The following is a 54590-nucleotide window of genomic DNA, read 5'->3' on the forward strand; positions in this document are numbered from 1 at the left end:
GGCGGCGAAGCGTCCTGAACCACACCTTCGGCAGCCGCATGAAAGCCACACCCGGCACCCCTGGGCCAGCCAACCCTACGAACGGCTCGCTCAACCCGATCAAGAAGGTAGGGCCGCATGATCGCCGGGAAGTAGGGTGGCGCCGACCGAGGGAGAGGAGCCGCCGCATGCGGCTGGGCATCACCATGTTCGCGACCGACCTGACCATGCCGCCGCACGAGCTGGCCAGGGAGGCCGAGGCTCGCGGCTTCGCCTCGCTGTACGTCCCCGAGCACACCCACATCCCGGTGGCGCGCAAGACGCCGCCGCCGACCGGCGACGCGGCCCTGGCCCCCGAGTACGCGCGCACGCTCGACCCGTTCGTGGCGCTCGCCGCGGCGGCGGCCGTGACCGAGCGGATCACCCTCGGCACCGGCATCATGCTGCCCGCCCAGCGCGAGCCGATCGTCACCGCGAAGGCCGTCGCGACGCTCGACCGGATCGCGGGCGGCCGGATCGCGCTCGGCGTCGGCTACGGCTGGAACGCCGAGGAGGGCGCCGACCACGGCGTCCCCTGGACGCGGCGGCGCGAGGTCGTGCGCGAGCACGTGCTGGCGATGCGCGAGCTGTGGACGCGGGACGAGGCGTCGTTCGAGGGCGAGTTCGTGAGCTTCGAGCCGAGCTGGTCGTGGCCGAAGCCCGCCGGCCGCGTCCCCGTGCTGCTCGGCGGCGCCCCCGGCCCGACGCTGTTCGCGCACATCGCCGAGTACGGGGACGGGTGGATGCCGATCGGCGGCGCGGGCATCCGCGAGGCGCTCCCGGACCTGCGCCGCGCCTGCGCCGACGCGGGGCGCGACATGGTCCCGGTCGTGCCGTTCGGGACCGTCCCGAGCGAGGAGAAGCTCGGCTACTACGCCTCGATCGGTGTCGAGGAGGTCGTGCTGCGGGTCCCGGGAGGCGGCCGGGACGCGGTCCTGCCGGTCCTGGACGAGTACGCCCGCACCTACCTGTGACCCGGGGCCCCGGCCCCCGGGCCGCCGGCTAGCGGACCATCCGGAAGCAGAAGAAGGTCGGGAACCGGTAGAACTCGCCCTTGCCGGCCTTGACCGCCCCCAGGATCAGGAACACCCACTGGCCGATCAGCGCCTCCAGGTACGGGAAGACGATCGGGATCAGGAACGCGGGCGCCTTCGCGATGATCGCCGGCGGGACGCAGACCGCCATCACCGCCAGCAGATGGATCAGCAGCGTGATCTGCACGTTCAGCGCCTGCGCCGCGTGGAAGCGGACGAACGGCGACTCGCGCTTCTTCACCAGGTAGATGATCAGCGGGGCGAGGAACGAGATCACGAGCGTGCCGACGTAGGCGAAGATCGCCCAGGTGTTGTCGTCGTTGCGCGGCGGGGCGTACTGCGGCCCGTGCGGGACGCCCGGCGGCCCGTAGCCCCAGCGCGGGTCGTACGGTCCTCCGGGCGGGGGCCCCGGAGGCTGCCCGTACGGCTGCCCATAGGGCGGTGGCTGCTCGGTCACGGGGTTTCCTTCGCGGCTGCGGGGGGTCGTCGCATGAATCATAAAGTGCGCCGCCCTCGCCGCCCGCTGAACGGCGGCGAACCGCCCCCCGCGACGGCCGCCGCCGGAGCCCGTTCGCGGCCGGATCCGCCCGCTGGGCGGGACCCGCCGCACCGGGCACCCCGCCCCGCAACTTAGAATCTCGTTCGGCTCAGAAGGAGGCTGAATGAGCGGGGCGACCACCGAACGGCACATGCTCGGCGAGGACGAGGCGGCACCGCTGGCCGGGCTCGCCGCCCGGGTCCGCGAGCTGACCGAGGCGGCCGTCCTCACCGGCGTCGGCGCCGGCGAGGCGCGCGCCGTCGCGGACGAGATCGCCGCGCTCACCGAGCGGCTGCGGGCCGTGCGCCGCGACGCGCCGCCGTTCCTCGTCACCGACGGGCACCGCATGGACCGGCAGGGCGGCAACCCCGTCACCGGCGTCCTCAACCCCATCGCGCCGCCCGTCGACCTCGACGTCGCGCCCGACGGCATCGTCCGCGCCGAGTTCACCCTCACCGACGTCTACGAGGGGCCGCCGTCCTACGTGCACGGCGGCGTGTCGGCGATGGTCCTCGACCAGGCGCTCGGCATGGCCGCCGCGCAGACCGGCACCGGCGGGATGACCGCGACCCTCGAACTGCGCTACCGGCGGCCCACCCCGCTCGGCGTCCCGCTGACCGTCGAGGCCAAGGCCAGCCGCGTCGAGGGCCGCAAGATCTACGCGTCCGGGACGATCGCGGGCCCCGACGGCCGCGTCACCGTCGAGGCCACCGCGATGTTCGTCACGCCGCAGAACTTCCTGGTCCACCAGCGCTGAGCGCGGGCGGTCACGCGGGCGCGCCCGCCTCCCGGACGGCCCGCGCCCGGGCCGGGTCCGGCAGCAGCGCGAGCGCACCCAGCGTCAGCGCCGACGACACGACCATCGCGACCGCGATCGCCCACCAGCCGTAGTCGTGCAGCAGCCACGTCGCGAGCAGCGGCGCCGGGCCGCCCGCGATCACCGAGGCCAGCTGGTAGCCGATGCCCGCCCCGCCGTACCGCAGCCGGGTCGGGAAGCTCTCCGCGATCAGCGACGCCTGCGGCCCGTACTGCACCGCGTGCGGGATCTGCGCGACGACCACGGCGATCACCACCAGCGTCGCCGCCTTGGTGTTGATCAGTCCGAAGTACGGGAACGCGATCACCGCGATCAGCAGCGACCCGACGGCGTAGACGCGCCGCCCGCCGACCCGGTCGCCGAGATGCCCGGCCGCCGGGATCGTGAACAGCTCCAGCACCGCCGCCGCCGTCACCGCGCTGAGCGCCAGCCCCTGCCGCATCCCGAGGTCCTTATGGATGTACGTCAGGGCGAACGAGGTGAAGATGTAGAACGGCATCTGCTCCGAGCACCGCAGCAGCGCGCTCAGGACGATCTCCTTCGGATGCCGCCGCACGACCTCGGCGACCGGCACCCGCGCGACCTCCCGCTTCTCCACCACCTCGGCGAACAGCGGCGTCTCCATCACCCGGACCCGCACGAACAGCCCGACCGCGACGAGCACCAGGCTGAACAGGAACGGCACCCGCCACGCCCAGTCGGTGAACGCCTTGTCCGCCGACAGCGCGATGGCCGTCATCATCCCGGTGCCGAGGATCAGCCCGATCGGCACCCCGATCTGCGGCAGGCTCGCCATCAGCCCGCTCCGCCTCCGGTCGCCCCACTCCATCGACAGCAGCACCGAGCCGCTCCACTCGCCGCCGACCGCGATGCCCTGCAGGACCCGCAGCACCACCAGCAGCACCGGCGCCGCCGCGCCGATCGAGTCCGTCCCCGGCAGGACCCCGATCAGCGCGCTGGAGATCCCCATCAGCACCAGCGTGACGATCAGCATCGCCTTGCGGCCGAGCCGGTCGCCCCAGTGCCCGAAGATCGCCGCCCCGACGGGCCGCGCCGCGAACCCGACCGCGTACGTCGCGAACGCCGACAGCGTCCCCGCGTAGTCGCTCGACGCGGGGAAGAACACGTCCTTGAAGACGATCGCCGCCGCGGTGTTGTAGAGGAAGAAGTCGTACCACTCGATCGAGGTGCCGATCACGCTCGACACCGCGGCCAGCCGCACCTGCCGCCGCCGCTCGCCGCCGTCCGCCGCGCGGGCCCGCGCCGCGTCCCCGGGATCCAGGGCCATGGGAGCCGTCCCTTCCGACCGCCCCCGCCGGTCCCTGCCGTTGTGATCACGGGGATTCCCCGGCCGCCCCACCCGGAAACCGCTTTCTCAACTCCCCGCGCGGTGACGTACGGGCCGGCCCCCGCGGCAAGGCGGCTCCGGCCGGACGAGCGGTCGGGCGCGGGTTCGTCCGGGTCCCGGCTAGCCCAGTTGGTCGCGGCGGCGGGTCAGGTAGGCGGTCTCGGCGGTGTTGCCGGCCAGGTCGATGGCCCTGTCGTAGGCCGCGCGCGACTGCCGGCTCCGGCCCAGCCTGCACAGCAGGTCGGCGCGGGTGGCGTGGTAGGCGTGATAGCCGGCGAGCTTGTCCTCGAGGCGGTCGACGATCGCCAGCGCCACCTGCGGGCCGTCGAGTTCGGCGACCGCGATGGCCCGGTTGAGGGCGATGATCGGCGAGGGGTCGAGGCGGACGAGCCGGTCGTAGAGCGCGAGGACCTGCGACCAGTCGGTGTCGCGGACGTCGCGGGCGGAGGTGTGCACGGCGTTGATCGCGGCGAGGATCTGGTAGCGGCCCGGAGCGACCCCGGCGGCGGCAGCGGCCAGGCGCTCGCGCACCAGCCGGTGGCCCTCGGCGATCAGCGCCGCGTCCCAGGCGCCGCGGTCCTGCTCGGCCAGGGGGACCAGTTCGCCGCCGGACGAGACCCGGGCGGTGCGGCGGGCCTCGGTGAGCAGCATCAGCGCCAGCAGCCCGGCCGCCTCCCCGTCGTCCGGCATCAGGGCGTGGACCAGGCGGGTGAGCCGGATCGCCTCGGCGGTCAGGTCGCGGCGCACCGGGTCGGTGCCGGGGCCGGTGGCCAGGTAGCCCTCGTTGAACACCAGGTAGAGCACGGCGAGCACGCCGGTGACGCGTGCCGGGAGATCCTCGGCGGACGGCACCCGGTAGGGGATGGCGGCCGCCTTGATCTTGGCCTTCGCGCGGGTGATCCGCCGCTCCATGGCGGTCTCGGCCACCAGGTGGGCGCGGGCGATCTCGGGGACGGTGAGGCCGCCGAGCATGCGCAGCGTCAGCGCCACGCGGGCCGGCATCGCCAGCGCGGGGTGGCAGCAGGTGAAGATCAGCCGGAGCCGGTCGTCGTCGACGGCGCCCGGAGGCTCGGGCGGGGCGGTGTCCTGCACCATCCGGGCCTCCCTGTGCTTGCCGTCGCGCTTGCTCTCACGGCGGATCCGGTCGATGGCCTTGCGGCTCGCGGTGGTGGTCAGCCAGCCGCCGGGATTGGGCGGGACGCCGTCGCCCGGCCACCGCTCGACGGCGGTGGCGAACGCCTCGGCGGCCGCCTCCTCGGCGATGTCGAGGTCGCCGAACCGCCTGGCCATGGCGGCGACCACCCGCGCCCACTCGTCGCGGTGGGACCGGGCGACCGCCTCGCGGACGTCGAACCCGCTCACCGGAACGGCCGTACCTCGATCTTCCGGTCGCAGACCTTCGACGCCTCGGCGGCGAGCTTGAGCGCCACGTCAAGGTCGGGCGCCTCCCACACCCAGACGCCGGCGAGGTACTCCTTGGACTCGAGGAACGGCCCGTCGGTGAACACCGGCTGCTCGCCCCGGTTGTCGACGACCGTGGCCGCGTCGGTGCCGGCGAGCCCGCCCGCGAAGACCCAGTGGCCCTCGGCGATCAGCCGTTCGTTGAACGCGCTGATGGCGGGCTGCCTGTCCGTGCTGCCGGGATCGCTCTTGTCATCGATCACGGAGACCAGGTACCGCATCTGAAGATCATCTCCTGTGGTGCCGCGAAGGCGTGGTCCGGTGGCCGGGGACGGCCGCCCGGTAGAGATGGATTGTCACGCAAGGCAGGTGGACCCGCCCAGCCCCGTCCACCCCGCGTTGCGGCGCCGGGGGGCACCCGAGCCGCCTCCGGCGGGCGGTCAGGCCGTGGTGGTGGCGGTTCGGCGGTCGAGGTCATTCCTCGATGGCGCCGCCCAGAGCACGCAGATGGGCACGGAAGGTCAGTGAGGGATCCCGCTCGCGTTGGGCCAGGTAGTCGTCGAAGCGCAACTGGCTGCGAAGGGTGGTGCCGCCGCGGATCCGTTCGGCCTGGTGCCTCTCGGTGTCACGGATCGCCTCCGCGGGGGCGACGAGGTCGCCCGCCGCATCGGCGGGGAGGAAAAGGACGCCGTCGTCGTCGCCGACGACCAGGTCGCCGCGGTCGATCGTCCACTCGCCCACGGCGGCCGACGTCAGCGCCTCCGGGTGGCGCTCATCGAGCCGTTGCGGACCGGTCGGGAGGGCGCCGGTGCTGAACACCGGCAGGCCGATCGCGAGGAGGTCGGCGGTGTCGCGATGCAGGCCCCAGATCACCACTCCGGCCACCCCCGCGGCCTGGGCCTCCAGGACGGCCAGGTCACCGACGCATGCCTCGTCATCGCGCCCGCCGTTGTCGACCACGAGCACGTCGCCCGGGGCGGCGTACCCGAACGCTTCGAAGAAGACGTCGACGCTGCCGGCATGGCGAGCGGGAAGGGCGCGGCCCGCGATCCGGGCGCCGGGTGTCATGGAACGCACCGACGGGGGCGCGCAGCGCACGGGCACGCCCAGGCGCAGGCACGCGTCGGCGAGGTGGGCACTGGTCAGCGCGGCGCAGCGGCGGGCGAACTCGTTGTCGTCCATCGGTCACCGCGGCCACAGGACGAGCTGGGTGCAGCGGAACACCGCGACCGTCCGGCCCTGGTCGTCGGTGACCGTGGCATCCCACAACTGCGTGGACCTGCCCCTGTGGACGGGCACGGCGCGGCAGCGCAGGACGCCTTCCCTCGCCGCGCCCAGGAAATTCGTCTTCAGCTCGACGGTGGTGAACCCGTCGGCCCCGGCGGGAAGCGCGGCCATGCAGCCGTACCCGCACAACGTGTCGGCGAGTCCGATGAGCGCGGCGGCGTGCACGAACCCGTTGGGGGCGAACAGCTCAGGCCGGATGAGGAGTTCTCCCGTCACCTCGCCGTCCGTGCAGGACGACACCAGCACGCCGAGATGGCCGGGCAGCATGCCCCCGCCGAGCGCGGTCAGGCCGTCCGGGTCCCGTGGCATGGTGGAGACCGTCAATGTCCCTCTCCTTCCTCCGGCCCGATGGTGTTCCCGGCCTGGTGATCCGTTCTGTTCCGGCGCCGTCGCGGCCGGGCCGCGGCGTCCAGCAGCGGGGCGAGCTCGGCCGCGGCGGCGTCCAGCGGACCGAGGTCGCGTCGTGCGCGGGCCAGCACGATCGCGCCCTCCAGCGTGGAGAGCATGAGCAGTGCCAGCGAGTCGGAGCGCGCGGCGGGCACGCCCAGCTCGATCAGCGCGGACGCGACGGAGGAGTGCCAGCCGTCGAACGCCCGGCTCACTGCGGCGCGCAGGTTCTCATTGATCGCCACCGTGTCCGCGGTGGCGGCCACCAGCGGGCAGCCGGCCGCGTAACCGGCCGAGCGGAACTGCCCGCGCCACTGGTCGACCATCGCGGTGAACAGGCCGCCGGGGGTGGGCGGATCGAGACGGTCGACGGCCCGGACCACCCGGCCCGACGCGTAGGCCGCCGCCCACAGCAGCGCCTCGGTGACCAGTTGCTCCTTCCCGTCCGGGAAGTAGTGCTGCAGCGACCCGCGCGGGGCGCCCGCCGCCGTCACCACCTCGCGCAGGCTGGTGCCGGACACCCCCTTGGTGCGGATCATCTCGGAGGCGGTGCGCACGATCCGCTCCCGCATCGAGGTCGGCCTCGGCGGCCCCTGCCCGGCATCAGTGGTCATGACAAGCGACATAATAGGAGAGGTGAGCAAGGAAGGCCAAGTGTCGCCGGGTCAAGCTAACTTCCATGGAGTTTTCGCTCATCGGACTATGTCACTTGTCATGATTGTGTCGGACGCCGAGCGGGAGTTCGCTCTTACCTCCGATCGGGGACCGTGGCCGGAACGGACGCGCCGATGATCTCCCGGCTCCGCGTCACGGCCGTCGCCCGCAGCCGACCGCGTGTGCCCCGCACTCCCTGGCCGTGATTGGGTCGACCGTCGTGGAACCGCTGCGCACTCGCCCTCTCGATGAAGCCGACCTGCTGGCCAGGATGGAAAGGAACCTGGCCGAACACGCCTGTCACCTGCATCGGGGGATGAGGGGCGCCACCGTCGCGGAGCCCAGCGATCTGCTGATCGCCGACAGCGGGCTCGACGACGACACGTTCAACATCGTCGCCGCGGCCCGGTTCGGCCCCTCGTCCGCCGCGGCGCGCATCGCCGAGACCGTCCGGGCGGTCGCCGGCACCGGCCGCGGCTTCTCCTGGTGGGTGGGCCCGGCGTCGACGCCGCCGGATCTGAGCGCCCGCCTGTCGGCCGCCGGCCTGCCGGCGACCGAGCACGAGACGGCGATGTGGGCCGAGCTCGATGGCACCCTGCCCCTCCCTGGAGCGGAAGGACTGGAGATCCGGTCGGTGTCCACGCCGGATCGGCTCCGCGACTACGCCGAGGTCGTCGCCGCGAACTGGAGCCCGCCCAGCGGCACGGTGCGCCGCTTCTTCGCGCAGGCGGCTCCGTCGGCACTCGCCGAGGACTGCCCCGCCCGTTACCTGGTCGGATACGCCGCAGGCCGTCCGGTGTGCTCGGCCGAGGTGTTCCACCACGCCGGCGTCGCCGGGATCTACAACATCGCCACCCTCGCCGGTCACCGCCGGCGCGGCTTCGGTGGCGCCGTCACCCTCGCCGCGCTCCATGCGGCCAGGGAACGCGGCCACGGCATCGCGGTCTTGCAGGCGTCCGAGGAGGGCGCGCCCGTCTATCGCCGCCTGGGCTTCCGCTCCTGCGGCCGCTTCACCGAACACGCCGTCGATCCCCGGACGTCCGCTTCCCGCGCATGACCGATGGCCGGTGCGGGCGCTCCGTGCCGGCGTAGCAGCGGCGAGATGCTCGCCTCGCCGCCTCTGGGAGGGCGCCGGAGGCGGCGGCCATCCGGCATTTCGCACCGAAAGGCGCAAAAGATCGACCGTTGAACGCCCGGTGGCGGCGGCCGGGGCCGGGTCGAAAATTCCGAGCATATCCCGCGCCCCGCACGGGCCGACCCCCGGGGAAATACGGGGTTCGCGGCGGCCCATATCGCGATCTTCGTGCCGTGGACACCGAAACGCGCGATGCCGCATTCTGTGGTGAACCATCGTCGCCCGGCCGGCGTCCCATACGGTGGTTCGTCTTCACGCGGATGCGAGGTCCGGAGTTGATCGAGGCTTTTGTGCTCGGGGTGATCGGAAATGTCCTGAGCAATTACATCAGCGGTCTGCTGAGCAACAGGCAGACCGAACGGAACCGCGGGGAACTGGTGGCGCTCATCGAGAGCCGGATCAAGGAGAACCGGGCGCTGGAGAGCCGGCAGGCCATGGGCGTCGCGGTCCGCGAGCTCGACGCGGTGGTCGACAAGGACCGCGACCTGACCTGGCGGGACGACCGTCTGGTCATCCGGCCGTCCGGGCGGATCCGCAAGACGCTGCCCGAGCCGCAGGCGGCGCTGGAGGAACTCGTCAACAGCGTGACGGCCCGCCGCCGCGAACTGGGCCTGCCGCTCACCGGCGACGAGGCGGCCGCCGGTTCGGCGGGCGCGGCGGGGACCGTTTCCGGCGACGCGGCGGCCGTTTCCGGCGAGCGGGCGATGGCCGGTTCCGGCAACGCGCCCGCCGCCGGTGATCTGATTCCCGCGGACGAGTCGGCACCGGACGATTCCCGGCCCGATCTGCGCGCCGAGATTCTCGGGCTGCCGGCCGAGGTGCTGCGGGAGAAGGAACGGCGCCGGAGGGAATCGGGAACGTGACCGAATCGATCGCACGGCGTTTCTCCGACGTCGTCGGCCTGCATCTGATCGCCAATTTCCAGCCCGACGCGCGACCGGGCACCCCGCTGCTCCTGGGCGTCCAGGGGCCGCCGGGCGAGGGGAAGACCTATCAGGTCGAGCGCATCCTGGAGAACGCCGGCATCCACGCCGTCCTGCTGTCCGGCGGCGAGCTGGAGAGCCCGAACGCGGGGGCGCCCGCGGCCCGGATGCGGGCCGCCTACCTGGAGGCCGGCGGCTACGCCGAGGCGGGGACCCCGGCGGCGGTGCTGCTCAACGACGCCGACGCCGCGATCGGCAGCTGGGGCGAGCTGACGCAGTACACCGTCAACACCCAGAACCTGATCACCGAGCTGATGCACCTCGCCGACTACCCGACCCGGGTGGAGGGCAAGCGGATGCGCCGGGTCCCCATCATCCTGACCGGCAACGACTTCACACGCCTGTACGCACCGCTGCGGCGCAGCGGCCGCATGCGGATCTTCAGCTGGCGCATGCAGCCCGCGGAGCGCGCGGCGGCGGTGCACTCGCTCTTCCCCTGGCTGAGCGGGGAGCAGGCCGCCGACCTCGTGGGCCGCTTCCCCGACGAACCGATCTCCTTCTGGGCGGCGGTGCGGCGCCGCATGGACGACACCGCGCTCACCACCGCCCTCTACCGGCACGGCCTCGGCGACCTCGCCAGGAGCCTGATCTCGCGCAGCCGGGTCAGAATCGACGACCGCCCGCACCCGGTCGAGGACATCCTCGCCGTGGCCACGGGCATGGCCGCCGACACGGCACACGACTTCCTCTCCTCCTAACCCCCAAGGAACACGCATGGTCATCGCCAGGACCGCGACGTACACGGCGACCTACGCCCGCGCCGAACTGATCAAAATGCAGGTCGAACGCGTCCTCTCGCGCAGCTCGCGGGACCGCGACTTCGTCCGCCGGCTTCTCCTCGGCGTCGACAGGCGCTGGATCAAGGAGATCTCCGTCTACGGCCTCGACGGCGACGGCGCGTGCCATGTCGAGCTGTTCATCAAGATCGACTGGGAGCGGAACGCGGTGCACATGTCGGCCGGCCGGGACATGGTCCAGGTCGACGCCGGCTGGGACGGCGGGGTCTCCACCGAGATCGACCTCGCGCTCCAGAAGTTCGAGCTGGTCACCCGCGAACTCGGGCTCCGCAAGGTCGTCCACTCCCGGTACGCCGCCGGCGTCGACCGGGCCAGGGCCAACCAGGAGCTCGGCTTCCGCAACGCGGACCCCGTGCAGTGGCGCAGCGGCTTCTACGGCACCACGATGAGCATCCCCGAGCTGGACGAGGTCACCGTCGGCGTCAACCTGGCCGGGCAGGGCTGACCGCTCCACCCCGCTCGTCGCGCGCCGCCCGCGCGGTCCCGGCGCGCGACGAGCCGCGCGTATACCGGACGTGTACCGGCATCCGTCATCGTGCTCGCCGAGGCTCTGTCGGCGATCGGAGGAATGATGGACGGAGCGGCGACCACGATGATCCCTCCCGACGACGTGGCCGGCGCGGCCGCGCGGCACGGGCTCGGCGCGCTCTCCGACGTCCGGCGGGAGGTCACCGCGACGACCGCCGTCGTCCTCGGCGGCGCGACCGCGGCGGGATGCCTGCTGCTCATGTGGCTGCTGTCCCTCGTCCCCGGCTCCACGGACGTCTTCTCCTGGGTCCACTCGCTGACCTACCCGATCCACTTCGTCCTGCTGATGGGCTTCCTCTGGGGGATCGTCTACGCGATCCGCGGCCTGACCGTCGGGTCCCGGGCGACGTACCTGTTCGACGGCGGCCTGGTCGCCAGGCGCCGCACCGGCCCGCTCGTGATCGCCTGGGGGGACCTCGCCGCGGTGAAGGCCGTCTACAAGCGCAAGCAGGGCGACGAGGGCAAGGTCGCCGGCTACAAGGTCGAGGGCCGCGACGGCACGACCATCCCCGTCCCGCTGCTGCTGACCGGCGGCAGGGACGCCTTCATCGACCGCATCATCGCCGAGGCGCGCTCGCACGGCCGCCCGGTCACCTGAGGGAGAGCACCATGACCGAGCCGCAGCCCACGCCGCACTACCAGCAGCCCCCGCAGCCCGCGCCGGACTACCAGCAGCCGCCGCAGCCCGCGCCGCAGGACCGGCAGCCGCCGCAGGACCAGCAGGTCCCGCATTACCAGCGGCCGGCGCAGGACGCCCCGCACTACCAGCAGGTCAGCGACGAGCAGCGGCGCATCTGGGACACCAAAGGCAAGCGCGGCATGGGCTTCGGCGCCGCGTGGTTCCTCGGCGGCCTGCTCATCACGCTGATCACCTACAGCAACGCCTCCGGCCCGAGCGGCGGCGTGTACGTCGTCGCCTGGGGCCCGATGCTCTACGGCGCGTACCGCCTCATCTCCGGCTACCTGATGGTCAAGAAGAGCCAGCAGTAGCTGCCGCGGACCGAGGGCGGGCGGCCGGTGCACGGGCCGCCCGCCTTTCCGCGCACCCGCCCCGGGCCGTCTCCGCTCAGTACTCGTACACCTTGACCGCCGGCGGGCGCTGGCCCCAGGTCGCCACGATCGACGACGTGTGCTCGTCGGTGAGGAAGTCGACGCGCAGCCAGCCGTCCGCCTCCGTCACGCGCGTCTCGTACCCCGGGTTCGGCGTCGCCGACACCAGCTTCACGCGACCGCCCGTGAACGCCAGCGCCGCCTGCCCGCCGCGCGTCGCGAAACTGCGCACGTTGCCGGGCGGCTTCTGCTTGGACGGCTTCCCGGACGGCGACGGCGACGGCGACGGGGAAGGGGACCTGCTGGGCGTCGGGCCCTGGTCCTCGCCCGTCGCCGGACGAGGCGCCGACGTCGGCGACCCGACGCTCGTCGGCGGACCCGGCAGCGTGGACGGGCTGCCGTGGATGACCGGGCCCGCGATCGGCGGCGGAGCCGACCGCTCCGACACCGCGCCGCGCACGACACCGCGCACCCCGAGCCAGGACAGCCCCACCGCCACCGCGGTCGCGACCGCCCACGGGGCAACATACGACATCGCCCGACGCATCGACACATGGTGGCATACGGTTCCGGCATGGCGAGTGTTCTGGTTGTCGAGGACGACGCGAACGTCCGTACCGCCTTGATCCGCGAACTCAGCGCGCGCTCGCACGTCGTGCGCAGCGTCGGCACCGCGATGGACGCGCTCCGCGAGGTCACCCAGTCGCCGCCGGACGTGGTCATCCTCGACCTCGGGCTGCCCGACCTCGACGGGGCCGAGGTGCTGAAGATGCTGCGCGGCGTGTCCGACGTCCCGGTCATCATCGCCACCGCCCGCGACGACGAGCCCGAGATCGTCCGGCTGCTCAACGCCGGCGCCGACGACTACCTCATCAAGCCGTTCTCCGCCGAGCACCTCAGCGCCCGGCTCGCCGCGGTGCTGCGCCGCTCGGCGCGGTCCGGGCCGTCCGCCGAGATCAGCGTCGGCGGGCTGCACATCGACCTCGACCGCCGCGAGGCGCGGCTGGACGGCGCGCCGCTGGAGCTGACCCGCCGCGAGTTCGACCTGCTCGCCTACCTCGCCGCCCGGCCCGGCCGCGTCGTCGCCCGCCGCGAGCTGCTCGCCGAGGTGTGGCGGCAGGCCTACGGCGACGACCAGACCATCGACGTGCACCTGTCCTGGCTGCGCCGCAAACTCGGCGAGACCGCGGCGAAACCCCGCTACCTGCACACCGTCCGGGGGGTCGGGGTCCGCCTGGCCGAGCCCGGCCCCCGCGCATGAGACGCACGCTGGTCCTGGTGTCCCTCGCGGTCACCTCGATGGTCGCGCTGGCCTTCCTCATCCCGCTCGCGCTGACCGTCCGGGAGATCGCCCGGGACCGGGCCCTGACCACCGCCGAGCGGCAGGCGAGCGCGCTCGGCCCCGTGCTCGTCGTCACCGAGGACCCGGCGGCTCTCGAACGCGCCGTCGCCAGCACCCAGGCCGGCGCCGCCGGACGCATGACCGTGCACATGCCGGACGGCACGCTCGTCCCGAAGCCCGGGACCGGCGACCCGTCGGCGGGTCCCGAGCAGCTCATGGAGGCGGGCCGCCGCGGCCGCTCCTACACCGCGCGCGTCTCCGGCGGGTACGCGCTGCTGCAGCCGGTGTCGCTGGACGCGGGCCGCACCGCCGTCATCGAGGTGTTCCTGCCCGACGGCGACCTCACCCGCGGGGTGTGGAAGGCGTGGCTGGTGATGACCGCCGTCGCCGCCGCGCTCGTCGCCGGGTCCGTCGCCGTCGCGGACCGGCTCGGCAACCGGATGATCCGCTCCACCCGCCGGCTCGCCGAGGCCGCCGCCGCGTTCGGCGACGGCGAGATGTCGGTCCGGATCGAACCGGACGGGCCGCCGGAGCTCGTCGAGGCCGGCCTCGCGTTCAACGCGATGGCGGACCACGTCGTCCAGCTGCTGTCCGCCGAACGGGAGATGGCCGCCGACCTGTCGCACCGGCTGCGCACCCCCCTCGCCGCGCTGCGGCTCAACGCCGAGGCGCTCGGGAAGGGACCCGTCCCCGACCAGACCCGCGAGGCCGTCGACCGCCTCGAACGCGAGGTCGACCAGATCATCCGGACGGTCCGGCGCCCCACCGGGCGCGGCAGCTGCGACGCGTCCAAGGTGCTCCGCGACCGCGTCGGGTTCTGGTCCGTGCTCGCCGAGGACGAGGGCCGCTCCTGCGAGCTGATCGGCGCCGAGGGCCCGGCGCCGCTGCCGCTGCCCGGCAGCGAGCTCGCCGCCGCCGTCGACGCGCTGCTCGGCAACGTCTTCCGGCACACCGCCGAGGGCACCGGCTTCGTCGTCACCCTGCACCAGGGGCAGGGCGTCACCGGCATCCTCGTCGCCGACGGCGGACCCGGGATCGCCGACCCGGACGCCGCCCTCAAACGCGGCAGCAGCGGCGGCGGCTCCACCGGCCTCGGCCTCGACATCGCGCGCCGCGCCGCCGAGTCCACCGGCGGCTACCTGCGCATCCACCGCAGCGTCCTCGGCGGCGCACAGGTCCAGATGTGGTTCCGCACCAAGTGGCTGCCCCCGGCCCGGCGCTCTCGCCGCCTCGTCCGGCGCCGCCACTCGCGCACCTGATCAGTCCCGCACGTGGTCGCCCGTCGTCCCGTCGAGCAGCTCCCGGAGGACGTCCATGTGCCCGGCGTGCCGCGCGGTCTCCTCGATCATGTGGATCAGCACCCAGCGCAGCGACACCGTCGGCCCGAACCAGGCCGTGCCCGTCGCGTCGAGGTCCAGCTCGTCGATCACCGCGTCCGCGCCGGCCCGCGCCCGCTCGTAGAACGCGAGGATCCCCTCGGTGGTCTCGTCCGCCTCGACCCGCAGGTCCATCTCCGGGTCGTCGTCGGCCAGCGGCAGCGGCTCGGTCTCCCGCCCGAACGTGTGGCAGAACCAGAAGTACTCCATGGCCGCGAGGTGCTTCGTCAGCCCGAGCAGGCTCGTGCCCGTCGGCGTCATCCGCCGCCGCGCCTGCTCCTCGTCGAGCCCGTCGAGTTTCCACGGCACCACGTCCCGATGCCGGTCGAGGCTCGCCCGCAGGCTTTCCTTCTCATCGCCGAGAAAAGGCACATCCTTCATCGCTGGACCGTACCAGCGCCGGGCCGGCGCCCGCCGGGACGGGCGCCGGCCTACCGCCTCAGTGGCAGTCGGAGTACCGGACGTACCACTTGCCGTTCCCGTCGCCGGTCTTGTAGTCGGCGATCCAGAACCTGTCCGGGAGCCGCACCCACAGGTACCCGTCCCTGCGCTGGACGGTGTCCCAGTCCGTGGTGACCTGGCTGTTGTGCGGGAGGATCCGGACGACCTTGTACTGCAGCCCGGGCCCCTCCCGCAGGTTAAGCCCGCCTGTCGGGAGGACGCGCCCGTGGCACCACCGCTGCCGCAGCTCGTCCCGCACCATGAGCCGGTGCATCGCCTTCGCGGCGCCCTTGCGCCCGACCTTGATGCCACCCGTCCCGTGCCCTTCCTCGGCATCACGCGGCGGCTTCGCCCAGACGCCCAGTGCCGCGACCTGCTGGACGGGCAGCGCACCCTCCTGCGCCGGCCGCAGCGGCTGCTGCCGTTCCGCCGCGCCCGCGACCGCCCCGCCGCCGCTGAGCGCCGTCCCCGCCAGAGCAACACCGGCCACCGCCGCGCCGCCCCCCACCCGTACACGCATCTGTCCCTCCAGTTCCGTACGAACGACACGCTCGAACGCTACTCAGCGTGACAGATGAACATCCCTGAGTAACAGCACCAATTGGCTCGCCTTCCCTTCCCACCCTTTCCCTCCACCCCAGATAAGCCCTCCTCAGCCCTTCCCTAAGTGAGGCGCGAGGATGGATCTTGTGGCGCCGCAGGTGGGGGAGTGTTTCCGCTTCGTCCCGGGTGTTGGAGAGCCTGAACCGGAGCCGCACGCCTACGCGGACTTGACGGTCTTGCTCGCGAAGATGTCGTTCATGTGCTCGGCACCGTCGCGGATCTCGGGTTTGAGCTGGTGGCGGTAGACGGTCTCGGTGATCTTCGTGCTGGAGTGCCCGACGAGGATGCTGATCTTCTCTATGGGCACGTCGTGGTCACTCATGATGGAGACGAACGTGTGCCGCAGCTCGCGCGGGCACCACTCGCGGGGGTCGAGGTCCGCCGCCTTGAGCACCTTGGCGAACCGGTACCGGACGTGTTGCGCGGCGTAGGGCCGTCCGTCCTCATGACAGAACACGAGGTCGTGTTCCTGATACGCCTCGCCGGCCTTGAGACGCTCCGCCGCCTGCCTCGTCTTGAGGCTGCGCAGCGCGTCAACCGCCATGTCCGCGATGCCGAGCCCGCGACGGCTCAGCGTCGTCTTGGTCTCGCCCTTGTGCCGATCGGCACGCAGGACGTAGACGGTGGACTTGTCGAGGTCGACGTCACTCCACTTGAGCGTGCGAAGCTCCTCCGTCCGGAGCCCGGACATGATCGCGAGGATGATGTACGCGCCAAGACGGTGCTCGGGCCTGCTCGCCTCGTCCAGGAGAGCCTTCGCCTGCGCGAGGCTCAGCGAACGCGACTTGCGACCCGCCTTGCCGTTCGGCGTGTCCACCAGTTCGGCGACGTTTCGCGCGATCCTGTCGTGACGCGCCGCTCTGCGGATCGACCGCTTGAGGACGCTGTGAACGATGCCGAGCGAGGACGAGGTGAGGTGCTCCGCTCGTCCGTTGAGCCACGTCTCGACGTCGTCCGCCGTGAGTTCCTTGAGACGCGTCCGGCCGATGAACGGGATGAGTTGATGTGTGGCGAGTGATCGGTAGACCTCGCTCGTTGCCGGTGACTTGCCAGTCCTGGCGAACGCGGCGAGGAACTCGTTCACCGCGTCCTCCACGTAGTAGTTGCGCTCCGTCTTGACGCCCTTGCTGAGGTCCTCGACGGCTTGCCTGAGCTTGTCCTTGACCTCTGTCTTCGTCCGTCCCTTCCTCTTGAGCCGCTTGCGCTTTCCGTCTGGGCCGAACCCGAGCGAGATGGCGCCGGTGTATCCGTCGCCCTCCTCGTAGATCGTCCCCTCGTACTTGCCGATGAGGATCTTCGCCAACCGGATCCCTCCTCGTATCGGTCGAGGTCACCACCGACCATAACCCAAGACGTCCCTAGACGTCCCTCCTCTGGGAGACCGCTCGCGATGACATGCGGACGGGTCTCCCGGCGGTTGTCAGCGGTTGGCCTCTTCGAGGGAGGTGACGAACTCGGCGATGTGCCGGTCAGTGATGCGGCGCAGCTTGCCGATCTTGATGCTGTGGAGTTGGCCGGTGCGGATCAGGAAGTAGACCTTGTCTCGGCCGATGTTGAGGATCTCGGCCACTTGCTCGACGGTGTACGCCTGCACAGTCACCACCTCCTCTCGCCCGAGGCGGTGTGCCAGGGGCGTGTGCGATGTGGGTTGGCGGTCATCTCCTTGGTTGCGGACGGTGCTCGTCTCCGTCTCGTCTCACGGTTGTCTCTGGGCTCCTTAAGTGCAGGCGCGCGCGTGAGACGAGACGTTGAGACGATCACGGAGTGTCGTCGGACGCCTTGTAGCGGCCTCGTCCGACCTGGACGGCGCGGCCGGTCTTCACCAGTTCGTTGAGGCGCCGGTAGAGGGTGGGCCGGCTCATCTCGGTGATCATGAGCAGGTGAGCGATCGGAAGCCCCTCGTCCGGCGCGCCGTCCAGAGCCTCTCTCAGGACGCTTTCGGCGCGGTCTTCCCTGGACGGCCTTACCGGTACGGACGCCGCTGAGACGGGCTGCAGAAGCGGCGCACTGGCCTCGTCCAGCGCGCGCCGCGAGACGTCATCCAGGACAGGGCGCAGAGTCTCGTGTCGCTGTGCAGCCTCGCTCACCGCGTCATCGGTGAGCAGGTAGGCGCGGCCTCGTCGAGGCGTGTCGTGTTCGGGAGCGGACAGCAGAAACTTGCCGGGTGCGTTGAGGGTGTGGGCGTGCCATCCGGCGTTGAGCATCCCCTGCCCAAGGATGAGGTCGACGTCTTTGCGCTCCCGGACCCGGAAGCTCACCCGGACGTCCATCTGCGAGCGGACGGCGCCCTTGCCCATGGCCTTCTGTGTGGGGCGCTGCGTGGCCGCGACGAGCGTCACGGCAACAGCACGCCCACGGCGCGCGATCGAGTCCGTGTCGCTCGCCGCGTCGGGCGCGTCATCGGCGAGTTCGGCGTACTCATCCACGACGATGACGAGCGCAGGAAGCTTGGGCGCCGGATCCCAGACGCGCCGGCCGTTGGCCGTGAGCCACTCGGCGCGCGCCTCAAGGATCGTCACAGCGTCGCGCAGCATGGCTCGGGCTTGCTCGGGCGTGGTGGCGAGCCGATCGATGCAGGACGCCCACGGCTGCAATTCCATGCCGCGCTTGAGGTCGATGGCCCAGATGACCACGTCGCGGCACGCGCTGAGATTGCCCATGAGGACGTTGATTCCGCCGCTCTTTCCCGAGCCGGCCACGCCTCCGATGAGCCCGTGACGTCGCAGCAGCAGAACGCGCGCGCTGGTTGCGTCTTCGAACGGCCCGAGGTCGATCGGCTCGGTGATGGAGGAGACGGACGGGCCGGGCCACGGGATCGCATCGGCGTGCGGGTCGGTGTTGAGCACCCGAAGTTCGAACCGGTTGGCCTTGTCGTCGCGCGTGGGAAAGATGCGCACCGCGCCGCGGAACGTCCCGAGCGCCGATTCGATCGCGGGCACTTTCGCGGTGACGTCCTGGATGGTCTGGCCACGGGCGAGCGCGAAGCGTGCACGCCATCCCCACACGTCCACCACGGCGGACTGTGCGCGCGAGCCGGCGAGCCCGATCGACTGCGCGATTTCAGGCCATGCGGCAATCTGTCGATCGACCCGTACCTTGGCGCGCCGTCGCCGATGCACCCACCACGGCACGGCGAGCACGAACCCACCCACGGCGAGCACCTGGGGGAGTGGCGAGAACGCGATACCGAGCGCGGTCACCGCAGCCAGCCACCCACCGGCACCCACGACCACGGCCGCGCCGTACAGCCGTTCCATGCGCAAGGCGAGCCCGAACCGGTCGCCGAACATTGCCAGCACCCAAGCGGCCGCCGTCGCGAGGATGAGCAGGTATGGCCACCAGTGCGGACGAGCCGCATGGAGGACGAGGCCGGAGACGACGAGCGCGGTCACCAGGTACAGGGGAGCGAGTTCGGACCGGTACCGCCACAGCGCCCGAGCCACCAGCACAGCGGCGATGTCGGGAAACTGGTCGTCACGATCGATGATGACCATCGGCTGAAGTCCATTGCGGCGCATCTTCTGCGCATGCCGCCGCATCTGGCGCGCCCGGCTCATGAACGCCCCCACCCGTCCGGCGGAAGGTGTCCTTGCGCGCGCAGCTCATCGCGCAGGTAATACAGCGGATCGGGATCAGCATCACGTGCCGCCTTGAGGGTGGCGCGCCCTGCCGCCGCCAGGTTCGCGCGGTCACGGCGCACCTGCACCAGTTCGGCCGTGAGCCGGGACAGTTCGGAGACGAGGGCGGGGGAGTCGGCGAGCGCGGAGTTGAGGCGAAGCCACAGATCGGCGATGTAGGGCATGGCCTCCGATAGAGCGGAGACGATTTCACGGGCGGCGAGGTTGCGGGCACGAACCCCCTGAAGGTCGATCTTGACATGCTGAGGGATGTCGGGCACTGGGGCATCACTCCCTTCCAGCGGGACGTCAGTTCTGAGAGAGGGACTGGACGAGTACGGTCACCAGCCGGCGGATCTCCGGCGCGGCGCTGGTCGCGGCGAGGAAGAACCCGAACAGCAGGCACACGACGACATGCCACGCGCGCAGGCCCATGTAGCGCCACGCCAGCCACACCACCGCGCCGAGGATGGCGACCAGCGGAATCGAGACGTTCACGCGCTCACCCCTCCGGCCACATGTCGGGGCGGCCGGGACCGCGCCCGCGCCGCAGCCAACGGGCGCGGGCGCGGCATTTGCGGCACCTGCGATTGCCGGGGTCGACTCGCGCGCCGCACGGGCAGCGGTGACCGGTGATGAGGCGCGGCATCCGCACGCTCATCGACCCGCCGGGACGCGCGTCGGAGCCTCGTCACACGAGCGCGTGGTGAGCAGCCGCCGCGACACAGCGCCGGCGCGCGTCGACTCGGTACGGGACGGGTGGGAGCGGCTCCGCATCACGCGGCGCTCCTCGGCGTGGATGCCGATGACGAGCATGGCGAAGATGCCGCAGGTGGAACCGGCGAGGAACACGGCGATGATCGATGCCAGAACGAGGATCATGTGCGATCACTCCTCTCGTACGGCCCGTGTCCGGCGGGGGCGGCTCGGGCGTTCAGCGGGCTACGAGAAAGAGAGTGCGCGTGACCAGCGGGACGAGATCACTACATGACTGGACGTGTTCATGACGTCCTCATAGGGTTGACCGCGTCCCAGGACGTCCCGCGATCCGGACGGGTGCATGCCGAACGAACGCCTACGCGCCACACTGCTAGAGCAGGGGCTGACCATCGCCACGCTCGCAGAGTCGATCGGTGTCGACCAAAAGACCGTGGAACGGTGGATCACCAAGGACCGCACCCCCTACCGGCGGCACCGCTACGCAGTGGCTTCACGCCTGGGCGTTGACGAGACGTTCCTGTGGCCCGACGCGCTCACCAACGAGCAAGTCACCGCGGCTTCCAGCAGCGAACTGGTCACCATCTACCCGCGCCGCACCATGGTCCCCAGGGACGCGTGGGGACGTCTGTTCGCCACAGCGAAAGAAGACATCGGCGTCCTGGTCTACTCCGGCCTCTTCCTCTCCGAAGACTCCGGCATCCAACGCACCTTCGCCGAGAAAGCCAAAGCCGGCGTCCGCGTCCGGATCCTCCTCGGCGATCCAGACAGCCCCCAAGTAGCCGAACGCGGCGCAGACGAGGGCGTAGGCGACGCGCAAGCCGCCAAAATCCGCAACGCCCTCGTCCTCTACAAGAACCTGCGCAAACAAGAGGGAGTCGAGTTCCGCTACCACAACACGGTGCTCTACAACTCCATCTACCGCGCTGACGACCAGCTCTTGGTCAACACCCACGTCTACGGCATCACAGCCGCACTCGCCCCCGTCTGGCACCTACGCCGCATAGCCGGCGGCGACCTGGTGAACACCTACCTCGACAGCTTCGAACGCGTCTGGGAAAACGCCACACCCATACCGGGGGACTAACCATGGGCCGCAGGATCGACTACTACGACGACCCCAACGCCCCCAAAGCCAACAGCCTCGTCCCGTCTGTCAACGTCGTCGTCACCAACGACAACGGCGACATCCTCATGATCCGCCGGACGGACAACGACAACTGGGCAGTACCGGGAGGCGCGATCGACCTGGGCGAATCCGTTGCACAGGCCGCGGTCCGCGAGACCAAGGAAGAGACCGGCGTCGACTGCGAGATCACGGGCCTCGTCGGTATCTACTCGGACCCCAAGCACTTGATCCACTACACGAGCAACGACGAGGTTCGCCAAGAGTTCTCGATCCTGCTTACAGGGCGCCCCACAGGCGGCGAACCTCGCCCGAGCGACGAGTCAAGCGAAGTCCTCTGGATCCCCGCTGACGAGGCCGCAGACAGGCAGATGGACCGATCGATGAAGCTTCGTATCGGCCACTATCTGGAGAACAGGCAACAGCCGGTCATCACCTGACCGACTCAACGGCGCGACATCAACTCATCCCGAACGCGATGAACGGCGCCAACGATGTACGGGGAGGACGTAGTGATGGAGCGGGTGACGAGATGACCGTCACCGTACCGGGACAGGATCTCCGAAAGCCGATCCTCTACCGCCAACTCCTCGCCGTCTGGACTCGTGGTCATGTCGCAGTAGATGAGTGAATCCGTAAGCTCCGGAGGCTCGGTCCCGAACTCGCTCGTCAACTCGTCAACGAGCCCTCGTTCCCGAGCCTCCACGACCGCACAGGTGTGGTGAGCCACGAGCCGACACAGATGCTCGTCCGCCTGGTGAACGTCCCGCAGAAAGCGCGCACCGTCGAGAGGATGGAATCCGGTCACAACCAGGTCAGGCGCATACCCGACGTCGTGCAACCAAGCGGCGGTCTCAAGCAAGTTGGCGCGGTCGCCGAGTACAGGCGCGAGAGTCCTAGCCTGGCGCGCGACACCTTGCGTGTGCGCCCAGCGGCGCGGCAACGCGCTCTGCAGGTGATGACGTGCGATCTCGCGTGCCCACTCGGCGGTGCTGTTCATGTCTCTGACGCTACGGGCACGTCACTGGACATCCACGGACGCCGCGGGTCCATCTAGGGACGTCTTGGCAGCACGAACCGTCCCCGACCGTGAACGCACTCCACCAGGCCAGCGGCCTCCAACTGTTCAAGGGCTCGCCTTGCGGTGAACCGCGCGACGCCGTAGCGCTCGCCGATCCTCGCCTCACTCGGCAGGAGACTACCCACCGACAACGAGCCGTTCTCAATCAACGCCCTGAGGTCTGCCGCGATGCGCTCGTACGTCGGCCGCACCTTCTCCGCGGAGTCGGACCGCACGAACCTGCCTAGTCCCGTCACGACCGTGACTAGCTGCTCGTCCTGGAGGGCCCGCAACGCGCGGCGCACCGTGTCACGAGCAACGGCGAACTCCCTGCTCAGCTCATGCTCTCCGGGCAATCGACCGGCGGCTGGATAGGTCCCGTCCGCGATACGTCCCCGCAGTACCTCAGCGATCTTTCGGTAGGTGGCACCTGACCCTCTTGTCACCGCGCACTCCACCACACGCGCATGAGGCCCAGAGCGGCGACCGCTCCGGGCCTCACCTCACCTCCGACCCTCACCCCAGATCCACAAAGGCGGCGAGGATGCGTCGAGCAAGCCCACGCCGATGCCTTCCGCCTCCGGCGTCGGTATTCGCCGTAGGCGGGCGGGAAGCAACGTGGCGCGTGGGCTTGCTCGCGGGGGAAACAGCAACCCACCGCCCCGCCGCATCCGTCTGTGGACGAGGGCTGATGGTCCTACGGGAGGGGCTCGGCGGCGAGCAGGTGCGCCGATGCCGTCCAACAGGCCGCGCCATCAGAGCGTGCCCTCCGTTGCAGGAAGGCCGTTGCGGTTGGCGAGCCTGCCCTTGACCCACACCACCGCGTCGACGATGCGCTCGGCCTCGGTGATCGGATGCCCCGACGAGTCGAAGAACCAGAGGTGACCGCCGTCCCGATCGAAGGGCCGGCACGTGATCTTGTCGGACAGCACGGGGTTCTCGTCGCAGCAACCCGGCGCGGCCAGATTGCGCACCTTCAGGCCCGTCGAGGTCAGTTCGACGGCGAGGCGATGTGCGCGCAGGTGAGCGCCCAGCGCGGCCAACCGGGCCTCGGCCGCGCTCAGACCAGAGAAGGACGTCGACTCTGCATCGGTCTCACGGGGCTGGTCGAAGGACATGGGGCCTCCTCAACGAGGTTGCTTGGGGGACTTGACCGCCCAGAAACCGCAGGTGCGGCACCTCGGGCGTGTCCAGAAGCCTCGTTGGCAGGCCGGGACCTCTCCACTGGCAACTAGGGACGTCTAGGGACGTCTTCTGTTAGCGTCAGTCCTACCTTGCATCTCGGGAGGTCCGGTGAACGACCTGTTGCGGCGAGCCCTCGAAGAGGCCCGACTAACCGAAGACGATGTAGCCAAGCGTCTCGACGTAGACCCCAAGACCGTCCGCCGCTGGCTGTCTGGCCGCATCCCCTACCCCCGCCACCGAGCGACCCTCTCTGCCCTCCTGAACCACACCGCAGACGACCTGTGGCCCCAGCTCTCCGCACCGCGCCCACTCCCCGAACCACCGGGCGCCCAGATCCTCGCCACCTACCCGCACCGCTGGGCGGTCCCCCGAGCAGTCTGGCAACAACATTTCGCCAGCGCACGCCACGAGATCGGCATCCTCGCCTACGCCGGCCTCTTCCTCGCCGAAGACCAAGGGCTCGTGCGAACCATCGCCGACAAGGCCCGAGACGGCGTCGCCGTCCGTATCCTCCTCGGCAACCCGGACGGCCCCCGCATCTCCGAACGGGGCGCAGACGAGGGCGTAGGCGACTCCCTAGCAGCCAAGATCCGCAACGCCCTCGTCCTCTACGAACCCCTCCGCGACCTCGACAACGTAGAGATCCGCCTACACGACACAGTCCTCTACAGCTCCATCTACCGAGCCGACGACGATCTCTTGATCAACCCCCATGCCTACGGCATCCCTGCATCCCACGCCCCCGTGCTCCACCTCCGCTGCACCCACCCCGACGACATGGCCGCCACCTACCAACACAGCTTCGACCGCGTCTGGTCCTCGACAGGAGTGTGTCAGGCAGGGCCAAGGAAATAATGGACAGCGTGCGCCCCGTGATTGGCCATATCGCTCAAAGTGCTTGACATGCTACCCAAGCAGTAGATAATGATTGAATCGAGTCGATTTCCGGCTCCGACATCCGCTAAGCGCGACCAGCGCGCCAGATTTTTCCCCAATGAGGATCGCTTTGAGTCGAAACTACGGCGAACTTTCCCCCTTTGACTTTGAATGCCTTGTGAGGGATCTATTTCAAGCATGGTGGGGCAAGAAGCTCGAAGTATTTACTCCAGGTCGAGACGGTGGTGTAGATATTCGCCTCCTCAGGAGCGAAAGAAAGGACGTGTGGATTCAATGCAAGCATTCGCCGTACAAGGCTTACGCGGACATTAAGAGTAGTCTAAAAAATGAGGCTAGGAAGATTGGGCAAGCCACTGATATCGAATACTGGCTCGTTACTTCAGCATCCCTCACAGCGCAAAACAAGGCGGAGATTTGTCATCTTTTCAAGGAAGGAATTCTGACTGAAGATAGAATCAAGTGGCGGGGAGACATCGACGACCTACTCGCAACGTTTCCGACGATAGAGAGAAACAACTACAAGCTTTACATGACAAGTGTGCCGGTCATGCAACGCATTTTTCAATCTGAAACTTTTTTCCGAAACCAGTCATTCCTGCAAGCCGTCCAGAAGCGAATGAAGCTTTTTGTGCAAACACCAGCCTTTGAGCAGGCGAGGGGAGTTCTTGACAACACTGGAACTTGCATCATAAGCGGAGAACCAGGAGTTGGAAAGACGACTCTTGCAGACATGCTAGTCCTGGACCATATCGACCAAGGCTACGAGCTATTTATCATTTCCGAAGATGTCTCTGAAGCGGAAAGGCTATACAGACCCGAAGCCAAGCAGGTTTTCTATTATGATGACTTCCTCGGTCAAACTTCACTGCATGAAAAATTGAACAAAAACGAGGACAGTCGCCTCCTTTCTTTTATGCAAAGACTTGAATCTACATCGAATCACCGCTTCATCCTGACCACGCGTGAGTACATTTTGCGGGAGGCTTCGCAAGTATATGAGCGCCTCAATAGACGCGAGATGGCACTACACAAATACGTGCTAGACCTAGGGAGTTACAACCAATTCCATAAGGCTCATATCCTTTACAACCATCTCTACTACTCAACTCTTCCGCATTCCGCAATACGTTCGGTTCTTGAGGAGAATCGCTACCGGAAAATAATTCGACATAAAAATTACAACCCACGACTCGTTGAACTGTTGGTGAGCTTGGCCGCTCAAGAGGAGCCTGGCATAGGTTCAGAGCAGTTCGCTAGCTTCATGCTGAAGTCTCTCAACAATCCGTCAGAGCTGTGGCGCCATGCTTTCGAGGAGCAAATATCAGCTGATGCACGAGATCTACTTCTAGTCCTGGCGAGCTTTCCCGCTGGGGTGCGTCTGGGAGAGCTAAACAAAGCGTTTACTTCCTATAGGCAGTTCAACCGATACCCCAGCCTTGACAACTTTCGATTCAAGAAAACTATTGATCATCTAGACGGGGTATTCATCAAGACCCAGAGTGTCACTTACGGGGCGGATATTTTCGTCAGATTGGCAAATGCCTCGTTCCTTGATTTCATAGAACGCTATATAGAAGAGAATCCGGCGATTATGATTCCCGTACTTCGTGCCGCTGTCTATTTTGAACAACTAGAGACGCTATACAAGTGGGTTTCCCTTGCACTGAAATTTCAAAATGGCGTCGCTCTGCGTGCATCGATAGATGTGGAAGAGTTCTTAGATCAACTGGCCGGCAAGATTGCCGCATATTTTATGGCTGATCGCCTACTTGGGGCGGACGATTTTTCGATGACCAATCTACCCGCTAACGACAAGACTCTGATCAATCGCCGCCTCAATCTGTTCCTGACGCTTACGTGTAAACACGGCGCCAGAGTGGCCGACGACCAGGCGATAGCAACTGTGTCTGCAGCAATAGAAGCCTGGCGAGACCGGAAACGGCTAACAATCCAGAGTCGCTGGAAAGTAGAAGCGCTACGAACGGTCAGCCTTATAGAAGAATCTGATCACCTCGGAGTCATGCACAGTGCAATCCGAGAAGAACTCCGTGATATTTTCGAGTCCAGGCTAGACGAACCTGACGATTTTACCGCGCTCGAAGAATATTGGGAATTGGTTTCACCTAACCGTACGCAAGAACTCGCAGAATTGTTTAAGAGTTTCGTGCCGGGATATGTAGACCACGTCCTAGATGGAGACCCTGATAGCCTGGAGTCCTCGCTTGAGGGATTGGAAGGCATGGCTCACGATCTAGATGTCGACATAAGTAATGACGTCGCGGACTTGGACTATGCTATACAGCAGCACAAGGAGGCGGAAAAGTCTTCATATGATGGCGGAGGATTTCGATCTGCAGGTTCCAGTTCGTGGTATACTGATTCCCAGCTCGATCGGCAAGTGGACAATCTATTCGGAACGTTGGATTCTTAGCGGAAACATTTGATGTGTCCGTCCAAGTTCCTGGAAGTGCCGTGCGCCACGTTGGCGCCTATCGTCGCCACGATGCCCACGGCGAGGCTCCACTTGCCTAGGGCTGGTGCTGGTTGCTTCCGGCGGCTTGCGTCGAGGATGACCATGGACGCCGTCCAGATGAGGCCGTTCACCGTGAAGGGGACGAGGCGTGCGGTGGTGCCTGCCTCGCCGTGAGATCGGACGAGTTCGTAGGCATGGCGGTAGGAGATGATCGCCGCTACGCCGGCGACCGCCACCACGGCGAGGGCCGTTGTGATGCGGGTTAGGCGATCAACCACGCGTCAGCTCCTCTCGGAGGTCGATGACGCAGGGGTCGTCTTCGCCGTGGGTGAGGGTGAGTTCCGCGAGGGTCAGGGCCGTGATGGCGCCGTTGCGGTCTAGGGGCGTTGGCCATGTGGTGGCGTGCCAGAGCTTGCCGGTGCGGGTGGCTGTGGCTATGACCTTGCCGTTTGTGGTGGCGGTCATCTTGGTTTCGGTGAGTTCGAGGGCCATGGGTTGGGCCTCCTCCCTGCTGGGAGGGAGGGAGCCAGGGGAGCCAATCTCGGGAGCCAACGTGAGTCGAGATGGTCCGACTCGCTTCGACTGTGCCGGACGGTTCCCCTGGGCTCCGTCCCTTGTTTCCGCAGGTGAGCGGCTACCGAATCGACTTCCCCGGACGGCCCTGGACGGTGCCTGAATAAGGCTTGCTCAGCGGTTCCCTAAGTGAGGCTTAAGGGGGTTCTGGGGTGGGCGGGGGCGGCTTAGCGTTGGGCTTGTTCACATCGGAAGACGGCGGAGGTGCACAGGCGGAGAGCAGAGCGAACGTCGACTGAGGTTCCTGTTTGAGACAGGTCTCTGGCCCGCACGGCCCCGTTACCCCGCTCTGGGGCCGTGCGGGCCAGAGGCCTTTCTCAGTCGCGGGGGAGGGCGCCCAGGAGGAGGAGGCGGAAGGCGTCCGCGGTGCCGGTGGCGGCGGTGTCGCCGGTCGCCAGGCGGCGGACGGCGAGGCCGTAGAGCATCGCGACGATCGCCGGGGCGTGGCGCTCCGCGTCGGGGATGCCGAGGGCGGTGAGGACGGCGGTGGCGAGCCGGTCGTAGGCCTCGACGGAGCGGGCCGAGGTGTCGCGGATGGCGGGGTCGCGGGCGGCGTGCAGGTGCAGTTCGAGGTTGGCGATCTGCTCGGGGCCGTAGGCGAAGTCGACGACGGCCTTCTCCACCAGGTCGGCGGCGTCGACGGGGGCGATGCCGGACTCGCGCAGGCCCTCGGCGTAGGCCGTGATGCGGGCGATCTCGGTGTCCACGAAGGCGCGCAGCGCCTCGCGGAGCAGCTCGTCCTGGCTGGGGAAGTGGTAGGTGAGGGAGCCGAGGGAGACGCCGGCCGCGCGGGCGACCGCGCGGTTGGTCACGGCGCCGATGCCCTGCTCGCCGATGAGGCGGAGGGTGGCGTGGAGGATCTGGTCGCGGGCGCTCATTGCTGCACAGTCTTCCCCAAACACGGCGCGGACGCTATCGTTCGTTCGAACGAACGATACTCCGGAGGTGGGCGTGGAGCTGGGTCTGGCCGCTCAGGCGGACGCGCTGCGGAAGGGCGAGGTGTCCTCCGCGGAACTGGTGGAGGCGTCGCTGGACGGCATCCGGCGGCAGGAGTCCCTCGGGGCCTTCCGGGTCGTGCGGGAGGCCGCGGTGGAGGAGGCGCGGGAGGCCGACAAGCGGCTGGCGGAGGGGGAGCGGCTGCCGCTGCTCGGGGTGCCGGTCGCCATCAAGGACGACACCGACATCGAGGGGGAGACCACGCCGTTCGCGGTGGCCGGCGACCACCGGCCGGCCGTGCGGGACGGCGAGGTGGTCCGCAAGCTGCGGGCCGCCGGCGCGATCGTCGTGGGCAAGACGACGACGTGCGAGATCGGGTTGTGGCCGTTCAGCGAGTCGCCGGCGTACGGGGCCGCGCGGAACCCGTGGAACCCGGAGTACACGCCGGGCGGGTCGTCGGGCGGGTCCGCGGCGGCGGTGGCGGCGGGGATGGTCGCGGGGGCCGTGGGGTCCGACGGGGCGGGGTCGATCCGGATCCCCGCGGCGTGGACCGGGCTGGTCGGCATCAAACCGCAGCGGGGGCGCGTTTCCGGTCATCCCCACACCGATCCCTTCAACGGGATCACCGTGTGGGGTCCGCTGGCGAGGAGCGTCAAGGACGCGGCGCTGCTGCTGGACGTGCTCTCGGGCAGCCATCCGGAGGACGCGTACCAGGTGGGGCGTCCGGTGCTGCCCTTCGTGCACGCGACGAGGCGGGAGCCGGGGCGGCTGCGCATCGCGGTGTCGTACCGGACGGCCTTCGGGGTGAGCGGGAAGCTCGATCCGGAGATCCGGGCGGCGGTCGAGCGCATCTCCCGGCGCCTGACCGAGCTGGGGCACAAGGTGTTCCCCGCGGATCCGGACTACGGGCTGGTCGGCCTCGGGCTGATCCCGCGCGGGACGGCCGGGGTCGCGGACTGGCTCGACTCGATCCCGAACGCGCGGCCGGAGGCGCGGACGGAGGCCGAGGCGCGGATCGGGCGCCTCGTCGGCAAGCGGCTGCTCCCGCTGGCCAGGAGGATGGACCCGTACCTGCAGAAGAAGGTCGGGCGCATCTTCCGGTTCGCCGACGTGGTGCTGACGCCGACGACCGCGCAGCCGCCGTTGAAGGTCGGTGCCTTCGACGGCGCCGGCTACCAGAAGACGCAGTCGGGCGTCGCCGCGGCGTGCCCGTATGCGTGGACGTGGAACGTGCTCGGGTGGCCCGGCGTGAACGTCCCGGCGGGCTTCACGAAGAACGGCCTGCCGATCGGGGCGCAGCTGCTCGGCCATGACTCCGACGAGGCGACGCTGATCTCGCTCGCGGCGCAGCTGGAGGTCGTCGAGCGGTGGACGGAGCGCCGTCCCCGATGAAGGCCCGCGTCGGGCCGCCGGTGCGGGGGTCCCGTCCGTCACCGGCGGCCCGGCGCGCTCAGTAGCCGGCGCCGGTCAGCAGGCCGCCGTCGACGAGGACCTCGCTGCCGGTGCAGTACGACGAGTCGTCCGACGCCAGGTAGACGACCAGGCCGGAGACCTCCCTGGTCTTGCCCATCCGGCCGAGGGGGAGCGCCTTCATCAGCGCGTCGGCGCTGTCGGCCTTGGCCGCGATGATGTCGTCCTGCATGAACAGCGGGGTGACGATGCCGCCGGGGTGGATGGAGTTGACGCGGATGCCGTACTCGCCGAGCTCGCGGGCCGCGGACTTGGTGAGGCCGCGGACGCCGAACTTGCTGGCGCTGTAGGCGGCGAGGCCGTCGGCGCCGACGAAGCCCTCGGTCGAGGAGACGTTGACGATCGAGCCGCCGCCGGCCTCGCGCATCGCGGCCGTCACCGACTTCACGCCGAGCCACTGGCCCATCAGGTTGACGTCGATGATCTGCCGGAACTCGTCCAGCGACATGTCCTCGATGGTCTTGTAGCGGATGATGCCGGCGTTGTTCACCAGGACGTTCAGCGCGCCGAACGCCGACGTCGCGGTGCCGACGGCGTTCTCCCAGTCGGCGGGCGACGTCACGTCCATGCGGACGAACCGGACGTCGTCCCCGAGCTCGGCGGCGAGCTTGCCGCCCTCCTCCTCCAGGACGTCGCCGAACACGACCTTCGCGCCCTCGGCGACGAAGCGCTTCACATGGGCCTTGCCCATGCCGCGCGCCCCACCGGTGATCAGCGCCACCTTGCCGTCAAGCTGCCCCATCAACGCTCCTCGTTCCCAGCGGCGACCGCGACCGCGGCGCACCACCAAACTAGCGAACGCTTGGTTCGGCGAACAAGGCGGCCCGGAGCGGCGGGCGCCGGTCAGCGCGTGCGCAGCCCGTCGAACAGCAGCGCCAGCATCCGGTCGGCGTACCCGGCGGGGTCCTGGGCGCGCTCGGCCGCGACGCCGATCGCGTTGGTCAGCCGCAGCAGGTCGGCGGCGTCGGCGTCCGCGCGGATCGCGCCCGCGCGCTGCGCCCGCTCCAGCAGCCCGCCGACCGCGTCGCGGATCGCGGCGGCCGCGGAGCCGAGCCGGGTCGCCGACCACCGCGGCGACATCGCCTCGATGAGCACGGTCGAGGTGCCGCGCGGCGTCATCGCGCCGGCCAGGTAGCCGCGCAGCCAGTCCGCCAGCGCCGCGTCCGGGTCGGGCTCGCGCATCAGCGCGGCGGCGTGCGCGAGCAGCCCCTCGATCCGTTCCTGGAGTACCGCGTGCAGAAGGTCGTCGCGGGTGGGGAAGTGCCGGTACAGCGTCCCGGACCCGACGCCGGCGCGCCGGGCGATGTCGTCCAGGGACGCGCCCGTGCCGTGTTCCATGAAGGCCGCGCGGGCCGTGCTGATCAGTCGTTCGTAGTTGCGGCGGGCGTCCGCCCGCATCGGGCGCGGTTGCATGGGCACCGTCCAGCGGTGGCGCGGACGGCCGGACCGGCCGCCGCGTGTTACCGAAGAGCCTGCCATCTCCCCGCGCCGACGTCGAGGAAGGCGCCGTCTCGCGCCATCAGCCTCCGAGTGCGTCGCGGGACAGCCGGTCCGCCCGGCGAGTCGTCTCCGGAAGGCGGTACTCGGGCGTCACCGCGAGGACGTCGCGGCACGCCGAGTCGAGGTCGGTGCGGTGGCCGACCGACACGAACACCGGCTTCACGTCGTCGCGGGTCCGCAGCACCCGCCCGACCTCCTCGCCGCCGTCCACCAGCGGGCTCGCGTCGCCGCGCCGCCGTCCGGGCGGGTCGTAGGCGCCGACGAACGCGGTCTTGCCCACGCCGATCGTCGGCAGCCCGGTCAGCACCCCGAGATGGCACGCCAGCCCGAACCGGCGGGGGTGCGCGATCCCGAACCCGTCGCAGACGAGCAGGTCGGGCGTGGTCTCCAGGGCGCGGAGCGCGTCCAGCAGGGTGGGCAGCTCGCGGAACGCGAACAGGCCCGGGATGTAGGGGAACGCGGCCGTCCCGACGGCGACCGACTCCTCCACGACGCCGAGGGTCGCCGCGTCGAGGACGACCACCGCGGCGGCCAGCCGGGCCCCGGTCCCGCCGCCGTCGCCCGCGTACGAGACGTCCAGCCCGGCGACGGTGCGCGGGTTCGCCGGGCCGGGGACGCCGAGTTCGAGCATCGCGCGCAGCCGGTCCTGGATCGCCTCCGCCTCCTCGGGCGTCGACGGCCACGGGTGCAGGTCGCGTACCTCCATGAACCGGCACGCTACCGGCCCCCTGCGGCGCGGACGCGGGCGGCGGCTACGGTGAGGGCACGAGCGGCCGGAGCGGAGGACCGATGGACGGCATGACCCTCGACGGACGCACCGCCGTCGTCACCGGCGGCGCGGGCGGCATCGGCCGGGCGATCTGCGCCGACCTCGCCGCGCTCGGCGCCCGCGTCGTCGTCGCCGACCTCGACCTCGCCGCCGCCGAGGACGTCGCGGAGCGGACCGGCGGCGCCGCCGCCCGCGTCGACCTCACCGATCCGGCGTCCATCGACGCGTTCACGGCAGGCGCCGGGCCGGTGGACATCCTCGTCCACAACGCGGGCGTCAGCATCGTCGAGCCGTTCGCCGACAGCGACCCGGCCGACTGGGACCTGATGTGGCGGGTCAACCTGCGCGCACCGATGCAGCTCACCCGCGCGCTGCTGCCCGGGATGACCGAGCGCGGGTGGGGCCGGCTGGTGTTCGTCTCCTCCGACGGCGCCCGCGCCGGCGCCGGCGGCGAGGGCGCCTACGCGGCCACCAAGTCCGGGCTGTTCGGGCTCGCCAAGTCCCTCGCCCGCGAGGCGGCGGCCGGCGGCGTCACGTCCAACGTGGTGTGCCCCGGGCCGACGGACACGCCGATGGTCCGGGCGGTGTCCGACCGGCACCCGGACCTGCTGGCGAAGCTCGCCAGGCAGATCCCGCTGCGCCGCATCGGCCGCCCGGACGACGTCGCCGGCCTGGTCGCGTTCCTGTGCACCGACCGCGCCGGCTACATCACCGGCCAGACCGTGTCCGTCAGCGGCGGCATCACCATGCAGTGACCCGGCCCGGCCGAAGCGGCGGGCGGGCGCGGCTCAGCCCAGGGACGCGTACGCGGCCTCGGTGAGGCGGAACGCCCGCAGGTCGCCCGACACCTGCTCGCCCATCCGGTTCGGCAGGTACGCCAGCGCCAGCCCGGCGTCCGGGTCGCCGAGCCCGATCGAGCCGCCCGCGCCGGTGTGGCCGAACGCCGTCTCCCGCGCCGCCTTCGGGACGAAGAACGTCTGCGACGGGCGCATGAACCCGAGCCCGAACGAGCTCTCCACGATGAGCGTCCGGTCGGGGCCGGACACCCGGCGGCGCAACGCCTCGCGCAGCGTGTCCGGGCGCACGATCCGGCCCGCCACCAGATCGCGGTAGAACCCCGCGAACGCGGGCGCGGTCGCGAGCATCCCGGCGGACGGCCAGCCGGCGCGCAGCACCACCGGGTTGTTGTAGCCGCCCTTGCCCGGATGGGGGTTGTTCAGCGCCCGGTTCATCTGGCTCTGCGGGTCGCCGTAGGCCGCGGCGATCCGCTTGAGCACGTCGCCGGCCGCGGTCTTCGGACCGTCGGCCGCACCGGACACGCGGCCCCGCGCGGTCATCTTCGCCGCGCGTTCGATCACCTCGTCCGGCGCCCCGATCCACATGTCCAGGCCGCCGGTGAACTCCTTCTTCACGAACGCGCCGACCGGCGTGCCGGACAGCCGCCGGACGATCTCCCCGGCCAGCCAGCCGTAGGTCAGCGCGTGGTAGCCGTGCGTCTCGCCCGGCGTCCACTCCGGCGCCTGCGCGGCGAGCAGGTCCGCGAGCGCCTGCGGGTCCGCCGCCTCCTCGGCCGACACGGGACGGTCGAACGCGGGCAGCCCCGCCTGGTGCGACAGCAGGTGCGCCGCCGTCGCGGCGTCCTTGCCGTGCGCGCCGAACTCCGGCCACCACGCGGTGACGGGGCCGTCCACGTCGTAGGCGCCGCGCTCGGCGAGCAGCAGCGCCGCCGCGGCCGTCACCGCCTTGGTGCAGGAGAAGCCGAAGCACGGCGTGTCGGCGGCCCAGGCGCGCCCGGTCCGGTGGTCGGCGACGCCGCCCCACAGGTCCACGACCTTGCGGTCCCCGGCGTACACGGCGACGGCGGCGCCCAGCTCCCTGCCGTCGGCGAAATGCTGCTCGAACACCTCACGGACGGCGGCGAACGCCGGATCGCAGTGCCCCTGCACAGTGCTGCTCATGCCCGGTCCTCTCCACGGGGGTTTCTAGAATCATGCTCGAAGATTCCAGAAGTCCGGGCATCGGCCCCGCGTCATTCCCTCCGGACGGTCACCAGCGGTCGCGGTGCACCACGTCCTCGAACGCCCGCCGGGCCGGGTTCCGGACGGGCTTCAACGGACGGCCCGCCGGGTACCCCACCGCGACCAGGTAGGCGCAGTAGCGGTCGTCCGGCAGGCCGAGCACGCGGCGCGCCACCGACTGGTCCATCACCGTCGCGTGCCCGCTGCCGATCCCGAGGTCGACGGCCGCGAGCATCATGCTCAGCATCGCCTGCCCGAGGTCGAACCGCGCGGTCTCCCGCTCGGCGGGGTCGTCGTAGTCGCGCATGACCAGCGCTATCGTCGCCGCCGAACCGGGGACGTGCGCCGCGTACTCGCCCGCGGCGGCCAGCTCGGCCAGCCGATCCCGGTCCGTCACGACGACGAAGTCCCACGGCTGCCAGTTCTTGGACGACGGCGCCCGCCGCGCCGCCTCCAGGACGCGGTCGAGGTCGTCGGGCGGGATCGGGTCGTCGCGGTACTCCCGGACGTTGCGCCGGGACGTGATGGCGTTCCAGGTCTCCACGCGAGTGCGCTACCCGCCGCCCACCTCGGGAAACGGCCGGGTCGCCGACGGCGCGCGGCGGGGAGCGGCGCGGGTCAGGGCCAGCCCGCGCCGGGCACCTCGACATCCGCGGCGAGGAGGCGCCCGCTGCCCGGCCGCACCGGCTCCGGCTCGGTCATGCCCTGCCACTCCGCCGCCGTGATGAACAGCGTCGTCCCGCCGGGGCCGCCCAGCGCGCAGGCGAACGCGCCCCGGTCCACCTCGACGGCGTCCAGGACCGCGCCGCCCTCGGCGACGCGCACGCACCTCTCGTGCGGCACGTCCGCGTACCAGACGGCCCCCTCCGCGTCGGTGCAGATGCCGTCCGGCGTCCCGTCGCCGAGGTCGGCCCAGACGCGCCGGTCCGACAGCCCGCCGCCGGCGCCGATCGCGAACGCCACCAGCTCGCCGCGGTAGGAGTCGGCGACGATCAGCGTCGACCCGTCCGGGGTCACCGCCATCCCGTTGGGGAACGCGACGTCACCGGCGACCTCCCGGACCGTCCCGTCGGGCGCGGCCAGGAACACGGACCCGGGACGGAACTCCTCCCCGGCCATCGGGTCGAACCCGGCGCGGTTGACGTAGGCGTTGCCGCGGCCGTCCGCGACGATGTCGTTCCAGCCCGTCCGGCCGAGGTCCGCGTGCACGGTCCGCGTCCCGTCGCCGTCCTGCCGCAGCAGCCGCCCGCCGGGCGAATCGACCAGCAGCAGCCCGCCGTCCGGGAGCCACGCCGTGCACAGCGGCAGCGACTTCACCCGCGCGACCACCTCGCATCGCCCGTCCGGATCCGCGGCGAGGACCTCGCCCGCCGTCCAGTCGGAGAAGTACACCCGCCCGTCGTGCCACCGCGGCGACTCCACCAGCCCCCGCCCGCCGACCAGCGTCCGGATCTCCCGCATCGTCATCACCCTCGCCCCTCGCCCCTCGCCGGGAACATTCCACCCTCTACACGAACGACCTCCGCCGGTATCGACAGCGTCGCGGCGGAGGTCGTCTCGGGTCGGGGGCGCGGGGATCGCTAGCGGATGTAGTGGTGGACGGGTTCGGTGACGGGCTCCTCCGCGGCGGACGCCGGCTTCGTGCGGCCGAACTCCAGCGTCAGCAGCGCCGCCGCCAGCCACACGATGTCGAACCACGACCGGAAGACGATGCTGCGCGGCTTGTAGGCGGGCCGGAACTTCTTGTCGAACAGGTACAGCGACTCGACCGCGATCAGCGGGTCCAGCAGGTGCAGGGCCTGGTAGCCGGCCTTCTCCAGCGCGCCGCGCTGCTCGGCGTCCAGCAGCTCGCGGAAGGCCGCGAAGTTCAGCGAGACGAGCGCGTGGCCGTGCTCGCCCGCGTACTCGATCATCTCGACGATCAACCGCTCGTTGACACCGTTCGGCCCGCCGGGGGAGCGCCGCATCGCGTCCAGGCTGATGCCCTCGCCCGCCGTCACGTACCGCTGGAAGGCGATCGGCTTCTTGTCCTCGTCGTAGGCGACCGCGACGACCGCGCCGGGGTGGTAGCCGGTGAGCAGCTCGTCGAGGTTCATCGAGAAGCCGCGCTCGGCGGCGCCGCCCAGCGAGCCGGACGCGACCTCCAGCAGCGCGGCGCGCAGATCCGCGGACAGCTCGCGCTCGGGCAGGATCTCGGTGGTGACGCCGGCGTTGACGGTGCGCTTGACGGCCTGCCGGACGTTGCGCATCTGCCGGCCCGACAGCGTGAACTCCTCCGGCCGGACGACGACCTCGTCGCCGAAGCCGAACGAGCGCAGCGGGCCCCACTCCGGCAGCAGGTCGGCGCTCGCGCCGAGCACCGCGGGCCGCCAGCCGGTCCTGCGGCACAGCTCCAGGAACTCCGCGATGGCGGCGGCGTGCGACCTCGGGTCGCCGACGGGGTCGCCGCCCGCCACCGCGATGCCGAACAGCACCCGGTAGCCGATCGCGGCGCGCCCGTCCGGGCTGAACACGTACGCCTTGTCGCGGCGCAGCGCGAACGGGGCGAGGGTGTCCGAGCCGGGGTGCGCGACCAGGCCGGCGACGCGGCGCCGCTCGTCCTCGTCGCCGGGCGGCGGCGCGGGGTCGGGCGCCAGCAGCGTCATCACCAGGGCGAGCAGGCCCACCGCGCCGGCCAGGCCGAGCACGCCGGGCAGCCAGGACGCGCCGTCGATGCGCGCGCCGGTGGCGCCGAGGCCGCTCGCGACGACCCGCACGGACCGCACGGAGACACCGCCGACCAGCACCGATCCGACCACCGCGCCGATCACCAGGAGCGCGCCGGTCTTCACCGCGGTGCGGACCCGGTCGGGGTGCGGGCGGACGGGGAAGCGGTCGCGCTCCACCCAGAGCCCGACCAGGACGGCCGCGAGGAGCGGCACCCGCCACGGCGCGTCGTCGCCCGCCACGACGGCGAGCAGGCCGAGGACGACCAGTGCGACCAGGCCGTACCAGGCGGCCCGGCGGCGCAGCAGGACGCCGCGCGCGATCAGCAGGAGCACCAGCCCCAGGGAGACGGCGTGCGCGGGGGCGAGCGGTGTTCCGGTCACCACCGCCGACAGCCGGTCGAGCCAGTGCGGGGACCATGCCATGGCGGGCACGGCGATCAGGACGGCGACGAACGCGGCGACGAGCGCCAGCGGCCAGACGGGCAGGGGCTCGCCGCCGGCGCGTTCGGCCGATTTCGCTGCATGCACGAGAAGGACACCTCCGCTGAGCCCCAACCATGATCCTTTGGAACTCATTCCCCGGATCGGACGTTATCTTTGGCCGCTCATGGTCAGCGTCGTCCGGACACCTCCTATGACGTCGCGTTCGGCGACTCCGGCGGTCCTCGTCCCCACGACGGCCGTACCCGGCCACCCGAGGGGAAACTGGTTAGTCTCGTGAGGGTGAAGAGGCTCCTGCTCGTTCATCACACGCCCTCGCCGTCCGTCCAGGCGATGGTCGAGGCGGTGCGCGCGGGGGCGCGCACGGACGAGATCGAGGGCGTGGAGGTCGTCTCCCGTCCGGCGCTGACCGCCTCCGCCGTGGACGTCCTCAAGGCGGACGGCTACCTCCTCGGCTCCCCTGTGAACCTCGGTTATCTCTCCGGGGCGCTCAAGCACTTCTTCGACCAGATTTATTACCCGTGCTTGGACGAGACAATCCGCCGGCCGTTCGGGGCGTTCCTGCACGGGAACAACGACGCGGCCGGGGCGCTGCGCGCGCTGGAGTCCATCACGACGGGGCTGAAGTGGAGGGCGGTCCAGCCGCCGGTGGTGGTGATGGGGGAGCCGGGCAAGGCCGACCTGGAGGCGTGCTGGGAGCTCGGCGCGGTGGCGGCCGCGGAGCTCGGGACCGTTTGAGCCCGCCGCTTCTCGGTAGCGTGCCCGCATGAGCGGTTTCCGTCACGTGGTGATGTTCAGGTGGGCCGAGGGCACGACCATCGGCCAGCAGGAGGAGGTCGCGGCGAAGCTGCGCGAGCTGACCGGGGTCATCCCGGAGATCCGCGGGTACAGCGTCGGCCTCGACGCGGGCGTGAACCCGGGGTCCTACGAGTTCGTCGTGGTCGCCGACTTCGCGGGCAAGGACGACTACCTGGTGTACCGCGACCATCCGGCGCACCGGGCGGTGATCGACGAGTTCATCACGCCGATCGTCGCGGAGCGGGCCGCCATCCAGTACGAGACCTGACGCGCGCCGGGCCGGGACCGGGGCGGCGCGATGTGCGCTGTCCCACACAACGCTTACCGAGCAAGCGCTTGTGTCGGAGCACATTTCAGGTTAGTTTCACAAAACGCCCGCCGGGAACGGATCGCGCCCCGTTCCCGGCGGACGGCCTACGCCCGCCCACCTCCGTCCTCCGGCGGCGCCCTCGTGGGAACGGTCCGATTCCTCCCGCGGCCCGAATCGTCGTACGGTTGCGCCGTCGCATCCGGGCCGGACGGGGGCCCGGCGGACGGGGGAGCAGGCGTGATCACAGTGGTGCTGGCCGACGACCAGTCGCTGGTGCGGGCCGGGTTCCGGATGCTGCTGTCCGGCGAGGACGGCATCGAGGTCGTGGGCGAGGCCGAGGACGGCGACGCGGCGGTGGAGCTGGCCCGCCGGCTGCGGCCCGACGTCGTCCTCATGGACCTGCGGATGCCCGGCACCGACGGGCTCGCCGCCACCCGCCGGATCGCCTCCGACCCCGCGCTCGACGACGTGCGCGTCCTCGCCCTCACCACCTACACCGACGACGAGCACATCTACCTGGCGCTGCGCGCCGGAGCGGCCGGCTTCCTCGTCAAGGACATGGAGCCCGTGGAACTGGTGAACGCCGTCCGGGTGGTCGCGGGCGGCGAGTCGCTGCTCGCCCCCGCCGTCACCCGCGCCGTCATCGAGGGCTTCGTCGGCGGCCGTCCCGGACCCGCCCCCGCCGCCGTCGGCCGGCTCGAGGGCCTCACCGACCGGGAGCGGGAGGTCGTGCGGCTGGTCGGGCGGGGGCTGTCCAACGCCGAGATCGCGAGCGCCCTCGCGGTCAGCCCCCTCACCGCCAAGACGCACGTCAGCCGGGCCATGAGCAAGCTCGGGGTGCGCGACCGGGCCCGGCTGGTGGTGCTCGCCTACGAGTCGGGGCTGGTCACCCCCGGGTCCGCGAGTTGAGGATCTCGTCGCGGAGCTGCTGCGGAGTGGGGGCCTCCAAAAGCCGCGGACCGTCCCGCAGCGGGACCAGGGCCCACCAGGACCCGGTCGCCTCGCCGAACCAGACGCGCACGCCCGGAAACTGCTCCTGCAGCCCGCGCGCCGTGGCGGCGCGGAACGCCGCCGGCGTGGGCTCGTCCCGGCCGGCGCCCTGTGGAGCCGTCATGCCGCCCTCCCCCCGATGATCTCCTCAGTAACAGCGTCCCCACGGACCAATGCGTCACCCCTACTCGGCAAATTGTGACTAAGCACACTATGGAGGTTCGGGGGGCCCAACGGTGGGATACCGCGCCGGATGTACTCCTGCGGAAGTAGCGGGCCTCCCGGAAGACGCCGCCCGCCCGACGACGCGGACCGGGTGCGCGAGCCACGCTTTCGGGAACGACGTGTTCTCTACCCGCGGACTCCCGCGAAGGTGGTTCCCATGAAACTGGCCAGGCTCGCCCGGGTCTGCTATCGGAGGCGATGGCTCGTCGTCGCCGCCTGGATCGTCGGCGCGCTCGCCGTGCTGGTCCTCGGCTACGGCTTCGCCGTCAAGCCGCTCAACGACTTCACCGGAGGCTCCTCCCATTCCGCGACCGCGAAGAAGCTGCTCGACGAGCACTTCCCCAAGCGCAGCGGCGACACGATCACGCTCGCCGTGCGGGCGGACGCCGGAGTGCGCTCGGCCGCCGCGAAGGAGCGGGTGACCCGGGCCATCGACCGGCTCGGCAGGACACCGCACGTCGCCTCCGTCACCTCGCCCTATGACGTCCCCGGCCAGATCTCCAAGGACGGCCGGACGGCGTTCGCCACCGCGAACCTCGACGTCCCCACCAACGACGTGCCCACCACGGACGTCACCAAGCTCATCGACGACGTCCGCAGCGACTCCGGGCCCGTCCGGATCGAGCTCGGCGGCGCCGCGATCGACAACGCCGAGACCGCGGAAGGCGGGTCGTCGGAGGGGATCGGCGTGCTCGCCGCCATCGTCATCCTGCTGATCGCGTTCGGCTCGGTGCTGGCGATGGGACTGCCGATCGTGACCGCGCTGTTCGGCATCGGCTCCGGGCTCGGGCTCATCGCGCTGATCGCGCACCTGCTGCCCGCGCCGTCGTTCGGGCCCATCGTCGCCGCGCTCCTCGGCATCGGCGTCGGCATCGACTACGCGCTGTTCATCGTCACCCGCTACCGGGAGGAGCTCGCCGCCGGGAAGGAACCGGAGGAGGCGACCGTCACCGCCGTCACCACCGCCGGACGCGCCGTCCTGTTCGCCGGCAGCACCGTCGTGATCGCCCTGATGGGCCTGTTCGTCATGCAGCAGAAGCTGTTCAACGCCGTCGCCGTCGCCGCCGGCGTGGCGGTAATGATGACGATGCTCGCCGCCGTCACCCTGCTGCCCGCGCTGCTCGGCTTCACCGGCCGGGCCATCGACCGGCTCCGCGTGCCGGGGCTCGGCCGGGCGCGCCGCCCCCTCGCCGAGCGCTGGGCCCGGGTCGTCCAGAACCACCCGGTCGTCACCGGGCTGGCCGCGGCGGCCCTGCTGCTCGTCCTCGCGGTGCCGGCGCTGTCGATGCGGCTCAGCCTGCCCGACTCCAGCACCCAGCCGCACGACACCAGCGGCTACGCCGCGAACCAGATCATGGCCGAGGGCTTCGGGCCCGGCACCGCCGCGCCGCTGGTCATCGTCACCCGGGGCGGGAACCCGGCGCCGGTCGCCGCGGCCGTCGGCGCCGCACCGGGCGTCGCGGCCGTCCAGCCGCCGCGCACCAGCCCCGACGGGGCCGTCTCGCTGATCATGGCGTTCCCGACCACCGGCGCGCAGGACGAGGCCACCCCGCGGCTGGTGCACCGGCTCCGCGACGACGTCCTGCCCCGCGTCACCCGCGGCACGGACCTGCGCGCCTACGTCGGCGGCCAGAACGCGGCGTCCATCGACTTCGCCGACGACGTGCAGAACCGGCTGCCGCTGCTCATCGCGATCGTGGTGGGGCTGTCGCTGCTGCTGCTCGTCGCGCTCGTCCGCTCGCTGACCGTGGCGCTGCAGGCCGCGCTGATGAACCTGCTGTCGATCGCCGCCGCCTACGGCGTGCTGACCGCCGTCGTGCAGTGGGGATGGGCGGGCAAGGCGCTCGGCTTCCCCACCTCGATGCCGGTTACCACCTGGGTGCCGCTGATGATGTTCCCGATCCTGTTCGGGCTGTCCATGGACTACGAGGTGTTCCTCGTGTCGCGGATCCGCGAGTCGCACGAGGCGGGCGTGCCCACCCGGGAGGCCGTCGCGCGCGGCCTCGCCGGCACCGCGCGGGTCATCACCGCCGCCGCCGCGATCATGGTGATGGTGTTCCTGTCGGTGCTGCTCGGCGCGAACGTCGCCGTCAAGCAGATCGGCCTCGGCCTCGGCGTCGCCATCCTGATCGACGCGACCGTCGTGCGGATGGTGCTCGTCCCCGCCCTGATGGAGCTGTTCGGCGAGAAGAACTGGTGGCTGCCCGGACCGATCGCGCGGCTGCTGCCGCGCCGCCGCCTCGAGAGCGCGCCGGAGCGCCCGGGCGTGCCGGTAGGGGGATAGCGGGCATCGCCCGCCGGCGGGGGACGGCGGGCGCCGGGCCCACGGGCCGCAGGCGTCCGCCCGGGGGCTAGTGGGTGTTGATCCCGTCGAACATGACCTTGATGTAGTGCTCGCCGAGGCTCTGGGCGTCGAGCCGTCCGCCCGGCTTGAACCAGCGGACGGCCACCCAGATGGTGTCGCGGATCATCCGGTAGGTCAGCTTCGGGTCGAGGTCCTCGCGGAACAGCCCCTGCTCCTGGCCGGCCGCGATGGTCTCGACCCACATCTTCTCCACCTCGTCCTCGGACTTGGTGAGGTAGGCGAAGCGGTCCATGCCCTGGAGGTAGTTCCAGTCGTTCTGCATGACCGTGATCGCGGCGCGGTGCGGCTCGAGGCTGTTGAACGCGATGCGGACGAGTCCGGCGATCGTCTCCCGCGGGTCGCGGCCCGCGTCGATCTCGGCCCGGTAGGCGGCCATGATCTCGTCGAAGAAGCCGGTCAGGATCTCGTCCACGATCGACTCCTTGGAGTCGAAGTGGTGGTAGAGGCTGCCGGACAGGATGCCGGCCTCGTCGGCGATGTTGCGGACCGTGGTGGCCTGGAAGCCCTTCTCCGCGAACAGGTCCGCGGCCAGCCTGACCAGGTGCTCGCGGCGCTCCGACGCCAGGGCCGGCGAGCCCTTGCCGCGGCGGCGCGCGCCGCCCTCGCCGGCGGCCCGGGGCCTCGCCCGCCCGGAATTCGCGCTCGTGGTCGTCACCCTCTCATTATGCCGTGCGCGCCCAACCGCTTGCTCAGTCCGCGCGTCAACGGCAGTTTACGGTGTGCCCAAGCGCTTGTTCCATCACCCGGGGCTCCCGCGTCGCGACGCGGCGCGACGTCCGCCGCCCCGCGACGCCCGCACCGGGCCGCCCCGCATACCCTCGGACCATGCCCGATGTGATCGTCTTCGACCTGTTCGGCGTCATCGCCCGCACCCAGACCCCCGAGGCCGTGCGGGAGATCGAGGAGGTCGCCGGGGTCTCCGGCGCCCCGTTCTGGGACGCGTACTGGGCGCTGCGCCCCGCCTACGACGCCGGCCAGGAGAGCGCCGCCTACTGGGCGGACGTCGCCGCCGCCCTCGGCACCGCGTTCCCCGACGTGCCCGCGCTGATCGACGCCGACCTGCGTAGCTGGACGAACGCCGACGAGCGCATGGTCGCCCTCGTGCACGAGCTGGCCGACGGCGGGCGCACCCTGGGCCTGCTCTCCAACATCATCGCCGACCTCGTCCCCCGCTTCGAGGCGCGGCACGGGAGCTGGCTGTCTCGGTTCGACGCGCTCACCTACTCGTGCGCCATCGGCGTCGCCAAGCCCGACCCGCGGGCCTACCGCATCTGCGCCGAGCGCCTCGGCGTGAAGCCCGCCGACGTCCTGTTCATCGACGACACCGAGCGCAACGTCCTCGCCGCCCGCGAGACCGGCATGGCCGCCGAGGTCTTCACCGGCCCCGACCAGATCCGCGCCCTTCTCGGCTAGAGGCGCACGACGAGCTTGCCGGTCGCCTCGTCGGCCTCCATGTACCGGTGCGCGTCGGCGATCTCGTCCAGCGCGAAGACCCGGTCGACGTTCGGCCGGAACCGGCCGCTCCCGACCTCGTCCACGAGCCGCTGCAGCGTCGCGGCGCCCGCCGCGCCCTGCACGTCGTCGCTGTGGAACACGGTGAGCCGCGTCCCGCTCCGCATCGCCTGCATCGGCTCGAACTCGGGAAGCACCCACGCGCCGCCCAGGATGCCCGTCATGCACACCGTGCCGCCCTTGCGGACGAGGCCGAGCGAGTCCACGAGAGTGGACGCGCCGACGAGTTCGAGCACGTGGTCCGGGCCGTCCGGGACGATCGCCCGCACCCCGTCCGCGATGCCGCCGTCGTCCAGGACGACATGGTCGGCGCCCGCCGTCTCCAGCGCCTCGACCTTGCCGGGGTTGCGGGTCGTCGCGATCGTCCGCAGGCCAAGCCCCCTGGCCAGCGACAGCGCCGCCATGCCGACCGACGACGTCCCGCCCCGCACCAGCAATGTCCCGCTGTCCGCGCCCAGCGCGTCCAGGGACCCCTGGGCGGTGAGGTAGGTCTCGGGCAGCGCCGCGAAGACCTCCCAGTCCAGCTCGGTCGTGACGGGGATCAGCAGGTCGTCGGGGAGCAGCGCGTACTCGGCGTAGCCGCCGTCGAACGCGCGCCCCATCTCGCCCATGACCGCCGCGACCCGCGTCCCCGGCGCGAGCACCCCGCCCACGGCGACCTCGCCGACGCACTCGATCCCGAGCACGCGCGGGAACCGCACGCCGGGGGAGTGCCCCTGCCGGGTGAACATCTCCGACCGGTTCAGCCCGAACGCCCTGACCTTCACCAGCGTCCACCCCGGCCGCGGCTCCGGAACCGGCACCTCGCGCACCCGCAGCACGTCCGGCGGCCCCGGCCGCTCCGCGACGGCCGCCCGCATCATGATCGACTCCACCCCGAGAACAACTACCCACCCCACCGGGATCATCCCGGCCGGCCGCGCATGGGACGGGAACTCCCGGGCACTGGTGCCCGCAGAGCGTCTGGACGTAGTGTCCAATAGGGGTGGGGGTGCGTTGGAACCCTGGGGTGACGGTATGCGCGCTTCTCGGACGCGGCGCCGGGTGCCGGTGCGGGCGGCGGTGCAGCGGTGGCGGGTGCTGCTCGACCTGTGGCTCATCGCGAGGCCCGCGATCTGGCTCGTCTCGCTCGTGCCGTTCTATGTCGGGCACCTGCTCGCGACGCGGTGGCTGATCGCGGGCCAGGACGCGTGCGTGCCGATGAGCGGACGGTGCCTGGACGCGGCCGCGCCCGTGCTGACCGGGCTCGTCGTGTGGGGGCCGCTGGTCTGGCTCGCGGTGCTGGCCATCAACGACGCCTTCGACCTGGACGGCGACCTGAGGAATCCGCGTAAGGACGACGCGCCGCTGGTCGACGGGCGGCTGAGCGTGCACGGGGCACTGGTCGCGGCGCACGTCACCGCGGCGGCGGCGCTGCTCGTCGCGCTGACGGTGCGGCCGGCGTTCGCGCTGGTCACGCTCGGGTTCCTGGTGCTCGGCTGGCTGTACAGCGTGCCGCCGGTCCGGCTGAAGGACCGGCCGGGGTTCGACGTGGCGACCAACGCGGCCGGCGTCGGCGGCCTCGCGCTGCTGGCCGGCTGGACGGTCGTGCGTCCCATCGAGGGCTTCCCGTGGGTGATGGCCGTCGAGGGCGTCCTGGTCGCGACCGCCCTGTACGTCCCGACGACCGTCACCGACTACAAGGCCGACCTCGCCAGCGGGTACCGGACCATCGCCGTGCGGCTCGGCCCGCGCGGCGCGCACCGGATCGGGCTCGCCGCGTGGACGGCGTCGTGCGCGCTCGCGGTGACGCTGGCCGCGACCGGGCATGTGTTCCCGCACCGGACGCTGTGGACGCAGGCCGTGTCCGCGCCGGTGCTGGTCTGGGCCTACCACCGCTTCCTCGGCCGGGCGCGCGAACCGGGGGAGGTGCTGCACGGCATCATCGTGGCGAGCTGGATGTTCCTCGTCCCGTACCTGGTGTTCGCGCTGATGTACGCGCGGGTGCTCTGAGCGGTCAGGCGGGCGGGGGCGGGAGCTCGCCGCCGGCCTCGGCGGCCTTCGCGAGCCGCTCGCGCAGCGTCCGGACGAGCGCGTCGCCCTGCTCGGTGAGCCGCTCGATCGCGGGCAGCGCCAGGTCGTCGCGGACGGTGTCGGCGAGCAGCTCGTCGTACTCGTGCGCCTTCGCCGCGAGGGACTCCAGGTGGCGGTGCGCGGCCAGGGCCTCGTCGGCGGCGCGGGCGCGTTCGGCGTACCGTTCGAGGGCCTCGATCCGGCGCGTCACCGCCTCGACGGAGATGTCGAGCTTCTCGCGGAGCGGCCGCAGCGCCTCCTCCACCTCGGGCAGCGGCGCCGCCTCCGCCATCTCCTCCTGCTCCCTGCGCAGCTTCGACTGCCGCGCCAGGACCTGCGCGATCTCCCACTCCTGCCGGGGCAGGGTGACCGCGTTGTCGACCGTGTCCAGCAGCCCCTCACGGTTGACCTGCGAGTCGCGGACGGCGTCGACCGCGGCCTGCAGGCGGACGAGCAGCGCGCGGCCCGGCCCGTCGAAGTCCTCGGGGGTGAGGTAGCGGTGCCTGCGGCGCTCCAGCTCGCGGGCGCGCCGCAGGTCCAGCGAGACCGACGGGGTGCCGAGCGCGACCAGGACCGCGAGCATGCCGAGGCCGATCAGCCACAGCGAGCCGAGCAGCGGCGAGCCGAGCAGGCCGAGCCCGAGGACGGTCAGCGGCGCCAGCCACAGCAGCGGGCGGCGGCGCGCCACGAGCGTGTCGAGCTCGGCGCGCAGCGCGGGGTCGGCGACCGGGCGCGGCTCGGCCGCCGGGCCCTCCCCGGCGCGGCGCGGCGGGGCGATCCGCCGCCAGTACGCGCCGACGTGGGTCTCGAACGCGAAGTCGGTCGGCTCGATCTCGACCTCGGTGCCGCCGGCGGGCAGCGGCCACATGCCGACCGGGTCGCCCCCGCCGGGGCCGGTGAAGCGGACCCACCAGCCGCCCGCGGCGTCGTCGCACCGGTACCGCCCCGGGGCGACGTCGATGCCGACGAAGAACGTACCGACTCCGGGGATGGACTCGTTCCACGCGCCACTGGTCACCGGCGACCTCCGACCCGACCTCTCGCCGTGCCCCTCGCCCCCCTCCGGCGAGGGCCGTCCCACCGTGCTGCGCCCGCGACAGGACCGACGCCCGGGAGACGACAACAGTTGCATTACCCACATCGTCCCCGGGAAAGCGGCGTCACGGACATCGGAACCGGTTTGGAATACTCCATGGGTGCGACCTGCTTACGACCCTCTCGACGACCCGCCCTGGGCGATGCAACTGGTGGTACGTGCGGAAAAGGCCGATCCGCCCACTCACGGCGCGGTCTGTGAGGCCGCGGCGACCGCCGTCGTCCGGCTGCTCACCGACCCGCGCGCCACCGAGCCCGACGGGGAATGGCGGCACGCGGTGCACGAATGGGAGTCGCGGCGGATCCGGAAGGTGACGCGGCGCGCGCGCGGAGTGCGATGGCCGGAGGCGCAGGCGCTGCCGGGCGTGACGGTCGAGCACGCGGGCGCGCAGGTGCGGGCGTTCCCGCCCGGCCCGGTCGCGGACGTCCCGCCGGAACTGGCGAAGCTCCAGGTGGCCGGGCTCGACCTCGCGGAAGCCGAGGAGCCGCCGCCTCCGCCCGCCCCGCCGTACGCCGCGCTCGCCCTGAACCCCGATGTGACGATGACGACCGGGAAGGCGGCGGCGCAGAGCGGGCACGCCGCGCAGTTGCTGCTGCGGCAGGGCCCGCGCAAGGACGTCGCGGCGTGGATCGAGGCGGGCGCGCCCGTCCACCTGGTCCGGGACGTCGCGTGGGCGCGCTGCGTCAAGGAGGCCGCCGTCGCGGTCCGCGACGGCGGCTTCACCGAGGTGCCGCCGGGGACGATGACGGCCATCGCGTGGATCGTCCGCTGACGTCCGGACCCTCCCGTGCCGTCCGGGCGCGCCGGGGCGCGCCCGGATCAGCGGCGCGGCAGCCGGTTGAGCGCGGCGAGCGCGAACTCCTGCGTCCGGGTGAGCCGCCGCGGCTCGCCCTCCCCGCCGGGCTCGCCGCCGTCCTGCCCGGGGCCGGCCGGCGCGGGCGACGCGGCCGAGGCGCGGACCGCCGCACCGCTGCCGACCTGCGCCTTCGCGCTCAGCCCGTACGAGACGAACAGCAGCACCACGAAGCCCGCGAGGTAGAGCAGGTGCTCCAGGAGCCCGCCCAGGCGGCCGTCGAACACGTCCAGGACCGCGAACACCGCGAAGCCCGCCATCCAGCCGGCCAGCGCCGGGACGAACCACACGTCGCGGCGGCGGACGAGTCCCGCGGCGGCCACCGCGACGAGCACGGCCTCGGCCGCCTTCGCCAGGATCAGCAGCGTGCCCGCGTTCCCCGAGCCGAAGTAGTCGCCGAGTTCCTTGCGCCGGTCGCTCCACAGCAGCGCCGCGCCGGCCAGGCCGGTCACCCCGTACGCGATGAGGAAGACCCCGACCGCGTAGTGCATCCGGTGCCAGGTGCCCCCCGGGGAGGGCGGAGCGGTCCCCTCCGCCGGGCGCCGCTCGGGCAGCCGCTGGTCGGGCCGGGTCCACTCCGGGTTCGCGCCCGCGCTCGCCATCGCCATACGCCCCAACTTCCCCCTTCGAGTGCCATGCGCAACATATCCCGGATGCCGTTCGCGGCCGCCGGGCACCGCGCCCTTTGCGACGCTCGCCGCGCCGCCGGAGTTCGCGCCGCACCCGCACCGACCGGGCCGAAGTGCTTGCACCCGGGCCGGGGAAGGGGGAGGGTGAGATCTCGTCGGGCCGCGCGGAGTCCACGGGGAAGACAAGGATGACGCCTGACGATACGGGAACCGCCGCGCCCGCTCGGACGCGGATCGAATATCTGGAAGAGCTGGGCGGCGAGCTGGTCGAACGCGGCCTTCGGGTGCGGCTCACGCTGCCTCGGGGCCAGTCGCCCAGCCTGCACGTGATGAATCCGGACGCCTCCGCCCTGACGGAGAACATCCTCGCGGAGCGGGGCGCCGACGGATGGTGGTACTGGTGGTCGTGGGCGGAGCGCATCGCTCCCGCCGACGACGTCGCCGCCGCGGCCGACCGGGTCGCGCTGGTCCTCTCGGTCCACTGACCCGCCCGCCGGGCGGGGACGTCCCGGGGCCGCACCGGCCGCCGGACGCATTGCCGCCCGTCCCGGGACCGCGGCGCCCGCGGTCACGCCGACGCGGGACGGGCGGGTCCCATCGGAGCACGACGGCACCGTGATCATGCGGCGGCTCCCGGCACGAACCGGGACCGCGATCGCGTGATCACGGCCTTCGCCGCGCCCGCCGTTCTCCGCACGCCTAGCTTCGCCCATCACGCCGCGCCCGCGCCGTTCCCTGCCCGCCACGCTTCGCCGGACCACGCCGCGCCCTGTGCGCCGAACGTCGCCGCACCACGCCGCGCCCGCGCCGGGGCGTGCCCGCCGGGGTTTCGGACGGCTTCGCCCCGCGGGTTGACCGCGGGTCCGGGTGAATGTTGACCCGCCGAACATATGCCGCGCGCGGCCCCGGAACGCCCTGACCTCCGGTTCCGCCGCCCCGATCAGCGCCCTCCCTCGTTTCCCCCGTGTTGATCTCGCGTTACGGGATTGTTACTGCCCACAACAAATTAGCCGGGCGAGAGGTCTGGCGTTCCGGACGAGCCGGACATAAGTTGCGGGACACAACATTCACGCCGGTGGAGGTGCGACCGCGCTCGCCGGCGCTGCGAACCCTCGGCCGCGCCATGCGGCCACCCCCAAGAAAGGACCCGGGCAATGCGCAAGGGGATCCTCAGCTTCATGGCCCTCTCGGCGGCCGCGGCGCTCACCCTGTCCGCGTGCGGGGACGACAACGGCGGCGGCGACAAGGGCTCCGGCTCCGGCTCCGGCGCGGTGAAGGGCAAGGTCGGCGTGATCCTGCCCGACACCACCTCGTCCGTCCGCTACGAGAGCTTCGACCGCCCCTACCTCGAGCAGGCGTTCAAGACGGCCGGCGTCCAGTACGACATCCAGAACGCCGAGGGCTCGACCCAGCGGTTCCAGACGATCGCCGACCAGATGATCACCAGTGGCGTCACCGTGCTGATCGTGGACGGCATCGACTCCAACTCCGCCGGCGCCGTCCAGCGCAAGGCGCAGTCCCAGGGCGTCAAGACGATCGACTACGACCGGCTCACCCTCGGCGGCGTCTCCGACTACTACGTCTCCTTCGACAACGTGAAGGTCGGCGAGGAGCTCGGCAAGGGCCTGCAGAAGTGCCTCGGCGGCAAGAGCGCCAACATCGCCTACCTGAACGGCTCGCCGACCGACAACAACGCGACGCTGTTCGCCAAGGGCGCGCACAACATCCTCGACCAGGTGTCGACCTACAAGAAGGTCGCCGAGCAGGCCGTCCCGGACTGGAAGCCGGACAAGGCCGCGACGATCTTCGAGCAGATGTACACCGAGCAGCACGGCAAGATCGACGGCGTGCTGGCCGCCAACGACGGCCTCGGCAACGCCGCGATCTCCATCCTGAAGAAGAACCAGCAGGCCGGCAAGGTCGCGGTCACCGGCCAGGACGCCACCCTCCAGGGACTGCAGAACATCCTGGACGGCACCCAGTGCATGACCGTGTACAAGCCCGTCAAGCAGGAGGCCGACGCGGTCGCCAAGCTCGCCGTCGCCCTCATCAAGGGCCAGAAGGGCGAGACCAACGGCACCACCAACGACCCGCAGGGCAAGCGCGACGTCCCCTCGGTGCTGCTGAACCCGATCGGCATCTTCAAGGACAACGTCAAGCAGGTCACCGACGACCAGTTCGTCAAGGCCGCCGACCTGTGCAAGGGCGCCTACGCGGCCAAGTGCAAGGACGCCGGCATCCAGTGACCTCGCACTGACCCCGTCGATGTCGCCCGGGGAAGCGGGGGGTCGCACCCCCGGGCGGTACTGACCCTCGTGGCGGGCCCCACCCGCTGAGGACGCCCCGGGAGCCCGGAACCCCGGGACGTCCACGGGGCCCGCCACGGGCCCGCGCCAACCCCCGGAAGGAAACGGGCCCGCGCTACCCCTGGAAGGAATCACGTGGCAGAAAACGGAGACCCCGTCCTCCGCCTGACCGGGCTCAACAAGAGCTTCGGCGCCGTCCATGTGCTGCACGACGTGGACTTCGCCGTGCGGCTGGGCGAGGTGATGGCCCTCGTCGGCGACAACGGCGCGGGCAAGTCCACCCTCATCAAGTGCATCGCCGGCATCTACCCGATCGACTCGGGGAAGATCGAGTTCGACGGCCGCGAGGTGACCGTCGACGGTCCGCGCGCCGCGGCCGACCTCGGCATCGAGGTCGTCTACCAGGACCTCGCGCTCGCCGACAACCTCGACATCGTGCAGAACATGTTCCTCGGCCGCGAGCGCCGCCGGGGCATCGTGCTGGACGAGGCGTCCATGGAGGAGGCGGCCCGGCAGACCCTCGCCCGGCTGTCCGTCCGCACCGTCAAGTCGGTGCGCCAGCAGGTCGCCAGCCTGTCCGGCGGGCAGCGGCAGACCGTCGCGATCGCCAAGGCGGCGCTCTGGGAGTCCAAGGTCGTCATCCTGGACGAGCCGACCGCCGCGCTCGGCGTCGCGCAGACCCGGCAGGTGCTCGACCTCGTCCGGCGGCTCGCCGACACCGGGCACGCCGTCGTGCTCATCTCGCACAACATGAACGACGTGTTCGAGGTGGCCGACCGCATCACCGCGCTCTACCTTGGCCGGGTCGCCGCGGACGTGGCACGCTCCGAGGTCACCCACGGCCAGGTCGTGGAGCTCATCACCGCCGGCCGTTCCGGTGATCTCGGCCTCGCGCCGCAGACCGCCGCCGAGAGCATCTGAAAGGGGGACCGAGGTGTCCACCGAACTCCCCGAGGGCAAGGAGGCCGCCGTGAAGCTGGCGGACTCGGACTTCGCCGCCGACCGCCGCGAGCACGACGTGCGCTCGGCGCTACTGGACTACTGGGGCCGCATCCGGGCCGGTGAGCTGGGCGCGCTGCCCGCCATCCTCGGCCTCGCCGCGCTCATCGTCCTGTTCTTCGCGCTGCGGCCCAACACCTTCCTCAGCAACCAGAACATCGCGAACCTCTGTACGCAGGCGCTGCCCATCGTGATCCTCGCGATGGGCCTGGTCTTCGTCCTGCTGCTGGGCGAGATCGACCTGTCCGCCGGTGTCGCGAGCGGCGTCTGCGCCGCCGTGATGGCCAAGCTGATCGCCGACAGCGGCCAGCCCTGGTACGTCGCGGTGATCTCCGCGCTGGCGGTCGGCGTCGTCATCGGCACCGCGATCGGCTGGCTGGTCGCGGTCGTGCGCATCCCGTCGTTCGTCGTGTCGCTGGCGTTCTTCCTCGGCATCCAGGGCATCACGCTGAAGCTGATCGGCGACGGCGGCACGGTGCCGGTCCGCGACGACTTCATCGTGGCGCTGGCCAACAAGAACATGCCGATCTGGCTCGGCTGGACGCTCGCCGCGGTCTGCGCGGCCGGCTACGCCGGGACGCAGCTGCTGCGCTGGCGCCGCCAGCAGGCCCGCAACCTGCACTCCCGGCCGGTCGAGCTGGTGATCGCCCAGTCGGTCGTGGTCGCCGCGGCGCTGCTGCTCGGCACCTACCTGCTCAGCCAGGACCGCGCCGCCAGCCCGCTGATCTTCCTCGGCGGCGTGCCGTGGGGCGTCCCGCTGGTCGGCGTGCTGCTCATCGTCTGCACGTTCGTGCTGGCCCGCACCCCGTACGGCCGGCACATCTACGCGGTCGGCGGCAACGCCGAGGCGGCCCGCCGCGCGGGCATCAACGTCACCCGGATCCGGATCTCGGTGTTCATCATCGCGTCCGGGTTCGCGGCGGTCAGCGGCATCGTCGCCGCGTCCCGGCTGAACTCGGTCACCCCCGACGCCGGCGGCGGCAACACCCTGCTGTACGCGGTCGGCGCCGCGGTCATCGGCGGGACGAGCCTGTTCGGCGGGCGCGGCAAGGCCCGCGACGCGGTCCTCGGCGGCCTGGTCATCGCCATCATCGACAACGGTCTCGGACTGCTCGGCACGAAGGCGTACCTGAGCTTCCTCATCACCGGGATCGTGCTGCTGTTCGCGGCGAGCATCGACGCCCTGGCGCGGCGCCGCCGCAGCAACACCGGCCGGTGACCCCGTGCCGGCCCTGCCCCTGAAGGCCGGGACCCCGTGAACGCGGGAGACGCCCGGGAGCCGGCGGCGCGCGCCGCCGGCCCCCGGGCCCTGCCGTACGGTCCCGCCCTGCCGTCCGACCCCGTGCCGCCGTTCGGCCCCGTGGCGCCGTTCGACCCGGAGCCGCCGGCTCCAGGCGGCGCCGCGCGCGTTTCCCGGCCCGTGAACGCGGCTGATACGCTCACTGCCCACGACCGATCGGCGCGCGGTGACGCGGCACGGTGGGAGCCCCTCGGCATGGCAGTGACGCCCGTCCTCGACCTGCGCGGCATCGACAAGAGTTTCGGTTCCGTCAAGGTCCTCCACGACATCGCCTTCTCCGCGTACCCGGGCGAGGTCACCGCGCTGGTCGGCGACAACGGCGCCGGCAAGACCACCCTCGTCAAGTGCATCGGCGGCATCCACGCGCCGGACGCGGGGGAGTACCGCTTCGAGGGCCGCCCCGTGCGGCTCGGCAGCCCGCGCGACGCCGCCGCCCTCGGCATCGAGGTCGTCCACCAGGACCTCGCGCTCTGCGAGAACCTCGACATCGTCCAGAACCTGTTCCTCGGCCGCGAGCAGCGGCGAGGCATCGCGCTCGACGAGTCCGGGATGGAAGAGCTGGCCCGCAGGACCCTGTCCGGCCTGTCCGTCCGCACCATGGGCTCGGTCCGGCAGAAGATCTCGACGCTGTCGGGCGGGCAGCGGCAGACGGTCGCGATCGCCCGCGCCGTGCTGTGGGACAGCAAGCTCGTCGTGCTGGACGAGCCCGCCGCCGCGCTCGGCGTCGCGCAGACCCAGCAGGTCCTGGAGATCGTCCGGCGGCTCGCCGACAAGGGCCTCGCCGTCGTGCTCATCTCGCACAACATGAACGACGTGTTCGCGGTCTCCGACCGGATCGCCGCGCTGTACCTCGGCCGCATGGCCGCGCAGGTGCGCACCGCCGACGTCACCCACCGGCAGGTCGTCGAGCTGATCACCTCCGGCGTCAGCGGCGACCTGGGGCTGCGGCGATGATGAAGGCGGGCCCGTCACAGGAGGACATCCGGCGGCACAACCTCGGGACGCTGCTGCGCTTCGTGCACCTGCGCGGCCCCGCGTCCCGCGCGACGCTCGCCGAGAGCCTCGGGCTGAACCGCAGCACCATCATGGCGCTGACCTCCGACCTCACCGCCGCCGGCCTCGTCCGCGAGGAGCTGCCGCGCGGGCCGGGGCGGCGCGCCGGGCGCCCGTCCCTCGTCGTGCGGCCCGAGTCGACCCGGGTCTACGTGCTGGCGTTCGAGGTCGGCGTCGACCGGCTCGTCGTCGCCCGCGTCGGCCTCGGCGGCGTCGTCCTGGACCGCCGGGAGGGCACCCGCGCCCGCGACTCCGACCCGTCCGACCTGCTCGGCATGCTCGTCGCCGGCGCCCGCTCGCTGGTCCGCAAGGCCGAGCGCGACGCGGTCTGCGTCGGCGCCGCCCTCGGCTTCCCCGGCACCGTCCGCCGCTCCGACGACATGATCATGTTCGGCCCCAACCTCGACGTCGGGGACCTGCGGCTCGGCGACGCCCTGTCGCGCCGGCTCGGCCTCGGCATCCCGGTGTCGGTGTGCAACGACGCCAACCTCGGCGCGCTCGCCGAGCACGAGCGCGGCGCCGGCGTGAACTGCGACAACCTCATCTACCTGCACGGCGACGTCGGCGTCGGCGGCGGCATCATCGCGCACGGCCGGCTGCTCGGCGGCGACGAGGGCTTCGGCGGCGAGATCGGCCACATGATCGTCAATCCGGGCGGCCGGCAGTGCGCCTGCGGCTCGAAGGGCTGCCTGGAGGCCGAGGTGGGGGAGCGGACGCTGCTCGCCCACGCCGGCCGCGAGGAGCCGACGAACAAGGCGGGCCGCGACGCGGTCCGCGACGTGGTGGACGCCGCCGACCGCGGGGACATCGTCGCCCGCGAGGCGCTGCACCGCGTCGGCACCTGGCTCGGCCTCGGCGTCGCGAACCTCGTCA

63 protein-coding genes (1 of these 63 running past the window's edge) are annotated in these 54590 nt (G+C 71.1%); 29 read left to right on the top strand and 34 right to left on the bottom strand.

All coding sequences use genetic code 11. The features are described 5' to 3' along the window. The first annotated feature begins 167 nt into the window (after nucleotides 1–167). A complete protein-coding gene (locus amrb99_RS35635; RefSeq protein WP_190864648.1) occupies nucleotides 168–992 on the top strand; it encodes a TIGR03619 family F420-dependent LLM class oxidoreductase in 825 nt (274 codons plus the stop codon). Nucleotides 993–1020: 28 nt separating this feature from the next. Here amrb99_RS35635 and amrb99_RS35640 read toward each other — a convergent pair whose 3' ends face one another. Next, nucleotides 1021–1509: a DUF4870 domain-containing protein gene (locus amrb99_RS35640; RefSeq protein ID WP_347256990.1), complete on the bottom strand. Its 489-nt coding sequence runs from the start codon at nucleotides 1507–1509 to the stop codon at nucleotides 1021–1023. Between the two features lie 205 nt (nucleotides 1510–1714). On the opposite strand from amrb99_RS35640, the gene amrb99_RS35645 reads away from it, so the two are divergent. Further along, entirely contained in the window at nucleotides 1715–2347 is a 633-nt protein-coding gene (locus amrb99_RS35645; protein WP_190864652.1) for a PaaI family thioesterase, read from the top strand. Nucleotides 2348–2357: 10 nt separating this feature from the next. Here amrb99_RS35645 and amrb99_RS35650 read toward each other — a convergent pair whose 3' ends face one another. From amrb99_RS35650 to amrb99_RS35675, 6 genes are all read right to left on the bottom strand, one after another. Further along, on the bottom strand, nucleotides 2358–3695 hold the full coding sequence (locus amrb99_RS35650) for an MFS transporter (RefSeq protein ID WP_190864654.1): 1338 nt from the start codon (nucleotides 3693–3695) through the stop codon (nucleotides 2358–2360). A gap of 180 nt (nucleotides 3696–3875) precedes the next feature. Beyond that, nucleotides 3876–5117 (bottom strand): DUF6596 domain-containing protein, encoded by a 1242-nt coding sequence (locus amrb99_RS35655; RefSeq protein ID WP_347256991.1) that lies wholly within the window; start codon nucleotides 5115–5117, stop codon nucleotides 3876–3878. After that, complete coding sequence (locus amrb99_RS35660) at nucleotides 5114–5437, bottom strand: YciI family protein (RefSeq protein ID WP_190864656.1); 324 nt, start codon at nucleotides 5435–5437, stop codon at nucleotides 5114–5116. Before amrb99_RS35660 ends, amrb99_RS35655 begins: the two co-directional genes overlap by 4 nt. Before the next feature lie 193 nt (nucleotides 5438–5630). Further along, entirely contained in the window at nucleotides 5631–6338 is a 708-nt protein-coding gene (locus amrb99_RS35665) for an RraA family protein (RefSeq protein WP_190864658.1), read from the bottom strand. Nucleotides 6339–6341: 3 nt separating this feature from the next. Then, nucleotides 6342–6767 carry a PaaI family thioesterase gene (locus tag amrb99_RS35670; RefSeq protein WP_206700236.1) on the bottom strand — a complete coding sequence of 142 codons (426 nt, stop codon included), beginning with the start codon at nucleotides 6765–6767 and terminating at the stop codon, nucleotides 6342–6344. Next, nucleotides 6764–7444, bottom strand: a complete 681-nt coding sequence (locus tag amrb99_RS35675; protein ID WP_190864660.1) for a TetR/AcrR family transcriptional regulator — start codon at nucleotides 7442–7444, stop codon at nucleotides 6764–6766. The genes amrb99_RS35670 and amrb99_RS35675 overlap by 4 nt, the downstream gene beginning before the upstream one ends. 356 nt (nucleotides 7445–7800) lie before the next feature. Here amrb99_RS35675 and amrb99_RS35680 point away from each other — a divergent pair, with 356 nt between their 5' ends. From amrb99_RS35680 to amrb99_RS35705, 6 genes are all read left to right on the top strand, one after another. After that, a complete protein-coding gene (locus amrb99_RS35680) occupies nucleotides 7801–8541 on the top strand; it encodes a GNAT family N-acetyltransferase (protein ID WP_241756236.1) in 741 nt (246 codons plus the stop codon). Nucleotides 8542–8792: 251 nt separating this feature from the next. After that, the gene (locus amrb99_RS35685; protein WP_190864664.1) at nucleotides 8793–9482 is read left to right on the top strand and encodes a hypothetical protein; all 690 of its coding nucleotides are present in this window, start codon (nucleotides 8793–8795) and stop codon (nucleotides 9480–9482) included. Further along, nucleotides 9479–10300, top strand: coding sequence for an AAA family ATPase (locus amrb99_RS35690; RefSeq protein WP_190864666.1), 822 nt, complete (start codon nucleotides 9479–9481; stop codon nucleotides 10298–10300). Before amrb99_RS35685 ends, amrb99_RS35690 begins: the two co-directional genes overlap by 4 nt. 16 nt (nucleotides 10301–10316) lie before the next feature. Beyond that, the gene (locus amrb99_RS35695) at nucleotides 10317–10844 is read left to right on the top strand and encodes a hypothetical protein (protein WP_190864667.1); all 528 of its coding nucleotides are present in this window, start codon (nucleotides 10317–10319) and stop codon (nucleotides 10842–10844) included. 126 nt (nucleotides 10845–10970) lie between these two features. Then, nucleotides 10971–11525 carry a hypothetical protein gene (locus amrb99_RS35700; protein WP_190864670.1) on the top strand — a complete coding sequence of 185 codons (555 nt, stop codon included), beginning with the start codon at nucleotides 10971–10973 and terminating at the stop codon, nucleotides 11523–11525. Nucleotides 11526–11536: 11 nt separating this feature from the next. Then, a complete protein-coding gene (locus amrb99_RS35705; protein ID WP_190864672.1) occupies nucleotides 11537–11917 on the top strand; it encodes a hypothetical protein in 381 nt (126 codons plus the stop codon). 76 nt (nucleotides 11918–11993) lie between these two features. Here amrb99_RS35705 and amrb99_RS35710 read toward each other — a convergent pair whose 3' ends face one another. Beyond that, nucleotides 11994–12512, bottom strand: a complete 519-nt coding sequence (locus tag amrb99_RS35710) for a hypothetical protein (protein WP_190864674.1) — start codon at nucleotides 12510–12512, stop codon at nucleotides 11994–11996. A 39-nt stretch (nucleotides 12513–12551) separates the two neighbouring features. Here amrb99_RS35710 and amrb99_RS35715 point away from each other — a divergent pair, with 39 nt between their 5' ends. Both amrb99_RS35715 and amrb99_RS35720 read left to right on the top strand, forming a co-directional pair. Further along, nucleotides 12552–13238: a response regulator transcription factor gene (locus tag amrb99_RS35715; protein WP_190864676.1), complete on the top strand. Its 687-nt coding sequence runs from the start codon at nucleotides 12552–12554 to the stop codon at nucleotides 13236–13238. Continuing rightward, nucleotides 13235–14578 carry a HAMP domain-containing sensor histidine kinase gene (locus amrb99_RS35720; RefSeq protein ID WP_190864678.1) on the top strand — a complete coding sequence of 448 codons (1344 nt, stop codon included), beginning with the start codon at nucleotides 13235–13237 and terminating at the stop codon, nucleotides 14576–14578. The genes amrb99_RS35715 and amrb99_RS35720 overlap by 4 nt, the downstream gene beginning before the upstream one ends. On the opposite strand, the gene amrb99_RS35725 is transcribed toward amrb99_RS35720, so the two are convergent. The 8 genes from amrb99_RS35725 to amrb99_RS35760 all read right to left on the bottom strand — a co-directional run bounded on the left by amrb99_RS35725 (nucleotide 14579) and on the right by amrb99_RS35760 (nucleotide 20238). Continuing rightward, a complete protein-coding gene (locus amrb99_RS35725) occupies nucleotides 14579–15076 on the bottom strand; it encodes a DinB family protein (protein ID WP_190864680.1) in 498 nt (165 codons plus the stop codon). It abuts the gene before it with no gap. Nucleotides 15077–15134: 58 nt separating this feature from the next. After that, a complete protein-coding gene (locus amrb99_RS35730) occupies nucleotides 15135–15656 on the bottom strand; it encodes an SH3 domain-containing protein (protein ID WP_190864682.1) in 522 nt (173 codons plus the stop codon). A gap of 240 nt (nucleotides 15657–15896) precedes the next feature. Continuing rightward, nucleotides 15897–17042: a tyrosine-type recombinase/integrase gene (locus tag amrb99_RS35735; RefSeq protein ID WP_190864684.1), complete on the bottom strand. Its 1146-nt coding sequence runs from the start codon at nucleotides 17040–17042 to the stop codon at nucleotides 15897–15899. Between the two features lie 117 nt (nucleotides 17043–17159). After that, nucleotides 17160–17333: a helix-turn-helix domain-containing protein gene (locus amrb99_RS52745; protein WP_206700237.1), complete on the bottom strand. Its 174-nt coding sequence runs from the start codon at nucleotides 17331–17333 to the stop codon at nucleotides 17160–17162. Nucleotides 17334–17496: 163 nt separating this feature from the next. After that, nucleotides 17497–19296 carry an FtsK/SpoIIIE domain-containing protein gene (locus amrb99_RS35745; protein ID WP_190864686.1) on the bottom strand — a complete coding sequence of 600 codons (1800 nt, stop codon included), beginning with the start codon at nucleotides 19294–19296 and terminating at the stop codon, nucleotides 17497–17499. Continuing rightward, a complete protein-coding gene (locus amrb99_RS35750; protein WP_190864688.1) occupies nucleotides 19293–19637 on the bottom strand; it encodes a hypothetical protein in 345 nt (114 codons plus the stop codon). Before amrb99_RS35750 ends, amrb99_RS35745 begins: the two co-directional genes overlap by 4 nt. 28 nt (nucleotides 19638–19665) lie before the next feature. Then, nucleotides 19666–19854 (bottom strand): hypothetical protein, encoded by a 189-nt coding sequence (locus tag amrb99_RS35755; protein ID WP_151544198.1) that lies wholly within the window; start codon nucleotides 19852–19854, stop codon nucleotides 19666–19668. A gap of 159 nt (nucleotides 19855–20013) precedes the next feature. Continuing rightward, entirely contained in the window at nucleotides 20014–20238 is a 225-nt protein-coding gene (locus tag amrb99_RS35760) for a hypothetical protein (RefSeq protein WP_190864690.1), read from the bottom strand. A 178-nt stretch (nucleotides 20239–20416) separates the two neighbouring features. Between amrb99_RS35760 and amrb99_RS35765 the strand changes: the two genes are divergently transcribed. Both amrb99_RS35765 and amrb99_RS35770 read left to right on the top strand, forming a co-directional pair. Next, on the top strand, nucleotides 20417–21160 hold the full coding sequence (locus tag amrb99_RS35765; RefSeq protein WP_190864692.1) for a helix-turn-helix transcriptional regulator: 744 nt from the start codon (nucleotides 20417–20419) through the stop codon (nucleotides 21158–21160). Nucleotides 21161–21162: 2 nt separating this feature from the next. Continuing rightward, nucleotides 21163–21639 carry an NUDIX domain-containing protein gene (locus amrb99_RS35770; RefSeq protein ID WP_089324690.1) on the top strand — a complete coding sequence of 159 codons (477 nt, stop codon included), beginning with the start codon at nucleotides 21163–21165 and terminating at the stop codon, nucleotides 21637–21639. A gap of 5 nt (nucleotides 21640–21644) precedes the next feature. Here the strand turns inward: amrb99_RS35770 and amrb99_RS35775 are convergent, their stop codons facing one another. The 3 genes from amrb99_RS35775 to amrb99_RS35785 form a co-directional block, all read right to left on the bottom strand. Next, nucleotides 21645–22199, bottom strand: a complete 555-nt coding sequence (locus amrb99_RS35775) for an HD domain-containing protein (RefSeq protein ID WP_190864694.1) — start codon at nucleotides 22197–22199, stop codon at nucleotides 21645–21647. Nucleotides 22200–22252: 53 nt separating this feature from the next. Then, on the bottom strand, nucleotides 22253–22720 hold the full coding sequence (locus amrb99_RS35780) for a GntR family transcriptional regulator (protein WP_347256992.1): 468 nt from the start codon (nucleotides 22718–22720) through the stop codon (nucleotides 22253–22255). Nucleotides 22721–23014: 294 nt separating this feature from the next. Continuing rightward, on the bottom strand, nucleotides 23015–23377 hold the full coding sequence (locus amrb99_RS35785) for a hypothetical protein (RefSeq protein ID WP_190864696.1): 363 nt from the start codon (nucleotides 23375–23377) through the stop codon (nucleotides 23015–23017). 175 nt (nucleotides 23378–23552) lie between these two features. Here amrb99_RS35785 and amrb99_RS35790 point away from each other — a divergent pair, with 175 nt between their 5' ends. Together amrb99_RS35790 and amrb99_RS35795 are read left to right on the top strand one after the other, a co-directional pair. Continuing rightward, nucleotides 23553–24299: an XRE family transcriptional regulator gene (locus amrb99_RS35790; RefSeq protein ID WP_190864698.1), complete on the top strand. Its 747-nt coding sequence runs from the start codon at nucleotides 23553–23555 to the stop codon at nucleotides 24297–24299. A 139-nt stretch (nucleotides 24300–24438) separates the two neighbouring features. Then, nucleotides 24439–26772 (top strand): restriction endonuclease, encoded by a 2334-nt coding sequence (locus amrb99_RS35795; protein ID WP_190864700.1) that lies wholly within the window; start codon nucleotides 24439–24441, stop codon nucleotides 26770–26772. On the opposite strand, the gene amrb99_RS35800 is transcribed toward amrb99_RS35795, so the two are convergent. From amrb99_RS35800 to amrb99_RS35810, 3 genes are all read right to left on the bottom strand, one after another. Further along, the gene (locus amrb99_RS35800; protein ID WP_190864702.1) at nucleotides 26769–27092 is read right to left on the bottom strand and encodes a DUF2637 domain-containing protein; all 324 of its coding nucleotides are present in this window, start codon (nucleotides 27090–27092) and stop codon (nucleotides 26769–26771) included. The genes amrb99_RS35795 and amrb99_RS35800 overlap by 4 nt on opposite strands. After that, complete coding sequence (locus tag amrb99_RS35805; RefSeq protein WP_190864704.1) at nucleotides 27085–27306, bottom strand: hypothetical protein; 222 nt, start codon at nucleotides 27304–27306, stop codon at nucleotides 27085–27087. The genes amrb99_RS35800 and amrb99_RS35805 overlap by 8 nt, the downstream gene beginning before the upstream one ends. Nucleotides 27307–27704: 398 nt before the next feature. Next, the gene (locus tag amrb99_RS35810) at nucleotides 27705–28265 is read right to left on the bottom strand and encodes a TetR/AcrR family transcriptional regulator (protein WP_190864706.1); all 561 of its coding nucleotides are present in this window, start codon (nucleotides 28263–28265) and stop codon (nucleotides 27705–27707) included. 67 nt (nucleotides 28266–28332) lie between these two features. On the opposite strand from amrb99_RS35810, the gene amrb99_RS35815 reads away from it, so the two are divergent. Further along, nucleotides 28333–29715, top strand: coding sequence for an amidase (locus amrb99_RS35815; RefSeq protein ID WP_347256993.1), 1383 nt, complete (start codon nucleotides 28333–28335; stop codon nucleotides 29713–29715). Between the two features lie 58 nt (nucleotides 29716–29773). On the opposite strand, the gene amrb99_RS35820 is transcribed toward amrb99_RS35815, so the two are convergent. From amrb99_RS35820 to nfi, 3 genes are all read right to left on the bottom strand, one after another. Beyond that, nucleotides 29774–30535, bottom strand: a complete 762-nt coding sequence (locus amrb99_RS35820; protein ID WP_190864710.1) for a glucose 1-dehydrogenase — start codon at nucleotides 30533–30535, stop codon at nucleotides 29774–29776. 101 nt (nucleotides 30536–30636) lie between these two features. After that, nucleotides 30637–31206 carry a TetR/AcrR family transcriptional regulator gene (locus amrb99_RS35825; protein ID WP_206700238.1) on the bottom strand — a complete coding sequence of 190 codons (570 nt, stop codon included), beginning with the start codon at nucleotides 31204–31206 and terminating at the stop codon, nucleotides 30637–30639. A 106-nt stretch (nucleotides 31207–31312) separates the two neighbouring features. Beyond that, nucleotides 31313–31999, bottom strand: a complete 687-nt coding sequence (gene nfi / locus amrb99_RS35830; protein WP_190864712.1) for a deoxyribonuclease V — start codon at nucleotides 31997–31999, stop codon at nucleotides 31313–31315. Between the two features lie 83 nt (nucleotides 32000–32082). On the opposite strand from nfi, the gene amrb99_RS35835 reads away from it, so the two are divergent. Continuing rightward, nucleotides 32083–32817 (top strand): SDR family oxidoreductase, encoded by a 735-nt coding sequence (locus tag amrb99_RS35835; RefSeq protein ID WP_190864714.1) that lies wholly within the window; start codon nucleotides 32083–32085, stop codon nucleotides 32815–32817. Between the two features lie 33 nt (nucleotides 32818–32850). Here the strand turns inward: amrb99_RS35835 and amrb99_RS35840 are convergent, their stop codons facing one another. The 4 genes from amrb99_RS35840 to amrb99_RS53425 all read right to left on the bottom strand — a co-directional run bounded on the left by amrb99_RS35840 (nucleotide 32851) and on the right by amrb99_RS53425 (nucleotide 37316). Further along, a complete protein-coding gene (locus amrb99_RS35840; RefSeq protein WP_190864716.1) occupies nucleotides 32851–34020 on the bottom strand; it encodes a serine hydrolase domain-containing protein in 1170 nt (389 codons plus the stop codon). Nucleotides 34021–34108: 88 nt separating this feature from the next. Next, a complete protein-coding gene (locus amrb99_RS35845) occupies nucleotides 34109–34624 on the bottom strand; it encodes a nitroreductase family protein (protein WP_190864718.1) in 516 nt (171 codons plus the stop codon). A gap of 74 nt (nucleotides 34625–34698) precedes the next feature. Then, complete coding sequence (locus tag amrb99_RS35850) at nucleotides 34699–35547, bottom strand: SMP-30/gluconolactonase/LRE family protein (RefSeq protein ID WP_206700239.1); 849 nt, start codon at nucleotides 35545–35547, stop codon at nucleotides 34699–34701. A 113-nt stretch (nucleotides 35548–35660) separates the two neighbouring features. Beyond that, nucleotides 35661–37316, bottom strand: coding sequence for a phosphatidylglycerol lysyltransferase domain-containing protein (locus amrb99_RS53425; protein ID WP_190864721.1), 1656 nt, complete (start codon nucleotides 37314–37316; stop codon nucleotides 35661–35663). 195 nt (nucleotides 37317–37511) lie between these two features. Here amrb99_RS53425 and amrb99_RS35860 point away from each other — a divergent pair, with 195 nt between their 5' ends. From amrb99_RS35860 to amrb99_RS35870, 3 genes are all read left to right on the top strand, one after another. After that, nucleotides 37512–37967 carry an NAD(P)H-dependent oxidoreductase gene (locus amrb99_RS35860; protein ID WP_190864723.1) on the top strand — a complete coding sequence of 152 codons (456 nt, stop codon included), beginning with the start codon at nucleotides 37512–37514 and terminating at the stop codon, nucleotides 37965–37967. Nucleotides 37968–37995: 28 nt separating this feature from the next. Further along, a complete protein-coding gene (locus amrb99_RS35865; protein ID WP_190864725.1) occupies nucleotides 37996–38295 on the top strand; it encodes a Dabb family protein in 300 nt (99 codons plus the stop codon). 279 nt (nucleotides 38296–38574) lie between these two features. Continuing rightward, nucleotides 38575–39246, top strand: coding sequence for a response regulator (locus amrb99_RS35870; RefSeq protein WP_190864727.1), 672 nt, complete (start codon nucleotides 38575–38577; stop codon nucleotides 39244–39246). Here amrb99_RS35870 and amrb99_RS35875 read toward each other — a convergent pair. Next, nucleotides 39224–39451, bottom strand: coding sequence for a hypothetical protein (locus amrb99_RS35875; protein ID WP_190864729.1), 228 nt, complete (start codon nucleotides 39449–39451; stop codon nucleotides 39224–39226). The genes amrb99_RS35870 and amrb99_RS35875 overlap by 23 nt on opposite strands. Before the next feature lie 258 nt (nucleotides 39452–39709). Here amrb99_RS35875 and amrb99_RS52750 point away from each other — a divergent pair, with 258 nt between their 5' ends. Continuing rightward, nucleotides 39710–41836, top strand: a complete 2127-nt coding sequence (locus tag amrb99_RS52750; protein WP_190864731.1) for an MMPL family transporter — start codon at nucleotides 39710–39712, stop codon at nucleotides 41834–41836. Nucleotides 41837–41903: 67 nt separating this feature from the next. Here the strand turns inward: amrb99_RS52750 and amrb99_RS35885 are convergent, their stop codons facing one another. Beyond that, entirely contained in the window at nucleotides 41904–42572 is a 669-nt protein-coding gene (locus amrb99_RS35885) for a TetR/AcrR family transcriptional regulator (RefSeq protein ID WP_190864733.1), read from the bottom strand. 170 nt (nucleotides 42573–42742) lie between these two features. Here amrb99_RS35885 and amrb99_RS35890 point away from each other — a divergent pair, with 170 nt between their 5' ends. Then, entirely contained in the window at nucleotides 42743–43330 is a 588-nt protein-coding gene (locus tag amrb99_RS35890) for an HAD family phosphatase (RefSeq protein WP_190864735.1), read from the top strand. Here the strand turns inward: amrb99_RS35890 and amrb99_RS35895 are convergent. Then, entirely contained in the window at nucleotides 43327–44292 is a 966-nt protein-coding gene (locus amrb99_RS35895; protein WP_206700240.1) for a zinc-binding dehydrogenase, read from the bottom strand. The two genes, amrb99_RS35890 and amrb99_RS35895, sit on opposite strands and share 4 nt — an antisense overlap. Nucleotides 44293–44446: 154 nt before the next feature. Here amrb99_RS35895 and amrb99_RS35900 point away from each other — a divergent pair, with 154 nt between their 5' ends. Next, nucleotides 44447–45421 (top strand): UbiA family prenyltransferase, encoded by a 975-nt coding sequence (locus amrb99_RS35900; protein WP_190864737.1) that lies wholly within the window; start codon nucleotides 44447–44449, stop codon nucleotides 45419–45421. 4 nt (nucleotides 45422–45425) lie between these two features. Here amrb99_RS35900 and amrb99_RS35905 read toward each other — a convergent pair whose 3' ends face one another. Continuing rightward, nucleotides 45426–46499: a hypothetical protein gene (locus amrb99_RS35905; RefSeq protein ID WP_190864739.1), complete on the bottom strand. Its 1074-nt coding sequence runs from the start codon at nucleotides 46497–46499 to the stop codon at nucleotides 45426–45428. Between the two features lie 178 nt (nucleotides 46500–46677). Here amrb99_RS35905 and amrb99_RS35910 point away from each other — a divergent pair, with 178 nt between their 5' ends. Then, on the top strand, nucleotides 46678–47349 hold the full coding sequence (locus amrb99_RS35910) for a hypothetical protein (RefSeq protein ID WP_190864741.1): 672 nt from the start codon (nucleotides 46678–46680) through the stop codon (nucleotides 47347–47349). Nucleotides 47350–47396: 47 nt separating this feature from the next. On the opposite strand, the gene amrb99_RS35915 is transcribed toward amrb99_RS35910, so the two are convergent. Continuing rightward, nucleotides 47397–48038 (bottom strand): hypothetical protein, encoded by a 642-nt coding sequence (locus tag amrb99_RS35915; RefSeq protein WP_190864743.1) that lies wholly within the window; start codon nucleotides 48036–48038, stop codon nucleotides 47397–47399. A 209-nt stretch (nucleotides 48039–48247) separates the two neighbouring features. Here amrb99_RS35915 and amrb99_RS35920 point away from each other — a divergent pair, with 209 nt between their 5' ends. The 6 genes from amrb99_RS35920 to amrb99_RS35945 all read left to right on the top strand — a co-directional run. Further along, the gene (locus amrb99_RS35920; RefSeq protein ID WP_190864745.1) at nucleotides 48248–48544 is read left to right on the top strand and encodes a hypothetical protein; all 297 of its coding nucleotides are present in this window, start codon (nucleotides 48248–48250) and stop codon (nucleotides 48542–48544) included. A 669-nt stretch (nucleotides 48545–49213) separates the two neighbouring features. Further along, on the top strand, nucleotides 49214–50305 hold the full coding sequence (locus tag amrb99_RS35925; protein WP_190864747.1) for a sugar ABC transporter substrate-binding protein: 1092 nt from the start codon (nucleotides 49214–49216) through the stop codon (nucleotides 50303–50305). Between the two features lie 195 nt (nucleotides 50306–50500). Continuing rightward, on the top strand, nucleotides 50501–51286 hold the full coding sequence (locus amrb99_RS35930; RefSeq protein WP_190864749.1) for an ATP-binding cassette domain-containing protein: 786 nt from the start codon (nucleotides 50501–50503) through the stop codon (nucleotides 51284–51286). A 13-nt stretch (nucleotides 51287–51299) separates the two neighbouring features. Further along, nucleotides 51300–52583, top strand: coding sequence for an ABC transporter permease (locus amrb99_RS35935; RefSeq protein WP_190864751.1), 1284 nt, complete (start codon nucleotides 51300–51302; stop codon nucleotides 52581–52583). A 276-nt stretch (nucleotides 52584–52859) separates the two neighbouring features. Further along, a complete protein-coding gene (locus amrb99_RS35940) occupies nucleotides 52860–53618 on the top strand; it encodes an ATP-binding cassette domain-containing protein (RefSeq protein ID WP_190864753.1) in 759 nt (252 codons plus the stop codon). Continuing rightward, nucleotides 53618–54590, top strand: partial view of an ROK family transcriptional regulator gene (locus amrb99_RS35945; RefSeq protein ID WP_190864786.1) — the 5' portion only. 263 nt of this gene lie beyond the right edge of the window; the window shows 973 of its 1236 coding nt (coding positions 1–973); its start codon is at nucleotides 53618–53620; its stop codon lies beyond the right edge, outside the window. Before amrb99_RS35940 ends, amrb99_RS35945 begins: the two co-directional genes overlap by 1 nt.

Origin of the sequence: Actinomadura sp. RB99 (assembly GCF_014706005.1) — a bacterium.
GTDB lineage: Bacteria > Actinomycetota > Actinomycetes > Streptosporangiales > Streptosporangiaceae > Spirillospora.

Bases quoted from the DNA above. Each gene is read 5' to 3' on its own strand.
- amrb99_RS35765 (WP_190864692.1), top strand. From the start codon at position 20,417: ATGCCGAACGAACGCCTACGCGCCACACTGCTAGAGCAGGGGCTGACC.
- amrb99_RS52750 (WP_190864731.1), top strand. From the start codon at position 39,710: ATGAAACTGGCCAGGCTCGCCCGGGTCTGCTATCGGAGGCGATGGCTC.
- amrb99_RS35745 (WP_190864686.1), bottom strand. From the start codon at position 19,296: ATGAGCCGGGCGCGCCAGATGCGGCGGCATGCGCAGAAGATGCGCCGC.
- amrb99_RS35680 (WP_241756236.1), top strand. From the start codon at position 7,801: ATGAGGGGCGCCACCGTCGCGGAGCCCAGCGATCTGCTGATCGCCGAC.
- amrb99_RS35805 (WP_190864704.1), bottom strand. From the start codon at position 27,306: ATGGCCCTCGAACTCACCGAAACCAAGATGACCGCCACCACAAACGGC.
- amrb99_RS35795 (WP_190864700.1), top strand. From the start codon at position 24,439: ATGAGGATCGCTTTGAGTCGAAACTACGGCGAACTTTCCCCCTTTGAC.
- amrb99_RS35645 (WP_190864652.1), top strand. From the start codon at position 1,715: ATGAGCGGGGCGACCACCGAACGGCACATGCTCGGCGAGGACGAGGCG.
- amrb99_RS35695 (WP_190864667.1), top strand. From the start codon at position 10,317: ATGGTCATCGCCAGGACCGCGACGTACACGGCGACCTACGCCCGCGCC.
- amrb99_RS35850 (WP_206700239.1), bottom strand. From the start codon at position 35,547: ATGACGATGCGGGAGATCCGGACGCTGGTCGGCGGGCGGGGGCTGGTG.
- amrb99_RS35940 (WP_190864753.1), top strand. From the start codon at position 52,860: ATGGCAGTGACGCCCGTCCTCGACCTGCGCGGCATCGACAAGAGTTTC.
- amrb99_RS35705 (WP_190864672.1), top strand. From the start codon at position 11,537: ATGACCGAGCCGCAGCCCACGCCGCACTACCAGCAGCCCCCGCAGCCC.
- nfi (WP_190864712.1), bottom strand. From the start codon at position 31,999: ATGGAGGTACGCGACCTGCACCCGTGGCCGTCGACGCCCGAGGAGGCG.
- amrb99_RS35785 (WP_190864696.1), bottom strand. From the start codon at position 23,377: ATGTCCTTCGACCAGCCCCGTGAGACCGATGCAGAGTCGACGTCCTTC.
- amrb99_RS35925 (WP_190864747.1), top strand. From the start codon at position 49,214: ATGCGCAAGGGGATCCTCAGCTTCATGGCCCTCTCGGCGGCCGCGGCG.
- amrb99_RS35730 (WP_190864682.1), bottom strand. From the start codon at position 15,656: ATGCGTGTACGGGTGGGGGGCGGCGCGGCGGTGGCCGGTGTTGCTCTG.
- amrb99_RS35825 (WP_206700238.1), bottom strand. From the start codon at position 31,206: ATGCAACCGCGCCCGATGCGGGCGGACGCCCGCCGCAACTACGAACGA.
- amrb99_RS35710 (WP_190864674.1), bottom strand. From the start codon at position 12,512: ATGTCGTATGTTGCCCCGTGGGCGGTCGCGACCGCGGTGGCGGTGGGG.
- amrb99_RS35890 (WP_190864735.1), top strand. From the start codon at position 42,743: ATGCCCGATGTGATCGTCTTCGACCTGTTCGGCGTCATCGCCCGCACC.
- amrb99_RS35915 (WP_190864743.1), bottom strand. From the start codon at position 48,038: ATGGCGATGGCGAGCGCGGGCGCGAACCCGGAGTGGACCCGGCCCGAC.
- amrb99_RS35720 (WP_190864678.1), top strand. From the start codon at position 13,235: ATGAGACGCACGCTGGTCCTGGTGTCCCTCGCGGTCACCTCGATGGTC.
- amrb99_RS35865 (WP_190864725.1), top strand. From the start codon at position 37,996: ATGAGCGGTTTCCGTCACGTGGTGATGTTCAGGTGGGCCGAGGGCACG.
- amrb99_RS35770 (WP_089324690.1), top strand. From the start codon at position 21,163: ATGGGCCGCAGGATCGACTACTACGACGACCCCAACGCCCCCAAAGCC.
- amrb99_RS35760 (WP_190864690.1), bottom strand. From the start codon at position 20,238: ATGATCCTCGTTCTGGCATCGATCATCGCCGTGTTCCTCGCCGGTTCC.
- amrb99_RS35840 (WP_190864716.1), bottom strand. From the start codon at position 34,020: ATGAGCAGCACTGTGCAGGGGCACTGCGATCCGGCGTTCGCCGCCGTC.
- amrb99_RS35675 (WP_190864660.1), bottom strand. From the start codon at position 7,444: ATGACCACTGATGCCGGGCAGGGGCCGCCGAGGCCGACCTCGATGCGG.
- amrb99_RS35895 (WP_206700240.1), bottom strand. From the start codon at position 44,292: ATGATGCGGGCGGCCGTCGCGGAGCGGCCGGGGCCGCCGGACGTGCTG.
- amrb99_RS35810 (WP_190864706.1), bottom strand. From the start codon at position 28,265: ATGAGCGCCCGCGACCAGATCCTCCACGCCACCCTCCGCCTCATCGGC.
- amrb99_RS35875 (WP_190864729.1), bottom strand. From the start codon at position 39,451: ATGACGGCTCCACAGGGCGCCGGCCGGGACGAGCCCACGCCGGCGGCG.
- amrb99_RS35820 (WP_190864710.1), bottom strand. From the start codon at position 30,535: ATGGGGCAGCTTGACGGCAAGGTGGCGCTGATCACCGGTGGGGCGCGC.
- amrb99_RS35725 (WP_190864680.1), bottom strand. From the start codon at position 15,076: ATGAAGGATGTGCCTTTTCTCGGCGATGAGAAGGAAAGCCTGCGGGCG.
- amrb99_RS35715 (WP_190864676.1), top strand. From the start codon at position 12,552: ATGGCGAGTGTTCTGGTTGTCGAGGACGACGCGAACGTCCGTACCGCC.
- amrb99_RS35635 (WP_190864648.1), top strand. From the start codon at position 168: ATGCGGCTGGGCATCACCATGTTCGCGACCGACCTGACCATGCCGCCG.
- amrb99_RS35700 (WP_190864670.1), top strand. From the start codon at position 10,971: ATGGACGGAGCGGCGACCACGATGATCCCTCCCGACGACGTGGCCGGC.
- amrb99_RS35900 (WP_190864737.1), top strand. From the start codon at position 44,447: ATGCGCGCTTCTCGGACGCGGCGCCGGGTGCCGGTGCGGGCGGCGGTG.
- amrb99_RS35835 (WP_190864714.1), top strand. From the start codon at position 32,083: ATGGACGGCATGACCCTCGACGGACGCACCGCCGTCGTCACCGGCGGC.
- amrb99_RS35920 (WP_190864745.1), top strand. From the start codon at position 48,248: ATGACGCCTGACGATACGGGAACCGCCGCGCCCGCTCGGACGCGGATC.
- amrb99_RS35650 (WP_190864654.1), bottom strand. From the start codon at position 3,695: ATGGCCCTGGATCCCGGGGACGCGGCGCGGGCCCGCGCGGCGGACGGC.
- amrb99_RS35665 (WP_190864658.1), bottom strand. From the start codon at position 6,338: ATGGACGACAACGAGTTCGCCCGCCGCTGCGCCGCGCTGACCAGTGCC.
- amrb99_RS35775 (WP_190864694.1), bottom strand. From the start codon at position 22,199: ATGAACAGCACCGCCGAGTGGGCACGCGAGATCGCACGTCATCACCTG.
- amrb99_RS35660 (WP_190864656.1), bottom strand. From the start codon at position 5,437: ATGCGGTACCTGGTCTCCGTGATCGATGACAAGAGCGATCCCGGCAGC.